Consider the following 40,919-nt stretch of genomic DNA (forward strand, 5'->3'; position numbering starts at 1 on the left):
CAGCCATGAGCACATCGGCATTGAACGTGTGGGTCGCAGTGGCGCTGGCGCTGATCGTGCTCGTCGCCAGTGCACGCCAGCTGCGTCCGCCCACGCAGAGGCGCGGCCGTCTTATCGCCGTGCTCACGCTGCAGGCGGCCGCCGCTGCGCTGCTGTACGTCTGCCTGCTGCCGCCCTCACAGCGCGCTTCCCTGGCCGGCCTGGTGGTGATCGGCGCCGAGGCCGACAAGGCCGGTGCACTGCCGACCGGCGGCACCCGGGTGCTGCTGCCGGAAGCAACCGATAGGGCCGATGCAGCGCGCGTGCCGGACCTGGCCACCGCGCTGCGCCGCTACCCGTCCTCCACGGTGACACTGGTCGGTGCCGGCCTGGCCGCGCGTGACCGCGATGCCGTGCTGCCCGCCGACACGCGCTGGCAGGCACCTCCTGAAGCCCACGGTTGGATTGCCCTGCAGCCGCCCGTGGACAGCGCTCCCGGTGCGCGCTTCGACGTGCACGCACAGGCTCGCGGCGTGGAACGCGCGCAGGCTGAACTGCTGGACCCGGCCGGTGCCGTGGTCGATCGTGCACCGCTGGCTGCGGATGGCCGTGTGCAGCTCAGCGGCATCGCCCGCGCCGAGGGCCGCAGCGTGTTCCAGCTGCGCCTGCTGGATGCGCAGGGCCATGTGGCCGACCGCGTGCCGGTGCCGCAGCAGACGCTGGCCGCCGCTCCGCTGCGCGTGCTGGTGCGCTCGGCTGCCCCCGGCGCCGAACTGAAGTACCTGCGGCGCTGGGCCACCGATGCCGGCATCCGCGTGCAGGTGCAGGCCGAGACCGGCGCCGGCCTCAGCCTGGGCGACGGCAACGTAGCGTTGGACGCCTCAACGCTGGCACGCAGCGATCTGCTGCTGCTCGACGAACGCAGCCTGGCCGCGCTCGGTGCCGCTCAGCTGGCGGCCGTGCGCCAGGCCCTTCGCGATGGCCTGGGCCTGCTGGTGCGCAGTACCGGCGCGCCATCAGCCAGCGCACGGCAACGCCTGCGCGATCTCGGCCTGCCCGTGCAGGGCGATGCCAGCAGCCAGGTTGCGGCAATGCCTGGGGAGGGTGATGCAACGATGCTGCAGGCACGTCGCGGGCCGCTTGCTGCCGGCACCCTGCCTACCACGGATGGCGAAGAAGCCGACCGCGCGTCGCACGCCGCAGCGCTGCCAACGCTGGAGTACCTGGCGCTGCAGGCAGCCGGCAGCCGCCCCCTGCTGCAGGATCGCGACGGCACGCCCATCGGGGGGTGGCGCGCCGTCGGCAAGGGGCGCATCGGGCTGCTGCCGATCACCGACAGCTGGCGCTGGGTACTGGCCGGTCGCGAGGATCGCCACGGCGAGTTGTGGAGCACGGTGTTCGCCGCCCTCGCACGCGCGCAGGTGGGGACCGAAGGTCCATGGTCGACACAGGCACTGGCCTGGGCCGGCGAACGGCAGTCGCTGTGCGGCGTGCAGGCACCGCTGCGGGCCTTCGACGGACGCGGCGATGGCGTGCCGCTGATCGTCGACAGCACCACCGGCACAGCACGATGCGCGGGCTGGTGGCCGCGCCAGGCCGGTTGGCAGCGCCTGCAGCACGGCGACCGCATGCAGTGGCGCTATGTGTTCGATCCGAAGCAGGCCCCTGCCCTGCACCGGCAGGCGATGATGGATGCCACCGCGCAGCGGCTGGCCACTGCGGCGCCGGCAACCGCGCGGGCGAGCCTGCGTGTGCCGGGACCGCGCTGGCCGTGGTGGCTGGCGTTCGTGCTGTGCGCATCGCTGCTGTGGTGGCTGGAGCGCCGGCGCTGATCCCGGGGTCGGACCCCTTGCGCCGGCGAAAGGGCTCTGACCCCACCGATTGGCTCGCGAACACCATCCACGCATGGCGTGGATCTACTGACGCCGTGCAGGGTAGATGCCAACCTTGGCTGGCGCCGGGCCGTCCGCGCATTTCATCCACGCATGACGTGGATCTACCTGCGGCGGTACACACCGTTGAAGCGCACGTTCATGCCGCCGCACTCGCTGTTGTCGGCCACGATCAGCACATCACCCAGCAGCTGCGCGTGCACCGTGCAGCTGTCCTCGACGAAGTCGACCTGGGCACCACGCGGTACCGCCTGCGCGCTTACCGCGCCGATGTTCGGCCCATAGGGACGAACCTCCGGCGAAGGATTGGCCGAAGGCCAGTAGGCATCGCCTTCCACCTGCAGCTGGTTGCCGTGTACGCGGATCTTCAGGCCGTTGTCTCCATCCTTCCAGTCACCCGACCAGGCCTGCAGCGTCGGCGCAGGTACCGGCAACGCCTGCAGCTTGCTGCGATCCACCCAGCCTGCGCTGCCACCCACCTTGTTCGGGAAGAACGCGCAGCGGTAGCGGCCAAGATCACGCCCGGTCACCACCGTGTCGCCACTCACCACGTAGCTGCGCTGGCGGCAGGCGGGTTCACCCTTGGCCGGGCAGCCGTCCATGTCGCCCAGCAGGTACAGGCGCGGCGTGCCCACCACTTTGGCCAGGACAAAGCCCGATTGTTCCGAAGGAAACGCGCCATTGCGGCACGAACCGCCATCGGTCAGGTCGCTGGCGGACGCGGCAAGCGGGCTCAGCGTTGCAAGCAGGAACAGGGTACGCAGCAGCATCCAGGCAGCCTCGAAGGGAAGGCCCGCAGGATAACGCCTACTTCTCCGGCGGTGCGCCGCAACCATCCTGCTGCGCGCAGAACTGCAGCGCACGGCGTTGCTGCTCGGCGCTCAGTTCCGGTGGCGGCCGGGCGATGGCCGACTGGATCTGGTCCGGGCCGCCGGTGATCCTGTTCAGGCCCTTGGCCGCGGCCATCACGCCCTTGACCACGCCCATCATGATGTAACCGCCGCCCATGCTGACCTGCTCGGGCGACGGCGGCTCGCTCCAGTCGCGGCTGAAGCGGTTGTTCTCCGCGCGCATCGGGTTCTTGAAGCGGTACAGGTCCAGCGGCTGGTCGTCTTCAGGCTTGAGCGCACGCACTTCGCCCAGCGTGGTGACGTTCCCCTGCGCAGGCGGGGCGACCACGGGCGCGTCATCTGCTGCGGGCGGCACGGCAGGCGCCGGTACGGGACCAGGCGTGGGCACGGGCACGGCCGCCGGCGTCGTCTGCTGCGCGTGCGCGATGCCCGCCAGCAGCACGGCGGCCAGAAGTGCTCCCTGCGTTGCCCGTTTTGCCACAGCCATCCACCGTGTTGGTTGCGTCCAGCAACCAAGGATACGGATGCCGGCTTCAGATTTCGTTGGAAACGGCGAGGGCGTTCAGGGAGTGTGCCGCATCACCGATGCGCGGCCAGGGCGCCGAAGTTTGCAACGAACTTCATTCCCCCCGCCAGGGCGGGGCCTGCATCCTGAGTCATTCGGTGTACGGCAGCCAGCCATGACAGCTTCCTCCACAGTCCCACCGCTGCAGCCGGTTGCCTGATGATGTCACGCGCAGCCGTGCTGGTCGTTCTGGCAGTCCTGTTGGTGATGGTCCTCGCGGCCGTTGCCGAATGGGCATCACGCGTCCGCACAGGCTTGGCCTCGCTGCGCCGGAGCAGCACCCTGCGGACGCTCGATGCTCAAGAACACTCCGCACTGGCACCGCTGCGCGCGCTGACCGGTTGTGTCCACGACGACCAGGTGAAGCGGCTGCGCGGGGCGTTCACCGGGGGCGCGTGCTGGAACAACTTCCCGGTTGGCGATGGCCTGCTGGGTGGAGTTCCCGTGCTGGTTCCAAGGCGGGCATGGCCGTACCTCTCGGAAGACAACCAAGCCGAAGTGGTGCTGGACGAACGCGTGGCGGTGGTGGTGCGTCTCAATGGCTTCAATATCGCTGCTGCACGACCGGAGGCAGCCACCAGCCGGGTCTGTGGCGAGCGCATGGAGACACCGGAAGAAGTGTCGATGCGACGGGGTCCCGGCCTGCGCCCTTCCCCGCTGGTGATTGCCGCACTGGCGCTATGGGCCGCCGCCGACGTCCCGGGCCTGCTCGCCACGCCATTGCTTGCCATCGCCGGTCTTGCGGCCTGGCTGGGCCGCCCACGCCGCAACGGCCCTGCGACGGCGCAGCGCGTACTGCGGGTCCGCGGCCGCCTGCTCGTGTATCGGCGCACTGCCCAGGCATCACAGGTGTGGCTCTTGGGCAATGACCGGCGCGTGCAGCTTCCGGCGGAATGGGAGCACGCCGAGGCATTCTCCCGCGGGCGCTCGATGTTGCTGGATGTGCGCACCTGCGATGGATGGGTGCTGGGCGCGGGCACGGCATGGTGCCTGGCCAGCGACCGACGACGCTATCCGCCCACGGGAGGGTTCTGGCATCTGGCTTGGCTGGGCATGCTGCTGTGCGTGCTGATGTTCGGCGCCGCCTCGGTACCGCTGTCACAGCGCCTGGACCTGGGCTGGCCGGTTGCATCTGCCTGGCAGGCGCTGGCAGTGCTGGCGCTGGGCTGGCACACGGTACGGCTTGTGGTCTGCATCGTGCAGTCCGTCCGCCGCAGCAAGGCGCTCGGCGCGGAAATCGCGCGTCGTCCCGACCCATGGCAATGAACGGTTCACGCCCTTCGCGCGCGATGTCTCACATCCTGAGACGTGAATGTGGTGCCATGTGACCCCTCGAAAAATGTCCCGGCTCCATCTTCCATGGCCTACGAACTCGCCAAGCGCACCGCCGATGCGGAGCAGCAGCTCGCCACCCGCGATGGCCTGCCCGCGCGCGATGGCGCACTGCTCAGTGCACGCCTGCAGCGCCGCTACCAGGATCGCATCACCGGCAGCTTCGCCATTCCCGGCCGCGAAGGCCGCTATGCGCCGATTCCTGATTCCGTGCCACCGGCCCTGACTGCGGCACTGAAGGCACGTGGCATCGAACAGCTCTACAGCCACCAGGCCGAGGCATGGGAGGCCAGCCAGCGTGGCGAGCACGTGGCCATCGTCACCCCCACTGCCAGCGGCAAGTCGCTGTGCTACACCCTGCCGGTGGTCAGCGCCGCCATGCAGGACAAGGCCAAGGCGCTGTACCTGTTCCCGACCAAGGCACTGGCCCAGGACCAGGTGGCCGAACTGCTGGAGCTCAACCGCGCCGGCGATCTGGGTGTGAAGGCCTTCACCTTCGATGGCGACACCCCCGGCGATGCGCGGCAGGCGATCCGCCTGCATGGCGACATCGTGGTCTCCAACCCGGACATGCTGCACCAGGCGATCCTGCCGCATCACACCAAGTGGGCGCAGTTCTTCGAGAACCTGCGCTACATCGTCATCGACGAAGTACACACCTATCGCGGCGTGTTCGGCAGCCATGTCACCAACGTGCTGCGCCGGCTCAAGCGCATCTGCGCGTTCTACGGGGTGCAACCGCAGTTCATCCTGTGCTCGGCCACCATCGGCAACCCGCAGGCGCATGCCGAGGCGCTGATCGAAGCACGAGTCACCGCCATCACCGAATCCGGCGCGCCCAGCGGGCCGAAGCAGGTGCTGCTGTGGAATCCGCCAGTGATCAACCCCGACCTGGGCCTGCGTGCCTCGGCGCGCTCGCAGAGCAACCGTATCGCCCGCATCGCGATCAAGTCCGGGCTGAAGACCCTGGTGTTCGCGCAGACCCGGCTGATGGTCGAGGTGCTGACCAAGTACCTGAAGGACATCTTCGATCACGATCCGCGCAAACCACCACGCATCCGCGCCTACCGCGGCGGCTACCTTCCCACCGAGCGCCGCGAGACCGAGCGTGCGATGCGTGCCGGCAACATCGACGGCATCGTCAGCACCTCGGCGCTGGAACTGGGCGTGGATATCGGCAGCCTGGACGTGGTGATCCTCAACGGTTACCCCGGCAGCGTGGCTGCCACCTGGCAGCGCTTCGGCCGCGCCGGACGCCGCCAGCAGCCCGCACTCGGGGTGATGGTGGCCAGTTCGCAGCCGCTGGACCAGTACGTGGTGCGCCATCCGGACTTCTTCGCCGAGGCGTCGCCGGAACACGCACGCATCGCACCCGACCAGCCGTTGATCCTGTTCGATCACATCCGCTGCGCGGCGTTCGAACTGCCGTTCCGGGTCGGCGATGGCTTCGGCCCGATCGATCCTGAAGTGTTCCTGGAAGCACTGGCCGAAACCGAGGTCATCCACCGCGAAGGCGAGCGCTGGGAGTGGATTGCCGACAGCTATCCGGCCAACGCGGTCAGCCTGCGCGCGGTGGCCGATGGCAACTTCGTGGTGGTCGACCGCAGCGATGGCCGCCAGCAGATCATCGCCGAGGTGGACTACTCCGCTGCCGCACTGACCCTGTACGAAGGCGCCATCCACATGGTGCAGTCCACGCCCTACCAGGTGGAAACGCTGGACTGGGAAGGCCGCAAGGCTTACGTCACCCGCACCCACGTGGACTACTACACCGACAGCATCGACTTCACCAAGCTCAAGGTGCTGGACCGTTTCGATGGCGGCGTAGCCGGCCGTGGTGATTCGCACCATGGCGAAGTGCACGTAGTGCGCCGCGTGGCCGGTTACAAGAAGATCCGCTACTACACCCACGAGAACATCGGCTACGGCCCGGTCAACCTGCCCGACCAGGAACTGCACACCACCGCGGTGTGGTGGCAGCTGCCGCAGGCGCTGCTGCTGCGCGCCTTCGCCAGCAAGCAGGATGCGCTGGATGGGTTCCTCGGCGCCGCCTATGCACTGCACATCGTAGCCACGGTGGCGGTGATGGCCGATGCGCGCGACCTGCAGAAGTCGGTGGGCAACGGCGATGGCACCTGGATCGCGATTGCCGACCAGAGCGGGCGCGGCCAGCTGCGGGGCAGCGATGGCGAGCCTGGCGCGGTGGAACTGCTGCAGGAATTCGTGCCGACCGTATACCTGTACGACAACTTCCCCGGTGGCGTCGGCCTGAGCGAGCCGCTGTGGCAGCGCCAGGCGGAGCTGGTGCAGCGCGCGCGCGAACTGGTACAGCGCTGCGACTGCAGGGCGGGTTGTCCGGCCTGCGTCGGCCCGGTGCTGGCCGCGCAGGAACAGGATGAAACCTCACCGCGTGCGCTGGCGCTGCGCGTGCTCGACCTGTTCGATGCCGATGCCTGCCAGCACGTCGCCGACGTGGTGGTGAGCACGCGCGACCCGATGGAGCTGATCGCCCCGTGAGCCTGAGCCTGGACAAGCTGCGCCTGCTGCGGAAGCAGGCCGGTGACCCGAAAGCAGCCACGCCTGCCGCGCCGACGCAGCAGACGCCGCCGGCACTGATGGCCGCCAACGATGCGCGGCAGCCACCGGCCGAGCGTTCGGTGTTTGCCTGGGTGGAACAGGAGATCCGCCACAAGCCGACCGGCACCGCCTCCACCACGCCTGCGCCGGCAGCACTGCGACGGCCCGAGGTCGGCAGCCTGCATCGCCTGCTCGGCATGCGCTCGCGGGGTGGCCCTGCGCCGGCACGCGCCAGCGCGCAGGACCGCCAGCTGCCCGGCAACGAGATTGCGCCTGGCCTGTTCCTGATCGAGTCACTGCTGCCGCAGCCGATTCCCGCCATGCCGCTGTCGCTGGCCTTCGCCAAGCGCGAGGGTGAGTACGTGGCTGCGCGCGACCTGCTGTTCTTCGATACCGAGACCACCGGCCTGGCCGGCGGCACCGGCACCCGCGCCTTCATGATCGGCGCCGCCGACTGGCATGTGTGCCCGCAGCGTGGCGAAGGCCTGCGCATCCGCCAGCTGCTGATGTCGACGATGGCTGCCGAGGAGGAGATGCTGGCCGCTTTTGCCAGCTGGCTGCAGCCGCATACCGTGTTCTGCAGCTACAACGGCCGCAGCTACGACGCCCCACTGCTGAAGACACGCTATCGGCTGGCCCGCCAGGCCGATCCCATCACCGCGCTGGACCATGTCGACCTGCTGTATCCCACCCGCCGGCGTTACCGCGGTACGTGGGAGAACTGCAAGCTGTCCACCATCGAGCGGCAACTGCTGCGCGTGGTGCGCGAAGATGACCTGCCCGGCTCGGAAGCCCCCGCCGCATGGCTGCGCTTCCTGCGCGGCGGCGATGCACTGAATCTGCGCCGGGTGGCCGACCACAACCACCAGGACGTGGTGACCCTGGCCCTGCTGCTGCAGCGGCTGGTGCGGGAAGAGCAGCGCGAACGGGAGACCCTGGCGCTGGTAAGCGGATGAACGGAGAGAGCGGATCCAGGCGGCGTTGACATCACTGACACAGCGCTCGGCGACACTGCCGCTACTGAACACCACCCAGGAGTACTGCCATGCGTCGATCCCCCCTGTTGCTGCTTGCGGCCATCCTGCCGCTGGCCGCCTGCAGCCATGCCGGTGGCAACGCCTCCGCCGATGCCGGCAGCCTGCCAGCCAAGGTGTCCGATGGTCCGCAGGAGTGCCGCCCCGAGGCGCTGGACGCATTCACCGGCAAGACCGCCGACGAAGCGACGATCAAGAAGCTGGTGGCCGACAGTGGCGCGCGCAACGCACGCGTGGTCAAACCGGGGATGGCGGTGACCATGGACTTCCGCCAGGACCGGGTGACCGTGCAGGTGGACGCACAGAACCGTATCGAGCGCGCCAGCTGCGGTTGATGGGGTAGCGCCGGGCCATGCCCGGCGGATTCCATTCGCATACGCGCCGCTGCGCTCGCCGGGCATGGCCCGGCGCTACCACTCTGTCAGAGCCGCTCGGCCTTGCCGCTGGCCAGCGCGCGCGCGATGACCTGCTCTGCCTGCTTCGCTGCCTGCGCCTGCAGCCGCGCCTGGCGCTCACCCAACGCGGCCTGTTGACTGCCCAGTGCCGCCTGCTGGCTTCCCAGCGCGGCCTGCTGGCTGGCGAGACGGCTCATCTCGCGGCTGCGTTCGGACTGCAGCGCCTGGTTGCGGGCCACCTGTGACGCGCGCTGTGCTTCGGCCGCCGCCTTGCGTGCAATCGCCGCATCATCCACCGCGCCGCGTGTAGCCCGCGCCGCTTCGGCTGCCGCTTCGCGATTGATGTCGCGATCGTTGATCGCACTGCGTGCAGCCCGTGCGGCGGCGAGAGCGATCTCACGCGCCTCTTCACTCTGCAGCCTGCCCAGCTCGCCCTGCGCGCGGCCAAGCTGGCCCTGCTGTCGACCCAGCGCACTCTGCTGGCGCCCCAGTTCACTCTGCTGGCGGCTCAGGTCAACGGCGCCGGCATAGGCACGCTGCAACGACTGGATCAGCATCGGATCGCGCACCACGTAGCGCTTGTCGCCCTGACGGAACCACAGTGCGGGGCCGTCACCAAGCCGGCTGCGCGCCTGCATCACATCATCCATGCCGGCATTGGCGAACGCCTGGCCGTGATCGACGAGGACAAAGGCCTGCGGCGGCGGCGTACCCAGATCCAGCTGGCCATGGGTGACGATGGTGGTCTGCGAGTGCGCATGGGTGCCTGCGTCCTGCTCCTCGTCTTCATTGACGTCGGCAGGTTCGTCAGGCTCGGCGGGTTCTGCCGGCTCGGCCCAGTCGGCCGGCTCTGCCGGTACCGCTGCGGCAGGCGGCGCTGCCGGTGCCGGGGGTGCTGCGGGCGGCGGCGGCGGCGCGGGCACAGCGCGCGGCGGTGCCGGCGGCGCAGGCGGGACCGGCGCGGCCACCAGCCGCATCGGCGCCACGCCCACGGCCAACACAACCAGCGTCAGGCCAACGGCCAGCAGGCGTGGGCACGCCCGGTGCGACTGCAGCGACAGCAGGCGGCGCTTGAGGCTGGTGGTGCTGGGCGCTGCGCTGGCCACGCCGAGGTGTGGCTGCGGCGCCACACCCAGCTGCAGCAGCAACCGGCCATAGGCATGGCGGCTGGCACCGTGCTGGCCGACCACCGCCGCATCCACGGCTTCCTCGCGGGCCTGGGCGTATTCGCGCACGGCCAGGCGCAGCAGCGGATGGAAGAAGAACAGATGCTGGGCCAGGGCAGGCAGCAGCCCCCACTGCAGGTCACGACGCTGCAGGTGTTGCAGCTCGTGGGTCAGCGCCAGGTCCAGCGCATCGCCCTGCAGCGCGTTCATGCCCGCTGGCAGCAGCAGCACCGGACGGAACGGCCCGACCAGCTGCGGCGCGTCCACCTGGTCGCTCATCCACAGGCGCGGCGCGCGGCGCAGGCCGTGCGCATCCGAAGCCAGCTGCAGTGCCTGCACCAGCGCCTGGTCCTCGCACGGATACGACGCGGCCAGCAGCGCACGGCACCGGCGCCATTCGCCAAAGGTCCGCAGCGCCATCAGCAGTACGCCGGACATCCACAGTGCGGCCAGGGCCACTGCCCACCAGGCCACCTGCGCGCTTCCGGTATCGCTCATCGGCACGTTCGCCAGCAGTTGCGCGGCGGCCTCCGGCGCCAGCGGATACACCGCATCCGCAGCAAGATCCACGGTCGTCATGACCACCGCATCGGGTGCGGGCAACCAGGCCAGCTGCAGCGGTTGGCTCCACAACAGACCGACCACCGCCTGCAGCGACACCAGCCACCACAACCGGCAACGAGTGGCCGCCGACAGTGCCGGCAGCGCGCGGCACAGCAGGTACACCAGCGCCACCAGCAGCACGGTCTGCAGGCTGGTCCAACCCAGCCGTTCCAGCATCGGAATCAACATCGAGGTCTCCATGGCTCAGTCCTCCTGGCGACGCGATTGCAGTTCGGCCACCAGCGCTTCCAGTTCGGCCAGTTCGTTGTCGCTGACCTTCTGCCGCTGCGACAGGTACGCCACGAAGGGCGACACCGAGCCCTGCAGCGTGTTGTCGACGAACTGGGCAACGGCCCCCTGCAGCACGCTCTCAGGGCCACGGGTGGGCTGGTAACGGTAGACGCCCTGCTGCTGCCTGCGCTGCAGGTAACCCTTGGCGCGCAGGCGCTCCATCATCGTCAACACGGTGGAGCGGGCCAGTCCGCGCGGTTCGCCATAGCCGCTGGCGACCTCGCCGACGCTGGCCGGCGCCTGCTCATCCACATACTGCAGCAGGGCCAGTTCCTGGTCCCCGATGGTCTTGCCACGCATGACACCACTCCCTTGACTACACGTGTCGCTACTGTTGCCATGACGACACCTGTAGTCAACCCCCCGGAAGTCATGGGCCGACGAACGGTAGGGCGCGCGACCGGCTTAAACCTTTTCCGCCGGGCGCGCATCCGACCCATGGCCTGTCGCCTGCGGCGGCCGTCACCGCCGCCGATCTTTCCGCCCTCCGGGAACCCGCATGCCTCGCCAGACGCTACGAACCCTGCTCATGATCATCAGCCTGCTGCCCTTCGCCGCCGTCTCCGCCAACCAGGACCAGGCCAACGACCAGACCCGTCGTTTCATCCGCCAGACCATGCAGGAACAGCGCATCCCGGGCCTGCAGATCGCGGTGGTCAAGGATGGCCAGGTGGTGCTGTCGGAAACCTATGGGCTGGCCAACGTCGAGAACGGCGTGGTCGCCACCCGCAGCACGCGGTTCCCGCTCAACTCGGCCACCAAATCCTTCACCGGCGTCGCTCTGGCGCAGCTGGCACAGGACGGGCGGGTGGATCTGGACGCGCCCATCGCGCGCTATCTCGACGACCTGCCCGAAAGCTGGCGGGTAGTGCGGGTGCGCCAGCTGCTCGCCCACACCTCCGGCCTGCCCGATATCCTCGATGCAGAGGGATTGCTGGGTGGGGGTTCGGAACAGGACGCATGGCAGGCGGTCCGCGCGCTGCCGGCAGAGGCCAGGGCCGGCGAGCGTTTCCTGTACAACCAGACCAACTACCTGCTGCTGGCGCGGATCATCGCGCGGCAATCCGGCATGCCCTACGAACGCTTCCTGGCCACCGGCCAGTTCTCCACCGCGCGCATGGCACGCACCACGTTCGGCGACAGCTACGACCTGATCCCGGATGCGGCGACGATGTACAGCTACCTGCCACGCCCCACCGATGCAAAGGATGCAACGCCGCGCCTGTCGCACTGGTTCTACGACATGCCGCCCAGCCTGTGGGCCGGCGGCGGCATCCTCACCACGGCCGATGACACCGCGCGCTGGCTGGTTGCATTGCAGGGGGGACGCCTGCTGGAGCAGCGCGCGGTGCAGCAGATGTGGACGGCCGAGCGCCTCAACGATGGCAGCGCCGGCGACTGGGCCGCAGGCTGGCCGGTGTTCAACACCGCACCCGACCTGCAGGTGGGAGGCATGGGCGGCGCGCGCTCGGCCTTCATCGTCTATCCCGAGCGCGGCCTCGCCGTTGTCGTGCTGACCAATCTGGTCGGCGCCAATCCGCAGCAGTTCATACCGCGCATCGCCGGTTTCTACACTGCCGCGCCCCTGGGCGTTGCCGCCGCGCGCTAACCGCGCGGCCCGCCCATCACAGGCAGGATCACCCCGCTGATGTAGCTGGCGCAGGCCGGAGACGCCAGGAACACATAGGCCGGCGACAGTTCTTCGGGCTGAGCCGGCCGGCCCATGTCACTGTCCTTGCCGAACTCGGCCACGTCCTTGGCCTGCTTGTCGGCCGGGTTCAACGGCGTCCACACCGGCCCCGGCGCCACGCAGTTGACCCGGATGCCGCGCGGCAGCAACTGGCTGGCCAGCGCCTTGGTGAACGCATGGATCGCGCCCTTGGTAGCCGAGTAATCGATCAGTGCCTTGCTGCCGAACAGGCCGGTTTCCGAGCCGGTGTTGATGATGCTGGCGCCTTCGCCCAAGTGTGGCAGCACTGCGCGTGCCATCTGGATGTAGCCGCCGATGTTGGTCTGCAGGGTTTCCTGCAGGTGCGCGTCTTCCAGGTCTTCCAGGCGCTCGCAGTGCAGCTGGAACGCCGCGTTGTTGACCAGGATGTCGATGCCACCAAAGGCCTTGGCCACCTGCTTGACGGCCTTGTTGCAGAAGCGCGGGTCGCGCACGTCGCCGGCGATCACCACACAGCGGCCGCCCTCCTTTTCCACGTGCTGGCGCGTCAGCTCGGCGTCCTTGGCTTCATCCAGATGCAGCACGGCAACGTCGGCGCCTTCGCGGGCGAACAGCACCGCCACCGCGCGGCCGATGCCGGAATCGCCGCCGGTGACGATCGCCCGCATGCCCTGCAGCTTGCCACTGCCGACATAGTCCGGCGCCAGGAAGCGCGGCGCCAGCTCCAGTGCATGCTCGTGGCCGGGCTTGGCCAGCTGCTGCGCCGGCATCTTCTCCGGCTGATGGCGTGGTCCGGCCTGGGTAGCGGTCTTCTTTGTCGCCTTCTTTGCCGCACGCACATCCTTCGCTTTTTCCTGGTCCTGCAGGCGCCGCTGCCGCGCTGCGACGCGCGCCGCGCGCGGATCGGCGGCGGCAGCCTTGCGGGTCGCCGTCTTCACCACGCGCGGGCGCTCGGTGTCGGCAGCCGTCGTCGCAGCGGTAGTGCCCTTGCGGACCTTGGGGGTCGCCTTGCGGCGGACGGGAAGCTTCTTGGTGGTGGCCATGCAGGTCTCCTCGGGGGGATTGGGGTTGCCGGCCAGCGGCCGGCACTACCGGGGCGCGTACGCCGCAGTACCGGGGGCGGCGTGCGCCGCTCGTGCAGTGTCTCCACGCAGGCTGTTGGCGGCAGTGAGCGCACTGTGTCCATCGCGTGCACGGCATTCATTCCGCCACCACGCGTGTCGTCGCACCCTGCAGGCCACAACACGAGGAACGTCCCCCATGAAACATGCCATTGCCACCGCCGCCGTCTGCTTCGCTCTCGCCGCCTGCAGCAGCAGTCCGGTCGCCCAGGTCCAGCCGATCGATGGGGTGATTTCCGGCCAGTGCCACACCGACAAGGTGCGCGGCGCAGTCGGCCTGGCCGCGTCGGGCATGACCATCGAACGTGCGCGCGTGGACAGCGACAGCCTGCACGTGCAGGTAACCCGCGGCGGCCGCGAGCGCAGCGGCAACACCGCCAGCGGCGCTGCCGATCCGGCCGCCGGCGCAGCCACGGAAGGTGGGGATCGCCTGACCATCGAAACCGGCCGCACCAACAACATCACCGCCATCTACTGCGGCTGACCTGCCTTGCGGCTGAGCCGCCGGGCCCGGCGCAGCACCTTCAGTGTCGCCTGTTCCCACTGCCGCGGGCCGCGCAGGCCCGCCAGTGCGGTCAGTTCGCCGCGTTCCCAACCGGCGAACACGCAGGGATCGATGTAGGCCTTGCGGCATACCGCTGGCGTATTGCCCAAGCGCGCAGCCACCTGGCACACCACCTCGCGTTGCGCCTTGGCCAGCGCGCGTTGGCTGGCCGGCTCGGGCAGTTCGGTGGCGGCGAAGGCCTGCACCGCCGCCATCGTGCCGCCCCAGGTGCGGAAGTCCTTGGCGGTGAAGTCCTCGCCCATCACCTCGCGCAGGTAGTCGTTGACCGCGCCCGAATCCACCGGCTGCACCTCGCCAGCATCGTCGCGGTACTGGAACAGGGCCTGACCCGGCAGCTGCTGCACGCTGCGCACCAGCGCACCCAGCCGACGGTCACCGACCACCACCTCCTGCAACTGCCCGGACTTGCCGCGGAAGCGCATGCGCACCCGGCCACCGCGAAGCAGGTCCAGGTGACGGTTGCGCAATGTTGTCAGGCCGTACGACTTGTTCTCCTGCGCGTAGGTCTCGTTGCCCACCCGCACCAGGGTGTCGGCCAGCAACGCGACCACCACAGCCAGCACCTTCTCGCGCGGGAAACCGCTGCGCTTGAGGTCGCGGCCCAGGCGCCGCCGCAGCGCCGGCAGCGCCTGGCCGAAGGCGATGGTGCGGTCGAACTTGCCGGCGTCGCGAACGGCCGCCCAGTCGGCGTGGTAGCGGTACTGCTTGCGCCCGCGCGCGTCGCGGCCGGTGGCCTGCAGGTGGCCATCGGCGCGGGCACAGATCCACACGGCGGTATAGGCCGGTGGAATGGCCAGCGCGCGGATGCGCTGCAGGGTGGCGGCATCGCGCACGGCATGCCCATCGGCATCGCGATAGGCAAAGCCCTTGCCTGCGCGTCGCCGGCTGATGCCGGGCTGGGTGTCATCAACGTAGCGCAGGCCGGCGGCGCGCGCGGCCTGGCGTTCGGGTGTGGGGGTCGCTGGCATGCCTGCAGTCTGCCGATCGGCGCGGCGTGGCCACGTCAATAACGCAAGACAAACACGTGAGGGCGGGTTCGCCGCTATGCTCGGCCTTTCACCGTCCCTTCCCTCCCGGAGTCATGATGTCGTTCCCGATCCGCGCCCGTTCCCTCTCCGCCCTGCTGCTGCCGGCCGTGCTGGCCCTGACCGCCTGCCAAGCGCCGTCGCTGGATGAGCAGGATTCGGCCACCGCCCACGCACAGCAGGCCGCCGAGGCCGCCAAGGCGCCGGCCGACGAAGCCGGCAAGGCCACCGAAGCACCGCCTGTCGGCAACTGCGACGCCAGCCAGGTGCAGAGCCTGGTCGGCCAGCCCTACACCGAAGCGCTCGGCAAGCAGGCCCAGGAAGATGCAGCGGCCAAGCAGCTGCGCGTGCTGCACCCCAATGACGTCACCACGATGGAGTTCCTGGGCGACCGCCTGAACATCGAAGTGGACGCAAAGGACGTGGTCAGCGGCGTCCGCTGCGGCTGAGGAAACCCCGCGCCGGCAAGCGTTTGCCGGCGCTTTGGTTGCGCCTGCAACCGTGTATTGCGGCGTTGCAGCAACCTGTGATCTAGTCGAGGCATCCGGTGGCCTCATGATGCGCTCCAGGAAGAGCACGGCGTGTGCGTCAGGGTGAGTGTGAAGACACTTGGCGTGCAGCCAGACAAGGCGCGCGCCGCCGCGCAGGCGAGTGCCTGCGCAAGGTGAGCAACGCCGTATGGGCGTGCGCCAAGCGGCTTCCCGACGGGCTGCGCCATGCGCGGCACACTCCACCATGACGTGCAGGGCGTGCTCTACAGAGCGGGCAGGGGTGTCCCCGTTCATTTCAATCTGCATCGAGGTAGAGATGGCCCCCCGCAACCGCCAAGGGCTTTACGACCCGCGCTCCGAGCGCGATGCCTGTGGATTTGGCATGGTCGCCCAGCTCGACGACCAGCCTTCGCGCCTGCTGGTGGATACCGCCATCGCTGCGCTCTCGCGCATGACCCACCGTGGCGGTGTCGCCGCCGATGGCCTCACCGGCGATGGTTGCGGCCTGCTGCTGCGCCGCCCCGATGCCTTCCTGAAACTGCTGGCCAGTGAAGCCGGCATCGCCATCGGCGCGCGCTTCACTGCGGGCCTGGTGTTCCTGCCGCACGATGCCGACGCCGCACAGGCCTGCCGCACGCAGCTGCAGCAGCAGATCGAGGCCGTCGGCTGCAAGGTGGCCGGCTGGCGCGAGGTACCGACCGACGACAGCGTCTGTGGCCAACTGGCACGCGACACCCTGCCGCGCATCGAGCAGGTGTTCGTCGATGCCGGCGTCGGCCAGGATGACGCCGGCTTCGGCCTGGCCCTGTTCCTGGCCCGCCGCCGCAGCGAGCAGCTGCTGCGCGCGCATGCCGACTACTACGTCACCACGCTCAGCCCCAGCGCCATCGGCTACAAGGGCATGGTGCTGCCGGACAAGCTCAGCCGTTTCTTCCCGGACCTGCAACGCCGCGAACTGGCCTCCAGCGCCATCGTGTTCCACCAGCGCTTCTCCACCAACACGCTGCCGCGCTGGCCGCTGGCGCACCCGTTCCGGATGCTCGCCCACAACGGCGAGATCAACACCATCGAAGGCAACCGGCGCTGGGCGCAGGCGCGCAGCAAGGTGTGGAAGACGCCCCGTTTCGACATCGGCGAGTTCGACCCGGTCATCTCCATGCACGGCTCCGATTCGCAGAGCCTGGACAACATGCTGGAACTGATGGTGTCCGCCGGCATGGAGCTGATCCAGGCCCTGCGCATCCTGGTGCCGCCGGCAACGCAGTCGCTGGAATTCAAGGACCCGGACCTGGCCGCGTTCTACGAGTTCCACGGCCTCAACAGCGAACCGTGGGACGGCCCGGCCGGCATCGTCGCCTGCGACAGCCGCTACGCGGTGTGCACCCTCGACCGCAACGGCCTGCGCCCGGCGCGCTGGATGCTGACCGCCGATCGCCACTTCCTGGTCGCCTCCGAAGCAGGCGTGTGGGAGGTACCGACCGAGCGCGTGGTGCGCAAGGGCAAGCTCGGCCCGGGCGAGATGATCGCCATCGACCTCAAGCGCGGTGACCTGCTCGATTCGGAGGCCATCGACCGCATCAACCGCGGCCGTGCACCCTACAAGCAGTGGCTGCAGCAGGGCGTCACCTACCTGCAGACCGAACTGATCGACCCGTCGCTGGTGGAAGAGCCGTTCGACGAAAGCACCCTGCGCAGCTACCACAAGCTGTACCAGCTCAGCAGCGAGGAAGTGGAACAGGTGCTGCGGCCGCTGGCCGAGACCGAGCAGGAAGCCACCGGCTCGATGGGCGATGACACGCCGATGGCCGTGCTCAGCCAGCGCAGCCGTCCGCTGTACGACTATTTCCGCCAGGCCTTCGCGCAGGTCACCAACCCGCCGATCGACCCGCTGCGTGAAGACTGCGCGATGTCCCTGTCCACCCAGCTCGGCAAGGAGACCAACATCTTCCATGCCGGGCCGGAGACGGTGAACCACGTCATCCTCAACTCGCCGGTGCTGAGCCAGCGCAAGCTGCGCCAGCTGCTGAAGATGGACCAGTACGTGCAGGCCAACCGCCTGCTCGACCTGTCCTACAGCGAAGAGGAAGGCCTGCGTGCAGGCATCGAACGCATCTGCGTCGAAGCCGAACAGGCTGCGCGCGACGGCATGGTGATGCTGCTGCTGTCCGACCGCTACCCGGTGGCCGGGCGGCCGATGGTGCATGCGCTGCTGGCCACCAGCGCCATCCACCACCACCTGTCACGGCTGGGCCTGCGCTGCGACGTCAACCTGATCGTGGAAACCGGCACCGCGCGCGACGCGCACCACATGGCCTGCCTGCTCGGCTTCGGTGCGACGGCGGTGTATCCGTACCTGGCCTACCAGACCCTGTTCGACCTCGGCCGACGCGGCATCCTCAAGCTCAGCAAGGGCGGCGAGCAGTCGCAGATCGGCCGCCGCTACCGCAAGGGCATCTACAAGGGCCTGTCCAAGATCATCTCGAAGATGGGCATCTGTACCGTGGCCAGCTACCGCGGTGCGCAGCTGTTCGAGATCATCGGCCTGGAGCCGGAGGTCGTGGAGCTGTGCTTCCCCGATACCGCCTCGCGCATCGGTGGCGCCGGCTTCGCGCGCCTGGATGCCGACGCGCGTGAACTGTGCGCGCAGGCCTGGGACGCCCAGCAGGGCGTGGATGTCGGCGGCCTGCTGAAGTACGTGCACGGCGGCGAGTACCACATGTACAACCCGGACGTGGTGACCACCCTGCAGCGCGCAGCGCGCAGCGGTGACCCGCGTGCGTGGCAGCAGTACTGCGATGCCGTGCATGCGCGCCCGCCGTCGGCGCTGCGCGATCTGCTGCAGCTGGTGCCGGCGGCAACGCCGACGCCGCTGGACGAAGTGGCACCGGCGAGCGACCTGTTCCCGCGTTTCGATACCGCAGCGATCAGCCTCGGTGCGCTCTCGCCCGAAGCGCATGAAGCGCTGGCCATTGCGATGAACCGCCTCGGCGGCCGCAGCAATTCCGGCGAAGGTGGCGAAGACCCGGCGCGCTATGGCACCGACAAGCGCAGCAAGATCAAGCAGGTGGCCTCGGGCCGCTTCGGCGTCACCGCCGAATACCTGGTCAATGCCGAAGTGCTGCAGATCAAGGTTGCCCAGGGCGCAAAGCCCGGCGAAGGCGGCCAGCTGCCCGGGCACAAGGTCAATGAACTGATCGCACGCCTGCGCTATGCCAGGCCGGGCATCGGCCTGATCTCGCCGCCGCCGCACCACGACATCTACTCCATCGAAGACCTGGCGCAGCTGATCTACGACCTCAAGCAGGTCAACCCGACCGCGCTGGTATCGGTGAAGCTGGTCAGCCATGCCGGCGTCGGCACGATCGCGGCGGGCGTGGTCAAGGCCGGTGCTGACCTGATCACCATTTCCGGCCATGACGGCGGTACCGGTGCTTCGCCGGTCAGCTCGATCCGCTACGCCGGCGTGCCGTGGGAACTGGGCATCGCCGAGGCGCATCAGGCGCTGGTGGCCAACGACCTGCGCGGGCGCACCCTGCTGCAGACCGATGGCGGCCTGAAGACCGGCCTGGACGTGGTCAAGGCAGCGCTGCTGGGTGCGGACAGCTTCGGCTTCGGCACCGCGCCGATGATCGTGCTGGGCTGCAAGTACCTGCGCATCTGCCACCTCAACAACTGCGCCACCGGCGTGGCCACCCAGGACGAGCGCCTGCGCGAGAACCACTTCACCGGCCAACCCGAGCGCGTGGAGAACTTCTTCCGCCTGCTGGCCGAGGAAGTACGCGGCTGGCTGTCGGTGCTGGGCGCACGTTCGCTGCAGGAAATCGTCGGCCGCACCGACCTGCTGCGCCAGCTTGAGGTCTCGCCGCGCGAGGACGTGCGCGTGGATCTGTCGCGTCTGCTGGCCGACGCCAGTTACCCGGGCAGCCACTGCGCGGCACAGCGCCTGTATGAATCTCCGGACAGCCTGGCCACGCAGATGGACGGCCTGCTGGCCGAGGCCATCGAACACAAGCGCGGTGGCGAGCACCGCTTCCTGATCCACAACACCGACCGCAGCATCGGCACCCGCCTGGCCGGCGCCGTGGCGCGCGCGCACGGCAACCAGGGCATGGCCGAATCGCCGCTGGAACTGCGCTTCCGCGGCAGCGCCGGGCAGAGCTTCGGCGCCTTCAACGTCGGTGGCCTGCACCTGGAAGTGGAAGGTGAAGCCAACGACTACGTCGGCAAGGGCATGGCCGGCGGCCGCCTGGTGGTGCGTCCTCCGCGTGGTGCACGCTTCGAGGCACGCAGCACCGCCATCATCGGCAACACCTGCCTGTATGGCGCAACCGGTGGCGAGCTGTTCGCCGCTGGCCGTGCCGGTGAACGATTCGCCGTGCGCAACTCCGGCGCACTGGCCGTGGTGGAAGGCGCAGGTGATCACTGCTGCGAGTACATGACCGACGGCGTGGTGCTGGTCCTGGGCAAGGTCGGCCTGAACTTCGGCGCCGGCTTCACCGGTGGCTTGGCCTACGTGCTGGACGTGGACCGCGATTTCGTCGACCGCTACAACCACGAGCTGATCGACATCCATCGCGTCTCCGCCGAAGGGTTCGAGAACTACCGCCAGCACCTGCATCGCCTGATCGGCCGTCATCGCGAGCTGACCGGCAGCATCTGGGCGCAGCAGATCATGGACGAGTTCCGCGATTACATCGGCAAGTTCTGGCTGGTCAAACCCAAGGCCGCCAGCATCGAGTCGCTGACCGAAACCCTGCGCCGCGCGGCGTGACACACCGCACGTGAGCGATGCGCCGCATGCACTGGGCGCACCGGCTTCCCCACCGCTGTAGTGCCGGCCACTGGCCGGCATCCGGAAATCCACAGAGTCCGCCATGAGCCGCAAGCACGCCTTCCAGTTCCTCGACCTGCCCCGGACCATGCCGCAGCGCATCCCGGTTGAACTGCGCACCTCCGGCGACTGGGGCGAGCTGTACGGAAAGTTCGGCAAGGAAGATGCGCAGTACCAGGCCGGCCGTTGCCTGGACTGTGGCAACCCGTACTGCAGCTGGAAGTGCCCGGTGCACAACGCCATTCCGCAATGGCTGCAGCTGGTGCAGGAAAACCGCATCCACGAAGCAGCCACGCTGTGCCACAGCACCAACCCGTTGCCGGAAGTGTGCGGCCGGGTGTGCCCGCAGGATCGCCTGTGCGAGGGCAGCTGCACGCTGGAAGAGTTTGGTGCGGTCACCATCGGCGCGGTGGAGAAGTACATCGTCGATACCGCGCTGGCTACCGGCTGGCGGCCGGACATGACGGCGGTGCAGCCCACCGGCCACACGGTGGCGGTGATCGGTGCCGGCCCCGCAGGCCTGGCCTGTGCCGACCGCCTGGCGCATGCCGGCATCACCGCAGTGGTCTACGACCGTTACGAACAGGTCGGCGGCCTGCTGCAGTTCGGCATCCCCAGTTTCAAGCTGGACAAGGACGTGATCCGTCGTCGTCGCGACGTGCTTGAAGGCATGGGCGTGCAGTTCCGCCTCGGCGTGGAGATCGGCCGCGACATCAGCCTGCAGCAGCTGCTGGACACCCACGATGCGGTGTTCGTCGGTACCGGCGCGTATCGCTACACCGACGGTGGCCTCGATGGCCAGGACCTGAAGGGCGTGCTGCCGGCACTGCCGTTCCTGGTGCAGAACAGCCGCATCGTCGGCGGCGATGATCCGCAGGGCCGGCCGATCGCCGGCTGGGAAGACCAGATCGCCCTGCCCGACCTCAATGGCAAGCGCGTGGTGGTCCTCGGCGGTGGCGACACCGGCATGGACTGCGTGCGCAGCGCGGTGCGACTGGGCGCGGCCAAGGTCACCTGTGCCTACCGGCGCGACGAGGCCAACATGCCGGGCAGCGCGCGCGAAGTGGCCAACGCGCGCGAGGAAGGCGTGCGCTTCCTGTTCAACCGCCAGCCGCTGTCGATCGAAGCCGGCGCCGATGACGAAGTGATCGGGGTGACGGTGGTCGAGACGCGGTTGGGCGAACCCGATGCCAACGGCCGCCAGAACGCCGTGCCGATCGAGGGTAGCGAGTCGCTGCTGGAAGCGGACGTGGTGATCATCGCGTTCGGCTTCTCGCCCAGCGTGCCCTCGTGGCTGGCCGAGCATGGTGTGGAAGGCCAGGCCAATGGCCGCATCCTCGCCGGTGGCAAGGGCAGGCTGCCTTTCCAGACCGCCCATCCGCGCCTGTTCGCCGGGGGTGACGCGGTGCGCGGTGCCGACCTGGTGGTGACCGCTGTGGCCGAGGGCCGCGATGCCGCCGCCAGCATCGCCCGGCTACTGGCGCACTGACAGACCGAGTGGCACCAGCACTGCGGCCAGGACGGCATGCAGTGCCTGGCGGCCGACCGGCTTGGCGATGAAGTGATCGATGCCTGCGTCGAGGCAGGCCTGGCGGGTACTGTCGAGCACGCTGGCGGTCAACGCGATGATCGGCACCCTTGCCGCATCGGCACGAGGATCGGCGCGGATCGCGCGGGCCAGGGCAAAGCCGTCCATGCCCGGCATGTGGCAGTCGGTGATGACCAGCGCGAACCGTTGCGTCTGCCACGCCTGCCAGGCCTGCTCGCCATTGGCTGCGGCATGCACCTGCAGGCCCAGGTCCCGCAGCTGCCGCACCAGCAGCTGCAGGTTGGTGGGATGGTCTTCGGCAACCAGTACCCGCACCGGCGGCAATTCGTGCAGGCCAGCCGCATCATCACGATGCTCCGCCGATGGCGCCTCGCAGGCCGGCAGGTACAGGTCCAGCCACACCGTGGTGCCCACGCCCGGCGTACTGCACAGGTGCAGTTGCCCGCCCATCGATGCCGCCAGCTCCCGGCAGATCGCCAGTCCAAGGCCGCTGCCACCGAAGCGCCGGGTGGTGGAGGCGTCGGCCTGGGTAAAGGCTGCAAATACCGCCCGCTGGCGCTCCCGGCTGATGCCCACGCCGGTATCGGTCACCTGCAGCCGCAGCTGCTGGCCCTGGGCGCGCTGCTGCAGCACCCGCACCTGCAGGTCCACCCCACCGTGCAGGGTGAATTTCAGCGCATTGCCCGCCAGGTTGAACAGGATCTGGCGCAGGCGCAGCGCATCGGCCAACGATCCACGCTGCAGCGCAGGATCCACCTCGCAGCGCAGATGCAGCCCTTTGCTGGCCGCCACTGGTGCCAGCAGGCGCTGCACCGCCCGCAGCAGCCCGGCCAGGTCGGTGGGCAGGCACTGCGGTGGCTGTGGGCCGGTCTGCAGGCGTTGGCTGTGCAGCACGTCATCCAGGATCTGTCGCAGCATCTGCGCGGCATCATCGATGGTCGCCAGTACCTGCCGCTGGCGCGCATCCAGCGCGCCGCTGCCGAAGCGCTCCAGCATTCCCAGCATGGTGCTCATCGGCGTGCGGATCTCGTGGCTCATGGTGGCCAGGAAATGGCTCTTGGCGGCGGCATCCTGCTCGGCGTCACGCCGGGCATCGTTCAGTGCCTGCGTACGTGCGCGCGCTTCGGTGACGTCCATCCAGTATCCGCTCCATTCCACGCCGCTGTCGCTGCAGGCAATCGGTCGCCCGTGCGAACGTACCCAGCGCCAGCCGTTGGGGCCGCGCGTGCGGAAGGTGACGTCGATGGGCCCACGCACCAGCGCGGCGGCATCAACGCAGGCCAGCACCGAGCGGCGGTCCTGCGGATGGACTGCTGCCAGCAGGCTGCCATGGTCGACCCGCGCGGTATCCACGCTGATCCCGAACAGGGCATGCACATCGCCGGCGATGTGGGGAACACTGTACTCGCCGGTGCTGCTGCGCCGTGCCTGGTACACCACCGCCGGCAGGTTGCTGGTGACCTCGTGCAGGCGCTGCTCCAGCGCCTGCCTGCGCAGGCCTTCACGGTGCAGTCGCCAGTGACCGAATGCATGCACCAGGCCCATTGTCAGCAGCATCAGCAGCACCGCGATCAAGCCGCGCAGGGGCGACACCGGCGGCACCTGGCCGCGGCGAGGGGATGTCGAGACCCAGTGCGCCCGCACTGCCTCGCGCTGCTCCTCCGTCATGCCTGCCTGCAGTTGGTTGAAGCGATCCACCAGGTGCGCGCACGCCGGCAGCGCAGCCAGTACCAGTGCGTCGCTGAAGCCGGCCGGCGCCGCCACGTCCAGCGCGCCGCCGGGCTGATCGCGCAGCGCCGCTTCCACTTCCACCAGGTTGCCCACCACTGCATCGATCTGGCCGCTGATCAGCAGCTGCAGCGCCTTGTCCAGCGCCGCCACCTGCAACAGCGGCACATGCGCGCTCGACTCTTCCAGCACGGCAGCGAGCGGCACCACATCGGGGCTGGCCACGCCGTGGCCGTGCAGTCCCTCCAGGCCGATGATCGGCCGCGCATCGGGGCGTCGCACGATCACCTGCGGCACCTGCAGGTAGGGCACGCTGGCCACCCAGCCTTTCGGCGTCTGCGCGCGCGGCCAGCCAAGCACGGCGTGGGTCCCGGCAGGCAGCGCGCCAGCGGCCAGCGCCGTCGCCGCGACCGGTGTGGCACGCAGCGTAGGCACCTGTTCCTGCAGCAGCGCCAGATAGGCGGCCACCAAGCCCTGTGGCGTGTCGTCCTGACTGGACGACAACGGCGCACGGTCAGCGGGATAGGCAAGCAGGATGGGGCCTTCGCACTGTCCGGCCCAGGCCGGCACCGACAACAGCGACAGGGCGACGATGCGGGCCAGGCGGCCAGCGACATTCATGGTGGACATCCTCATGTCGCGGGCGGGGGCATGGCCACATCCCGGTATGACCTTCTGCCACGCTAGCGACGCGCTTCCCAGCAACAATGAGGAAATTTGTAAAACCCTCCGAAACCGCCAATAGCGACATACACTGCCGCTTCTACCGATCCCGGAGCTTTCGATGCGCATCGGCCTGGCCGCCAACCGTCTCCATCACCACGACGCGCGCGCGGCACTGTTCCGCTGGCTGCGCGCCAGCGAACCCGGGCTGCGCGAACTGGGCGTGACACTGTGTGCGGTTGGCCGCACCCACGACGCGATCCAGCGCAACGGGTTCCTTGCCGGTTACGACGGCCTGCAGCGCTATCCCTACGGTCGCGAAGGCGGCTTGATGAAACTGGTGGCCGAAGTGGTGGGCATGGGCGCCGAGCGTACGCTGGACGGTGCGGTCTATCTGATGGATCCGGTCGACCCTTCCTCGGTTTTCCCCGAGGCGACCGCGCTCAAGCGCCAGTGCGTGATCCACGGCAAGCCGTTCATTTCCACCGTGGCCACCGCCCGCGACTGGATCGAGGTGGAGCGCATCCATGCGGGCTTGGCCGCCGATGCCGGCACCGACGACCTGCATGCGTTCGAGGAGCAGACGCTGGCGTTGATCGCGCACGATGCGATGAAGCCGGCGATGCTCGCCTTCGCCGATGAACACTTCGACGTACTGGCGCGCTTCGGCGAACGCGTCGCCACCGGTACCACCGGCCAGCGCTTGAACGAGCTGGCCTGGAGCCGCGGCTGGCCAGCGGATACGGCGTGGGTGACGCGCTACCAGAGCGGCCCGATGGGTGGCGATGCGCAGATTGCCGACCGCGTGCTGGAAGGCCGTTGCCAGCGCGCGATCTTCTTCGAGGATCCGCACGTGGCGCGCCAGCACGAGGCGGACATCCAGCTGCTGGAGCGGGCGGTGACCACGGTGACCGATCAGGCGGTATGCATCACTGCACCGCGCGTGGCGGCGCGGTGGGCGGAGGCGGCGGCCTTGCGCGCGGGTCGATGAGGTTTGCGGCCAACGGCTGAGCCGCTCGTGGTGGCCGTTCAGATCAAAAGCCGTGCTTGGCCGGGCGGGGTGGATTGCGCAGGGGTCGCTGCAAGTACGTCCATGTAAGCTCGGTCGCCGCATCCATGCGGCTCACGCCCTTGCGCAACCCACCCCGCCCGGCCACGGATGGTTTCCGTGCTGACCACGGAAGAGAAAAGGAAGAGCAGGAGCAAAGCGGGTCGCGCGCTGTGCGCGCTTCAGTAGAGCCGATTTTGCTCGACTGCGCCGCCGCCTCTCTGGAGTGGAGCCCCTTCTGTTGAAGGGGCGCGCCGAAGGCGGGGGTAGAGGAGGAATGCTTGGGCAGGTGCTGTAGCGCAGGCGCTACAGCAGCTGCCGAAGCATCGCTTTCAATCTGCGCCCTTCCAGCTGGAAGTAGTCGCGCTGCTCGCGCCAGTCGGGGAAGCGTTGTTCCACTTCGTGCCAGAACGCGGGCGAGTGGTTGGCCTGGATCAGGTGGCAGAGTTCGTGCACCAGCACGTACTCGAAGGCGGCCGGGTGGCCCAGTACCAGTGCCAGGTCCAGCGCCATGCTGCCGTCGGGGGCCAGCGAGCCCCATTGCGAGGACATCACCTTCAACCGCACGCGGCTGGGCGCGCGCGGCAGGCCGGGCAGATACTTCGGCAACCAGCGGCCGACATCGGCGCGGGTCTGCGCTTCATAGAATTCGCGCAGCAGGCGGCGCAGGGTCGCATCGCCGCCCCGGCTCGGCCATTGCACGCAGGCACCGTGTTCGTCGATTTCCAACCGTGCGTAGCGGCCTTCCTGCCAGCGCAGCGGCAGCAGTTCGCCGCGCAGTGGCAGCACCCCTTCAACGCCGGGCTGCAACGCGGCGGGCAGACCGTGCCCCTGGTAGTGGCGCAGCTGCAGCCCCAGCCATTCGCGATGCTGTTCGAGGAAGCGCTCGCCCATTGCCAGGCTGGCACGCGGCGGCAACGTCAGTCGTGCGCCGCGCTCATCGACGCTGAGCTTGATCCGGCGCGCGCGCGGATCACGCACGCGCAGGATCTCGACCTCGACATCCTCCAGGCGCAGGCGAACGGTATCGCGCTGCACGGTGGCGGGTGGGACCGGCGAGATCAGGCGGCGCAGCAGACGGCTCATGGTCCCAGCATAGCGCCGTGCGAGGCCGCCGGATGACCGGCGGCCGACGGCCTGCCTGTTCAGTCAGCCTTGCTGAGCTTGAAGGCTTCTTCAAGCAGCAGGAACAGGCGGCGGATCTCCGCACTCTGCAGGGCGAAGCGGGCGTCGAACTCGGCACGGCGGCCGTCTTCGTCGGCATGTTCCAGCTGGTCCAGCGCACCGTCCAGGAACTTCAGCTTGCGCACGATCAGGTCGTCGCCCAGTACGAAGGACAGGTTGTCCTCGAACACCAGGGCCAGCTTGGTCACCTGCTTGCCGGCATCCAGGTGCTTGTCGATCTCGTCGCAGCGCAGTTCCTGGTGCTGGCACTTGACCACCGCGCCGCCTTCCACCGGGTCCTTCATCTCGCACTCTTCGCCCAGGCTGAAGCCGGTGGGCAGGGGCTCGCCGGCGATCCAGCCGGTCAGGATCGAACGCGGCGCGACTTCGGCGTTCAGCGGCATCGCCGGAAAGCTGCCGAGCAGGCCGCGGATGTCGGACATGAAGTATTCGCCGGTCTTGCGGCTGGAGGTGTCCACCGCCACATAACCGTGCAGCTGGTCGATGAAGGCATCGTTGCGCGAGGACTTCACGAAGGCGCGCGGCAGCAGTTCATGCAGCAGGTCGTCCTTCATGCGCTTGCGCTCGCGGCCACCGGGGCGGCGGCCTTCCTTCTCTTCGATCTCCTCCAGCTTGCGCTCGAGCAGGTCGTTGACCACCGCGCCGGGCAGGATCTTGTCCTCGCCACCGACGGTCAGCCACAGGTGTTCGGCAATGCGATGCGAGAGCACTTCCTTCTCTTCGCGGCCGAATGGCGAGATGAAACCACGCGAGTTCATCTCCAGTGCGCCCACCGGCTTGAGCAGGGCGTGCGGCAGCAGGGTGTCGACTTCGGAAAAATCAGTGGCAGTCGGGAAGCGGAAGAACGTCAGGTTGCGAAAGAACATGGAATTCCGGTGTCTGAAGAAGAAGGGCGCCCGACCTTAAACGGCAGGCGTCTCGGGAACTGCGTCGGCCGGCCAGGCATCGGCGTGCGCCGCATCGCCACGGCGGCCCAGGGCCATGAAATCGAACAGGGCGGCATCGGCCAGCTGCGCAGGTCGCACGTCGGCCATTGCACGTGCGATCTGTTCGATGCGCCCCGGATGCTCCTGGTCCCACTGCTTGAGCATCAGGCCGACCTGCCGACGCTGCAGGTTTTCCTGGCTGCCACACAGGGTGCAGGGAATGACCGGGAAACGGCGCGCCTGCGCGTACTGCGCGATGTCGTGCTCGCGCACGTACGCCATCGGGCGGATCACCACGTGCTGGCCATCGTCGCTGAGCAGCTTCGGTGGCATGGCGGCCAGCTTGGCGTGGTGGAACAGGTTCAGGAAGAACGTGGCCACCACATCATCGCAATGGTGGCCCAGTGCGATCTTGCTGAAGCCGTGCGCCTTGGCGTGGTTGTACAGCGCGCCACGACGCAGGCGCGAGCACAGCGAACACATCGTGCGGCCCTCCGGGATGACCCGGCTGACCACCGAGTACGTGTCCTGCTCGATGATCTGGTACGGCACGCCCAGCCCGGCCAGGTACTCCGGCAGGACGTGCGCGGGGAAGCCGGGCTGTTTCTGGTCCAGGTTCACCGCCACCAGGTCGAACGGCACCGGCGCCTTTTTCTGCAGCTGCAGCAGCAGGTCCAGCAGGGTATAGCTGTCCTTGCCGCCGGACAGGCAGACCATGACCTTGTCGCCCGCTTCGATCATGCCGAAGTCGGCGATGGCCTGGCCCACCTGGCGGCGCAGGCGCTTGCCCAGCTTGTCCGCCCCGAGCCCGTCCACGCGCGGATCGCGCGGAACGCGCTGCGGGGGATCGGGCAGGGAGATCACGGCGGACATGGCGCCATTCTACCGGCTTGTGGCAGCCCGGACCCGGGGTCGGGATTCCCCTCTCCCGGCAGTCATCGTCGCTGTGTATGCTCGGAGACCGTGGACACCTACAACCCCGCCGAAATCGTCGAACGCCTCGTCGCCCTCCGCGCCGAACACCGGTCGCTGGATGAACAGATCGCGCGCATGGCCGCCAACGGCGAAGATGAGCTGGAGTTCAAGCGCCTGAAGCGGCGCAAGCTGCAGCTGAAGGACTGCATCACCAAGCTGGAAAGCCTGCAGATTCCGGACGAACCGGCGTAACCGGGGGCCCATCCACGCATGGCGTGGATCTACTGGCCCACGCCGCCCCGAACGCCGATGGCACGCCCCGGCAACCTTTGGATCCACGCCATGCCGGGAAGTCCCGGTAGATCCACGCCATGCGTGGATGGGGCGACCCGGAAACACATGGATCCACGCCATGCCGGGACATCCACCAGATCCACGCCATGCGTGGATGGGGCTTTGCATCAACGCGGCAGCGCCAGCTCCGCACTCCAGGCCGCCTCACCGTCGACGGTCAGGTCGCAGCGGCGCACGTTGTCGGCACCGGAACAGCGCAGACCCAGCGGGTGCCCGTACCAGTCACCGGCAAGACCGTGGCGAGCGGCGGATTCATCACCGCTGATGCGCACCTCGCCGGCCAGCCGCAGGCGGTAGCGCACCGGTTGCCCGGCCTCGATACACAGGCGTACCGGCGCATCGGCCAGGCGCCCGGGCAGGTTGTCGTCCACGCAGGCTTCGGCCGCCTGCACCGAAGTAGCCGCAAGGCTTCCAGCCGCGATCAACGCGGCCAGGCCCGACAGTCGCCGCAGATTCAATCCTGCGGTGCCGGTTCGTCCGGGCGCGCCGCTTCCGGGCTGACCCGTTCGATGGTGTGGCGCAGTTCGCGGCCGAGGATGAACTTGGCATCCTTGGCCCAGGCGTCCAGGCGCTCGTCGAACAGCAGCTTGCTGTTCTCGTCCGGCCACACCAGGCGCAGCTCGCGCAGCTTCTGGATGAAGCCGCGGAACAGCGACTTGTCGAAGAACTCCGGCGCGGCCGGTGCATAGAGCAGGCTCAGGCGCTGTGCGGCCTGCTGGCACAGGCTTTCCAGCTCGGCGGCGCCGAGCGTGCCCGGGCCGTTCTTCACCAGCACCGAAATGGCGATGTAGTAGCGCTCGAATGCCTGCTGCAGCGAGTGGCCGATTGCACGCAGGCGGAACACTTCGTCGGTCTGCCCGGTGTTGCGGGCAAGGATGCCGCCGTCGTCTTCGTTGATGTTCTGCAGCAGGCCCTCACGCACGAACACGTCGATGGTCTGGTCGATGCGCTGGGCGAACTCGTCCTCGGTCCACGGCAGGAACAGTTCGGCCTGCAGGAACGGGTACACCGTGCGGCCCAGCTGCACCAGGCCGGTGCGGCTCATGCGGCGGTTGTTCTGGAAGCAGCAGGCCACCCACGACGATGCGGTGAACAGGTGCACCACGTTGTTGCGGAAGTAGCTCAGCAACACCGCGGTATCGCCGCTGACGCTGAGCACGTCGCCCAGCGGGTGCTTGATGCGGGTGAGGACGTTGATTTCTTCGGCGTGGGCGATGATCCGCTCCGGCGAATGCGGAGTCACCGTCACCCGGCCCGAATACGGCATCTCCGCCAGCAGGGTCTTGCACAGCTCGATCTGCGCGACCAGGTCGGCCTCGCCCATCGCATGCTTGGGCGTGGACAGCAGGGCCAGCGCCAGCAGGTTGATCGGATTGACGTCGGCCGCGCCGTTGATGCGCACCTGGATGCGCTCGGCCAGGGTATCGACGGTGGTCGACAGCCACGAGGGCTTCTCGTCCTCGGACACCGCCTCGCCACCCCACTCCGGGGCCTTCTCGGCCAGCACATCGTTCAGCGCGATGGGTTCGCCGAAGTTCACCACCACCTGGCCGTAGTTCTGCTTGAGCACCTTGGGGATGCCCCACAGCAGCTGCCAGATCGATTCCTTCTCCTTGGGCCGCCCGGACAGTTCATCCAGGTAGCTGCCGCCCTCCATCAGCTTCTCGTAGCCGATGTAGATGGGCTGGAACAGCACCGGCTTGCGCGGCTGGCGCAGGAACGCGCGCAGGGTCATCGAGATCATGCCGCCCTTGGGCTGCAGCAACCGGCCGGTACGCGAGCGCCCCCCCTCGACGAAGTACTCGATGGAGTAGCCGCCGGCGACCAGCTGCGCCACGTACTCGCTCAGCACCGCCGAATACAGCGCGTTGCCGCGGATCGAGCGGCGGATGAAGAACGCACCGCCCTTGCGCAGCAGGGTGCCGACCACCGGCAGGTTCAGGTTGATGCCGGCCACGATGTGCGGCGGCACGATGCCGCGGTCGTACAGCAGGTAGGACAGCAGCAGGTAGTCCATGTGGCTGCGGTGGCTGGGCACGTACACCACTTCGTGGCCCGGCGCTGCAGCCTTGAACTTGTCCAGGTGGTGCACCAGCACGCCGGCGTAGATGCGGTTCCACACATGGCTGAGCATGAAGCTGGCCGAGCGCACCACCGGGCTGGAATAGTCCGCGGCGATTTCCCAGGCGTAGGCGTGCGCCTTCTTCCAGGCATCGCTGGTTTTGCTGTTGTCGCGCTTGGCCTGCGAGGCGATCGCCTCGCGTACCGTCTCGGCGGCCAGCACCTGGTCCACCAGCAGGCGCCGGGTCGACAGGTCAGGACCGATCACCGACTCGCGGATGCGGCGGAAATGGGTACGCAGCACGCGCTGCAGCTTGCGCACCGTACGCTCGGGCTCCAGGCCCTCGTCGACGGTGCTGCGCAGCGAGATCGGTGGTGCGAAGCGGACGATGGTGTTGCGGCCGTTCAGCAGCAGGCCGAGCAGGCGGCGGAAGCGGCCGACCAGCGCCCAGTTTTCCGAGAACAGCACGGCGAACCAGCCGCTCTGCTTGTCCGGGGCGCGGCCGACGAAGATCGACACCGGCACCAGGTGCACATCCAGGTCGTCGCGGACGCGATGGGCCTGCAGGACCTTGGCCAGTGAATCGGAATGGGTCTTGGCGCCGCGCTGCTCGGGAATCAGCGAGTTGCTCGAGCTGCGCCGCGACAGGGCCAGGTAGGCGCGCTTGCGGCCGGTGGGGTCACCGGCCAGCGGAACCAGCGGCGAGGGCAGGCCAGCCTGGCGGCAGGCCTTGTCCAGGATCAGCGCGTTGGACAGGCCGTAGTCTTCCAGCACGTACATGACCGGGCGGCCATCGTTGTACTGGCCCGGGTCTTCCGGCTCGATCTTCAGCGACAGCCACGGTTCCACCAGACGCCCGAGCAGGCGCGCCCACAGCGGGCGGCGGCCGGCAGGACGCGCGAGCACAGGCGTCGCCGCCGGCGGCGTGCCGACGTCGGTCGAGGGGGACGCCGGCGCCGTGTCGGCGGGCGTCGGCTGGGATTCTTCGCCGGGGAACGGCAGCGGGTTCTGTTTCGACATCGACGTCATTATGGCTTAGCCGATGGCGTTGCCGCTTCCCCATCGGTTGTCGGGGCGGGCACAGGGTCCGGAGCGGCGGCGGCGCGCGCCGCATCGGCCTGTCGCAACAGGGCATCGGTATCGGCCAGGGTGCGCGTCAGGTACCAGTGGCCCTCGCGCCGGCTCAGCGGCACCTGCACGGTCATCGCGCGGCCGGCGAGCTCGTACTGCAGGCGCACCAGGGCGTTGTCGCCCTCCACCGACAGCAGCTCACCGCGCACGCTGCGCAGCGCCTCGTCCACCCCCAGGCCATAACTGGCCAGCACCGCCTTCAGCGTGTGGATGAACGGCGCCAGCTGCTGCAGGCTGCCTTCCATGCCTGCGGCCTGCAGACCGGCATCGTCCTGGAAACCCACCTGGGCGGCGGCGCCGACGAGCGCGGCGATGCTGCTGCGGGCTCTGGCGCGGTCGCTGATCGGGGCATCCTGCGCCCAGGCGGCCAGGGTCTGCACCAGCTGGATGTAGTGCGCCTGCTGGCCGGGCGTATAGCCCTTCTGGTGCCGCAGGTACTGCACACCGAAGTTGCCCATCGACTGCGCGGCTTGGCGCACCGCGCGGGCCTGGCCGGCCAGCTGGCGGTCGAAACTGCGCTGCAGCTGCACGCTGGCGCCGGGCTCACGCAGCGCCGCCAGCATCGGCAGCAGCTGGTCGCCCAGCGGCAGTCCGGTCAGCGGCCACTGGCTGTGGCCGTCGGCCCAGGCCTGCTGCAGGCGCTGGTACTGGCTGGGGGGCACCGACAGCTTTGCATAGCCGACCAGATCGTCCTCGGCCAGTCGCTGCGCCATCGCCTGTACTGCAGCGACAGGTTCGGCCGGCGCGGCGGCCGGATCACTGCCGGATTCGCGGCACGCGGCGATGGCCAGCAGCAGCATGGCCGCCAGCCCCCATCCCCGCGCAGACCTTCCTCGCATTACCACGCTCATGCAATCGGACTCCCCGGACCGGTCCGCATCTTGCGGCCTGCGACGTGACAGCGGCAAGCCGGGGCGTCACGGTTTCTGCCATGGCACGCACTGCGCGGTGCATCCACGCCCCGCGCCGATGGGGCCTTGCCGCACCCGGCGGATAAAAAAAGAGCCCGGACCACAGGGATCGCAGGCTCTTCAAACCGGCGCAAGGCCGGTGGACAGTGTTGTGGCGCATGTCCGGCCCGAAGACCGGATGGCGGCGATCCTACGCTGCCCGCAAAGTTAAAGCAACACATGATGAAATATCGTTTAACTCATTGATTTTATTTAATCAATCGCGTTGCCAGACGGCTTCAATGAAATCTACGGCATGTTTTTCGGCGATTCGGGCATAAACGCCGGGGTAGCCGGCCAACGCGCAGCCTTCGCCCCAGCTGACCACACCGAACTGGGTCCAGCCCTCACGCAGGCGCAGCAGCAGCGGACCACCGGAGTCACCCTGGCAGCTGTCGATCCCTTCGCGGCCGGCGCAGATGACCTTGCCGCGCGACAGCTCCCCTCCGTAGGCCTGCTGGCATTCGGCGAAGGGCACGAACGGGGTCTGCACCGTCTGCAGCTGGGTGGGATAGCCCCGTCCGTCACTGATGTCGGTGTCGCCCCAGCCAATCACTGTGAACTCCCGGCCCGGCTTGAGATAGCTGGCATCGGGCCGCAACCGCAGCGCGACCGGCTGCGCATCGGCCAACGGTGCGCTGAGCTGGATCAGGGCAACATCATGCTCCAGCGAGTTGCCGCTGTTGAACGCCGGGTGCATGTGGATGGTCCTGACGTTGGAGGGGCGCGCCGACGGCTCGGTGGACAGCGCGGTGGCGCCCCCCAGCACGGCCAGATCATCCGGGCGATCACCTTCCACGCAGTGCGAGGCCGTCAGCACCCAGGAGGGCGAAATCAGCGTGGCGCCACACCAGTGGCGACCGTGGTCACTGTCACCGTAGGACAAGCGCTGGATGCTGACCATGAACGGGTAGTCGCCTGGCTTGGCATCCTCGCCGCCGATGATGCGCGGTGCTTCGCGGGGTTGGGGTGCAGCCGTGGCGGGAAAGACGATGGCCGCCGCCAACAGGCCGCCGAACAACAAAGAGGTGCTGCGATACATATCCGTGTATTCCTCTATCGATGGTTGGTACCGGCACGGCCGCGGTCCGTGCTGGTGCATCGATTGATAGAGGGGGCTCCAGGCGCACAGCGCGATGCGGCGCACAGTTTTCCTGGCTGGGGTCGGGTGCGTCAGGGCAACAGGCACAAATGCGAACGCCATCCCGCATTCGACGGGATGGCGTTCGTGGTGCCGGCGTGACCGCCGTCGGGGCGGGGCTCAACGCGCGGCCAGAGCCGTCGCGATTTCCTGCTGGATCGCCCGTGCTGCAGCCTGCGGATCGGACGCATGGCGGATCGGACGACCGACCACGATGGCATCGGCACCATCGGCAAACGCCTGCGCCACACCCACCGTGCGCTTCTGGTCATCGCCGACCGGGCCACCGGGGCGGATGCCCGGGCAGACGATCGAGAAACCGGCGCCGGTCGCGGCGCGGATCGGGCCGGCCTCTTGGCCAGAGGCGATCACGCCGTCGATGCCAGCGGCCTGTGCGGCCAGCGCGCGTTCGACCACCACCTCCACCGGCTCGCGGTCGATGCCCATCTGCGCCAGGTCCGGTCGGCCCATCGAGGTCAGCACGGTCACCGCCAGCAGGCGCATGTCGCCGCTGTTGGCGGCCGCGCAGGCCTCCATCATCGCCGGGTGCCAGCCGTGGATGGTGGCGTAGCTGACCGGCCACTGCGCCAGGCGCTTGATCACCGCCGCGGCGGTGGCCGGGATGTCGAAGAACTTCAGGTCGACAAACACGCGCTTGTCGCGGCGTGCCAGTTCGTCCAGCACCTGGAAGTACTCACCGGAGGCGAGCAGTTCCATGCCGATCTTGTAGAACGCCACGCTGTCGCCCAAGCGGTCGACCCACGCCAGCGCCTGCACGCGGTCAGGCACGTCCAGCGCGAAGATCAGGCGCTCGTCGTCACGCAGCGGCAGCGGGGCGCGGCTCACGGCGCGTAGTCCAGCGCGGCACGCTTGGCGTCATGGCGGGCCTGCCGCGACTGCGCGTAATCGTTGTTGAACTGCGCCGGCTCGAAGCCGCCGTAGGTCGGGTTCGGCAGCATCCACCAGCGCTCGCCGAACCAGTCGTGATACTGCTGCAGCAGCGCGTCGCGGCCATCGTTGGTGTTGGCGGTCACTTCCACGAAGTCACCCAGCTGGTCGCCGAACTGCATCAGCACGCGGTACTTCTGCCCGGCCAGGCGGCGGCGGCAGTTCTTCTCGCTGCCGGCCTGCTCGCACCCTTCAACCACGGTGCCCAGACCGAGGAACACGCTGTCATCGGCCACCGGCAGGCCCTGCTCGCGCAGGTTGGCCAGGGTGGCGTCCTTCAGGTGCACGGCGCGGTTGGAGATGTACAGCAGGGTCACGCCCTTGGCATTGGCAGCCTTGGCGAAATCGACCACGCCGGGAATGGCCTTGGCCTTCTTTTCGGCCACCCACTGGTCCCAGCTGAGTTCGTCGTACTCCTTGCCATCACGTACCAGGCGCGCCTGGTATGGCGAGTTGTCCAGCACGGTCTCGTCCACGTCCAGCACCACGGCCGGCTTCAGGCCCTTGGCCTCGTTGCCGCGCTCTTCCGGCACCAGCGCGTCCCAGTGGGCTTCCTTCAGCGCAACGTCCAGATGGTCAGCGGCGGCACGGTAGGTCTGCTCGGTGATCGCCCTGTATTCCTGCGCGCGCTGCATCCACAGCACGGCATTGAGGTTGTCGTTGGCGGTCGCGTCGAGGGCACCGTCGGCCTTGGCGGCGGCGGCCGGGGCTTGCGGGGTGGCGGCTTCGGCAGGCGCTTCCACGCGCTTGCAGGCGGACAGGCCCAGCGCCGCGATGGCGAGCAGGGTCAGGGACAAGGAAACGGGACGACGCATGGATTCACCGGCAATCAGATATACCGGCCCATTTTACCGGCAAAGGCGCCGCCGGGACGGCTATGCTTGGCGGTTGACCCGTTGTCTTCCGGAAGCCGCCATGACCGACCCTGCCCAGACCCCCGACGTTCCGCTGCTGGATGCCGTACAGGCGCGCCTGCTGGGCTGCCTGGTGGAGAAGGAAGCCACCACCCCGGACACCTACCCGCTGACCGTCAACGCCGCGCAATCGGCGGCCAACCAGAAGACCGCCCGCGAGCCGGTGATGAACGTGAGTGCCGGCAGCGTGGAGCATGCGCTGCGCCAGCTGGAGACCCTGGGCCTGGCGCGCCAGCACTTCTCCTCGCGCGCCGACCGTTACGAGCACCGCCTGCAGAGCGCGCTGGACCTGACCCGGCAGCAGACCGTGCTGCTGGCCCTGCTGCTGCTGCGCGGGCCGCAGACCCTGGGCGAACTGGTCACCCGTGCCGAGCGCCTGCACCGCTTCGCCGATGCGGACGAAGCCCGCCACGCCATCGAGCGCCTGCAACAGCGTGCCCTGCTGGTGGTGCTGCCGCGCGCCAGCGGCCAGCGCGAAGACCGCTACATGCACCTGCTGTGCGGTGAAGTGGACGGCGCGGCATTGGCAGCGAAGTACGCCAGCAGTGGCGGCGGTGCCGAGCCGGCCGACCCCGGCCTGGCCGAGCGCGTGGCGCAGCTGGAAGCGGCAGTGGCCGAGCTGCAGGCTCAGCTGGCGGAGCTGCGCGGCTGAACGTCAACATCCTGACGGTGCAGTGCCGACCAACGGTCGGCACCCACCACGGCCGGGAAGAGTGGCCGTTTGCATCTGTCAAACGACACACCAGGGTGTTTGCCGTCAGCAGCCACCAACCCTCAGACTGCCGTCGCAGTTCTGCAGCCGTGCGACGTTGCTTTTGCTTCCCTGATAGAGGGGGTGGCCCATACTGCCATCGTGGCGGCGACAATCGGCGGTGATCTGGCAATAATTGTTGCCAAAGTCCTGCGCGTTGGTGAGGCGGCAGGAGCCGCTGGCACCCGATTGATTGAACGCCGCGGCGCAGGATTGCGTGCCCATCATCATCAGCGGTACTCCATTGGATTCTTCTGCCAACACGGATGCACTGGCCAATGCAGCAAACAGGCCGAAGGTGACGATCGAAACTCTCATGAGTGTGTACCTTCCGTTGATCCCGCGGATTGCGGGTCACCAGTTGGGCACACCATGCGCAAGCCCTGGGGCGAACGACTTCACGATCCGGCGATTTTGAAACGTTTCTGACGCCCCGCCTGCATGCACCGAGCTGCTTGAGCTGCAGTGCACTGCTGCAATCACTCCGGTGCACCCGGCGTGGCATACAAGCGGCTCGGGCTGTCCACGCCCGGCAGCTGGATCACCCCACGCTCCTGCATGCCCAACCCCAGCAGGATCCGCCCGGATGCCGCGTTGTCCAGATCGGTGATGCCATACAGATCCTGCAGGCCCAGCGCCGTGCGCGCGTGAGTGAACACCGCCCGTGCCGCCTCGCTGGCATAGCCCTGCCCCGCGTATGCGGACAGCACCGCGTAGCCGATATCCGGTGCCGGCAACCCCTCGCGGCGCACCAGCCCAGCATTACCCAGCCACGCACCATCGGACAGCCGCTCGATCGCATACATGCCGAAGCCATTCAACGCATAACTCTGCAGCACACGCAGGGCGATGTACTCGCGCGCCTGCGCTTCGTCACGCACGTTGCGGTCACCAATGAATCGCACGAAGCCCGGATCATTGAGCAGGGCCAGCATCGGTGCCGCATCGCGGTCCGGTTCAATGGCCCGCAGGCGCAGGCGTTCGCTTTCAATCGGGTGCACGGACAGGTCTCCAGCCAGAGACCCCGATTGTGCCTCAGCCCCCGCAGTTGCCGTTGCCTTTGATTTTCTTTTTTCTTTCCGTGGCTGACGCGCCAGGAAACCGTCCAAGGCCGGGTAGAGGGGCTGCGCAGGGGCGTAAGCCGCATGGATGCGGCGACCGAGCTTACAGGGACGTACTTGCAGCGTCCCCTGCGCAGTCCCTCTACCCGGCCAACCACGAACCCACTGGTTGAGCGCCAGCCACGAGGGGCTGCGCCGTTCGCCGATCAGTCGAACAACGCCTCGATCGCCGCCAACCCCGCCGTCGCCCGCTCCTTCTTGCGCGCCGCATCGGCCACCGGATCCGCTCCATCGCGCTGGATCTCCTCGGCCGGGATCTCCTCGAAGAAGCGGCTCGGCTTCAGCCGCACGTGCTCGCCGAACTTGCGGGTCAGCTTGCTGTAGCTCATCCACAGCTGGATCTTGGCGCGGGTGATGCCCACGTACAGCAGGCGCCGCTCTTCCTGCAGATTGCCCTCGTCCAGACTGACCTGGTGCGGCAGCACGCCGTCCTCGCAGCCGACGATGAACACGTAGGGGAATTCCAGGCCCTTGGAGGCGTGCATGGTCATCATCCGCACCTGGTTGCCACCCTCGTCCTTGTCGCTGCGCGACAGCAGCGCCAGCTGGCCGGCCAGATCGGCCGCAGTGGCACCACGCGGGCCACCCTCGAACCACTGCGCCAGTTCTTCGATGTTGTTGGCGCGACGCTGGTAGCTGGCTTCTTCCTTGGCCTGCTGCCGCAGCTCGCTGAGCAGGCCCGATTCCTTGGCGACCTTGCGGATCATGTCGCCGGAGCTGATCTGCCGCGTCTGCGCGCGCAGGTCACGCAGGATGTCGGTGAAGCGCGCCAGGCTGTTGGCCGCGCGCGGTGGCAGCTGCTGCAGCGCGCCGATCGCCTCGGCGGCCTGCGCCATCGGCATGCCCTTTTCCGAGGCCAGTTCGGCCAGCTTGGCCAGGGTGCCGGCGCCGACCTCGCGCTTGGGCGACTGCACCGCACGCAGGAACGCGGTGTCGTCGTCCGGGTTCACCAGCAGCCGCAGCCAGGCCAGCGTGTCCTTCACTTCCTGGCGCTCCAGGAACATGGTGCCGCCGGTCAGGTGGTAGGGGATGCGCAGCAGCTGCATCGCCTTTTCCAGCGGACGCGACTGGAAGTTGCCGCGGAACAGGATGCAGAAATCGCTCCACGGCACGTTGCGCGTCTGCGCTACGAACGCGATCTCGGCGGCGACCTTCTCGGCCTCGTGTTCGCTGTTGCGGCACTCCCACACACGGATGCGCTCGCCGTCGGCCTGGTCGCTCCACAGCTTCTTCAGGTGTTCGTGCGGGTTGTTGGCGATCAGCGCGTTGGCCGCGCGCAGCACGCGGTTGGAGCACCGGTAGTTCTGCTCCAGCTTGATGATTTCCAGCGCCGGGTAATCGCGCCCCATCTGCTGCAGGTTTTCCGGGTTGGCACCGCGCCAGGCGTAGATCGACTGGTCGTCATCGCCCACGCAGGTGAAGTTGCCCTTGTCACCGGCCAGCTGCTTGAGCAGGCGGTACTGCGCATCGTTGGTGTCCTGGCATTCGTCGACCAGCAGGTAGCCGATGCGCTCGCGCCAGGCCAGCGCGATCTCCGGGTTCTCTTCCAGGATCTGCACCGGCAACCGGATCAGGTCGTCGAAGTCCACGGCGTTGAACGCGCTCAGGCGCAACTGGTAGCGCTCGTAGATGCCGGCCGCTTCCTTCTCCCGGTTGCTGCGCGCAGCGGCCATCGCCTGCTCCGGCGACAGGCCGGCGTTCTTGGCGCGCGACACCAGGTTCTTCATGTCCTCGATGTCGTCCGGCTTGGCGCCGTACATCAGGTCCTTGATCTGCGCGGCCGCGTCATCGGCATCGAAGATCGAGAAACCGCGCTTGAGCCCGACGGCGGCATGCTCGATCTGCAGGAACTTCAGGCCCAGCGCATGGAAGGTGCAGATGGTCACTTCATCGGCATCCTGCTCGCGCAGGCGCTTGGCCACGCGCTCGCGCATTTCCTTGGCCGACTTGTTGGTGAAGGTGATCGCGGCGATGCGCTTGGCCGGGTAGCGGCCACAGCTGATCAGGTGGGCGATCTTTTCCACGATCACGCGCGTCTTGCCGCTGCCGGCGCCGGCGAGCACCAGCAGCGGTCCTTCGATGTGGAGGACGGCGGCAGCTTGGGGGGGATTGAGACCGTGCATTGGGGTGCGATTGTAGCGGGCGTTGGTGGCGGCCACAGCCGCCGGCCGGTGGGCTTGCTGAACGGCTTCGGCCGGCGCCGGGTGGCGTCGTACAATCGGCCGATGGCCAAGCTCTATTTCTACTATTCGGCGATGAACGCCGGCAAGACCACCACCCTGCTGCAGAGCGCGCACAACTACCGCGAGCGCGGCATGCGCGTGGCGATCCTGACCCCGCGCCTGGACGACCGTGCCGGCGCGGGCGTGGTCGCCTCGCGGATCGGCCTGCGCGCCGACGGCATGGCCTTCGAACGCGACACCGACCTGCAGCAGTGGGTCAGCCAGGATCTGCAGGCCAACGGGCCGTTGGGCTGCGTGCTGGTGGACGAGGCGCAGTTCCTCAGCCGCAGCCAGGTCTGGCAGCTCAGCGAGGTGGTCGATCAGCTGCGCATCCCGGTGCTGTGCTACGGCCTGCGCACCGATTTCCGCGGCGAGCTGTTCGAGGGCAGCCAGTACCTGCTGGCCTGGGCCGACGAGATGCAGGAGATCAAGACGATCTGCCACAGCGGCAAGAAGGCGACCATGACCGTGCGCGTGGACGAACATGGCCATGCGGTGCAGGACGGCCCGCAGGTGGAGATCGGCGGCAACGAGCGCTACGTGTCGGTCAGCCGCGCCGAGTTCAAGAAGATCACCCGTGGCGAGGGGCGGATCGATCCGGCGCAGGCACCGCTGCCGCTGTAGGGGGTATTCGGCAGGGCTGCGCCCTGCACCTGCTCAACGCAACAGCAACAGCAACAGCGAAAGCTGGCATTCGGTGGGATGGCGGGGCGGTGTGGGCTTGCAGGACACGCCGTAAACCCGTCCTTGGGGGCTCGATGGCGCCATCCATGGCGCCAACGGTCCTGCAAGCCCACACCGCCCCACCTNTGACAGNTTCCCGCNGCTGTTGGTAGGTGTCGACCTTGGTCGACACATNTNTNANNTATCGAAATGNAATTCCGGGGTCNGATCCGTTTTCCTTCGGAAAACGGATCACGGATC

Annotated in this window: 34 protein-coding genes (1 of these 34 cut by a window edge); 15 read left to right on the top strand and 19 right to left on the bottom strand. The window is 68.3% G+C overall.

All coding sequences use genetic code 11. From position 1 onward, the window contains the following. Both TEP_RS19055 and TEP_RS19060 read left to right on the top strand, forming a co-directional pair. A protein-coding gene (locus tag TEP_RS19055) for a hypothetical protein (protein ID WP_132826326.1) crosses the window boundary here: on the top strand, positions 1–9 show its final stretch. It extends 2,163 nt beyond the left edge of the window; 9 of the gene's 2,172 nt are visible here — the last part of the coding sequence; its start codon lies beyond the left edge, outside the window; its stop codon occupies positions 7–9. After that, positions 6–1,811 carry a hypothetical protein gene (locus TEP_RS19060; RefSeq protein ID WP_132826327.1) on the top strand — a complete coding sequence of 602 codons (1,806 nt, stop codon included), beginning with the start codon at positions 6–8 and terminating at the stop codon, positions 1,809–1,811. The genes TEP_RS19055 and TEP_RS19060 overlap by 4 nt, the downstream gene beginning before the upstream one ends. A 164-nt stretch (positions 1,812–1,975) precedes the next feature. On the opposite strand, the gene TEP_RS19065 is transcribed toward TEP_RS19060, so the two are convergent. Both TEP_RS19065 and TEP_RS19070 read right to left on the bottom strand, forming a co-directional pair. Next, positions 1,976–2,641 carry a hypothetical protein gene (locus TEP_RS19065; RefSeq protein ID WP_132826328.1) on the bottom strand — a complete coding sequence of 222 codons (666 nt, stop codon included), beginning with the start codon at positions 2,639–2,641 and terminating at the stop codon, positions 1,976–1,978. A 37-nt stretch (positions 2,642–2,678) separates the two neighbouring features. Then, positions 2,679–3,209: a hypothetical protein gene (locus TEP_RS19070; RefSeq protein WP_132826329.1), complete on the bottom strand. Its 531-nt coding sequence runs from the start codon at positions 3,207–3,209 to the stop codon at positions 2,679–2,681. Between the two features lie 240 nt (positions 3,210–3,449). On the opposite strand from TEP_RS19070, the gene TEP_RS19075 reads away from it, so the two are divergent. From TEP_RS19075 to TEP_RS19090, 4 genes are all read left to right on the top strand, one after another. Beyond that, on the top strand, positions 3,450–4,553 hold the full coding sequence (locus TEP_RS19075; protein ID WP_132826330.1) for a hypothetical protein: 1,104 nt from the start codon (positions 3,450–3,452) through the stop codon (positions 4,551–4,553). Between the two features lie 93 nt (positions 4,554–4,646). Further along, positions 4,647–7,136 carry a DEAD/DEAH box helicase gene (locus TEP_RS19080; RefSeq protein WP_132826331.1) on the top strand — a complete coding sequence of 830 codons (2,490 nt, stop codon included), beginning with the start codon at positions 4,647–4,649 and terminating at the stop codon, positions 7,134–7,136. Then, complete coding sequence (locus TEP_RS19085; RefSeq protein ID WP_132826332.1) at positions 7,133–8,152, top strand: ribonuclease H-like domain-containing protein; 1,020 nt, start codon at positions 7,133–7,135, stop codon at positions 8,150–8,152. The genes TEP_RS19080 and TEP_RS19085 overlap by 4 nt, the downstream gene beginning before the upstream one ends. 89 nt (positions 8,153–8,241) lie before the next feature. Continuing rightward, a complete protein-coding gene (locus tag TEP_RS19090; RefSeq protein ID WP_025876032.1) occupies positions 8,242–8,565 on the top strand; it encodes an I78 family peptidase inhibitor in 324 nt (107 codons plus the stop codon). An 86-nt stretch (positions 8,566–8,651) separates the two neighbouring features. On the opposite strand, the gene TEP_RS19095 is transcribed toward TEP_RS19090, so the two are convergent. Next, positions 8,652–10,595, bottom strand: coding sequence for a M56 family metallopeptidase (locus TEP_RS19095; protein WP_132826333.1), 1,944 nt, complete (start codon positions 10,593–10,595; stop codon positions 8,652–8,654). Between the two features lie 3 nt (positions 10,596–10,598). After that, positions 10,599–10,985 (bottom strand): BlaI/MecI/CopY family transcriptional regulator, encoded by a 387-nt coding sequence (locus TEP_RS19100; protein WP_025876036.1) that lies wholly within the window; start codon positions 10,983–10,985, stop codon positions 10,599–10,601. Positions 10,986–11,214: 229 nt separating this feature from the next. Between TEP_RS19100 and TEP_RS19105 the strand changes: the two genes are divergently transcribed. Next, on the top strand, positions 11,215–12,294 hold the full coding sequence (locus TEP_RS19105; RefSeq protein WP_132826334.1) for a serine hydrolase domain-containing protein: 1,080 nt from the start codon (positions 11,215–11,217) through the stop codon (positions 12,292–12,294). Here the strand turns inward: TEP_RS19105 and TEP_RS19110 are convergent. Further along, positions 12,291–13,397: an SDR family oxidoreductase gene (locus tag TEP_RS19110; protein ID WP_132826335.1), complete on the bottom strand. Its 1,107-nt coding sequence runs from the start codon at positions 13,395–13,397 to the stop codon at positions 12,291–12,293. The two genes, TEP_RS19105 and TEP_RS19110, sit on opposite strands and share 4 nt — an antisense overlap. Positions 13,398–13,614: 217 nt before the next feature. Here TEP_RS19110 and TEP_RS19115 point away from each other — a divergent pair, with 217 nt between their 5' ends. After that, complete coding sequence (locus TEP_RS19115) at positions 13,615–13,959, top strand: hypothetical protein (protein ID WP_132826336.1); 345 nt, start codon at positions 13,615–13,617, stop codon at positions 13,957–13,959. On the opposite strand, the gene TEP_RS19120 is transcribed toward TEP_RS19115, so the two are convergent. Then, entirely contained in the window at positions 13,947–15,008 is a 1,062-nt protein-coding gene (locus tag TEP_RS19120) for a DNA topoisomerase IB (RefSeq protein WP_132826337.1), read from the bottom strand. The genes TEP_RS19115 and TEP_RS19120 overlap by 13 nt on opposite strands. A 116-nt stretch (positions 15,009–15,124) precedes the next feature. Between TEP_RS19120 and TEP_RS19125 the strand changes: the two genes are divergently transcribed. From TEP_RS19125 to TEP_RS19135, 3 genes are all read left to right on the top strand, one after another. Further along, complete coding sequence (locus TEP_RS19125; protein WP_025876043.1) at positions 15,125–15,514, top strand: I78 family peptidase inhibitor; 390 nt, start codon at positions 15,125–15,127, stop codon at positions 15,512–15,514. 358 nt (positions 15,515–15,872) lie between these two features. Then, positions 15,873–20,327, top strand: a complete 4,455-nt coding sequence (gene gltB, locus TEP_RS19130) for a glutamate synthase large subunit (RefSeq protein ID WP_132826338.1) — start codon at positions 15,873–15,875, stop codon at positions 20,325–20,327. Positions 20,328–20,430: 103 nt separating this feature from the next. Further along, complete coding sequence (locus TEP_RS19135; RefSeq protein WP_132826339.1) at positions 20,431–21,876, top strand: FAD-dependent oxidoreductase; 1,446 nt, start codon at positions 20,431–20,433, stop codon at positions 21,874–21,876. Here TEP_RS19135 and TEP_RS19140 read toward each other — a convergent pair. Continuing rightward, positions 21,862–24,285 (bottom strand): response regulator, encoded by a 2,424-nt coding sequence (locus TEP_RS19140; protein ID WP_132826340.1) that lies wholly within the window; start codon positions 24,283–24,285, stop codon positions 21,862–21,864. The genes TEP_RS19135 and TEP_RS19140 overlap by 15 nt on opposite strands. A 163-nt stretch (positions 24,286–24,448) precedes the next feature. Here TEP_RS19140 and TEP_RS19145 point away from each other — a divergent pair, with 163 nt between their 5' ends. After that, a complete protein-coding gene (locus TEP_RS19145) occupies positions 24,449–25,318 on the top strand; it encodes a methylglyoxal synthase (RefSeq protein WP_093820268.1) in 870 nt (289 codons plus the stop codon). A 363-nt stretch (positions 25,319–25,681) separates the two neighbouring features. Here the strand turns inward: TEP_RS19145 and TEP_RS19150 are convergent, their stop codons facing one another. Genes TEP_RS19150 through ttcA form a run of 3 tightly spaced genes read right to left on the bottom strand, consistent with a single transcriptional unit; the run spans position 25,682 to position 28,359 of the window. Then, positions 25,682–26,461 (bottom strand): SprT family zinc-dependent metalloprotease, encoded by a 780-nt coding sequence (locus TEP_RS19150; RefSeq protein ID WP_132826341.1) that lies wholly within the window; start codon positions 26,459–26,461, stop codon positions 25,682–25,684. 59 nt (positions 26,462–26,520) lie between these two features. After that, positions 26,521–27,426 carry a recombination-associated protein RdgC gene (locus tag TEP_RS19155; RefSeq protein ID WP_025875418.1) on the bottom strand — a complete coding sequence of 302 codons (906 nt, stop codon included), beginning with the start codon at positions 27,424–27,426 and terminating at the stop codon, positions 26,521–26,523. Positions 27,427–27,462: 36 nt separating this feature from the next. Further along, complete coding sequence (gene ttcA / locus TEP_RS19160; protein WP_132826342.1) at positions 27,463–28,359, bottom strand: tRNA 2-thiocytidine(32) synthetase TtcA; 897 nt, start codon at positions 28,357–28,359, stop codon at positions 27,463–27,465. A gap of 90 nt (positions 28,360–28,449) precedes the next feature. On the opposite strand from ttcA, the gene TEP_RS19165 reads away from it, so the two are divergent. Then, on the top strand, positions 28,450–28,653 hold the full coding sequence (locus TEP_RS19165; protein ID WP_093820272.1) for a DUF465 domain-containing protein: 204 nt from the start codon (positions 28,450–28,452) through the stop codon (positions 28,651–28,653). 209 nt (positions 28,654–28,862) lie between these two features. Here the strand turns inward: TEP_RS19165 and TEP_RS19170 are convergent, their stop codons facing one another. The 6 genes from TEP_RS19170 to TEP_RS19195 all read right to left on the bottom strand — a co-directional run bounded on the left by TEP_RS19170 (position 28,863) and on the right by TEP_RS19195 (position 35,802). After that, on the bottom strand, positions 28,863–29,213 hold the full coding sequence (locus TEP_RS19170) for a hypothetical protein (RefSeq protein WP_132826343.1): 351 nt from the start codon (positions 29,211–29,213) through the stop codon (positions 28,863–28,865). Beyond that, positions 29,210–31,846, bottom strand: a complete 2,637-nt coding sequence (gene plsB / locus TEP_RS19175; RefSeq protein ID WP_132826344.1) for a glycerol-3-phosphate 1-O-acyltransferase PlsB — start codon at positions 31,844–31,846, stop codon at positions 29,210–29,212. Before plsB ends, TEP_RS19170 begins: the two co-directional genes overlap by 4 nt. Beyond that, complete coding sequence (locus TEP_RS19180; RefSeq protein ID WP_025875426.1) at positions 31,846–32,799, bottom strand: hypothetical protein; 954 nt, start codon at positions 32,797–32,799, stop codon at positions 31,846–31,848. Before TEP_RS19180 ends, plsB begins: the two co-directional genes overlap by 1 nt. Positions 32,800–33,115: 316 nt before the next feature. Further along, positions 33,116–33,940 carry a serine protease gene (locus tag TEP_RS19185; RefSeq protein WP_132826345.1) on the bottom strand — a complete coding sequence of 275 codons (825 nt, stop codon included), beginning with the start codon at positions 33,938–33,940 and terminating at the stop codon, positions 33,116–33,118. A 219-nt stretch (positions 33,941–34,159) separates the two neighbouring features. Further along, positions 34,160–34,885, bottom strand: coding sequence for an orotidine-5'-phosphate decarboxylase (pyrF, locus tag TEP_RS19190; RefSeq protein ID WP_025875430.1), 726 nt, complete (start codon positions 34,883–34,885; stop codon positions 34,160–34,162). Next, a complete protein-coding gene (locus TEP_RS19195) occupies positions 34,882–35,802 on the bottom strand; it encodes a 5'-nucleotidase, lipoprotein e(P4) family (protein WP_132826346.1) in 921 nt (306 codons plus the stop codon). Before TEP_RS19195 ends, pyrF begins: the two co-directional genes overlap by 4 nt. 100 nt (positions 35,803–35,902) lie before the next feature. Here TEP_RS19195 and TEP_RS19200 point away from each other — a divergent pair, with 100 nt between their 5' ends. Beyond that, positions 35,903–36,553: a DUF480 domain-containing protein gene (locus TEP_RS19200; RefSeq protein ID WP_080150241.1), complete on the top strand. Its 651-nt coding sequence runs from the start codon at positions 35,903–35,905 to the stop codon at positions 36,551–36,553. A gap of 105 nt (positions 36,554–36,658) precedes the next feature. Here TEP_RS19200 and TEP_RS19205 read toward each other — a convergent pair whose 3' ends face one another. The 3 genes from TEP_RS19205 to TEP_RS19215 form a co-directional block, all read right to left on the bottom strand. Next, positions 36,659–36,970 (bottom strand): hypothetical protein, encoded by a 312-nt coding sequence (locus TEP_RS19205; protein ID WP_132826347.1) that lies wholly within the window; start codon positions 36,968–36,970, stop codon positions 36,659–36,661. Positions 36,971–37,131: 161 nt separating this feature from the next. Beyond that, positions 37,132–37,653 (bottom strand): GNAT family N-acetyltransferase, encoded by a 522-nt coding sequence (locus TEP_RS19210; RefSeq protein WP_132826348.1) that lies wholly within the window; start codon positions 37,651–37,653, stop codon positions 37,132–37,134. A 266-nt stretch (positions 37,654–37,919) separates the two neighbouring features. Continuing rightward, positions 37,920–39,896, bottom strand: a complete 1,977-nt coding sequence (locus TEP_RS19215; protein ID WP_093820450.1) for a UvrD-helicase domain-containing protein — start codon at positions 39,894–39,896, stop codon at positions 37,920–37,922. Between the two features lie 102 nt (positions 39,897–39,998). Here TEP_RS19215 and TEP_RS19220 point away from each other — a divergent pair, with 102 nt between their 5' ends. Then, a complete protein-coding gene (locus TEP_RS19220; RefSeq protein WP_025875442.1) occupies positions 39,999–40,619 on the top strand; it encodes a thymidine kinase in 621 nt (206 codons plus the stop codon). Positions 40,620–40,919 lie beyond the last annotated feature (300 nt).

This window comes from Stenotrophomonas sp. TEPEL, assembly GCF_004348785.1.
GTDB lineage: Bacteria > Pseudomonadota > Gammaproteobacteria > Xanthomonadales > Xanthomonadaceae > Stenotrophomonas > Stenotrophomonas indicatrix.

Coding starts and splice junctions, on each gene's coding strand:
- TEP_RS19060 (WP_132826327.1), top strand. CDS start 6: ATGAGCACATCGGCATTGAACGTGTGGGTCGCAGTGGCGCTGGCGCTG.
- TEP_RS19065 (WP_132826328.1), bottom strand. CDS start 2,641: ATGCTGCTGCGTACCCTGTTCCTGCTTGCAACGCTGAGCCCGCTTGCC.
- TEP_RS19070 (WP_132826329.1), bottom strand. CDS start 3,209: ATGGCTGTGGCAAAACGGGCAACGCAGGGAGCACTTCTGGCCGCCGTG.
- TEP_RS19075 (WP_132826330.1), top strand. CDS start 3,450: ATGTCACGCGCAGCCGTGCTGGTCGTTCTGGCAGTCCTGTTGGTGATG.
- TEP_RS19080 (WP_132826331.1), top strand. CDS start 4,647: ATGGCCTACGAACTCGCCAAGCGCACCGCCGATGCGGAGCAGCAGCTC.
- TEP_RS19090 (WP_025876032.1), top strand. CDS start 8,242: ATGCGTCGATCCCCCCTGTTGCTGCTTGCGGCCATCCTGCCGCTGGCC.
- TEP_RS19095 (WP_132826333.1), bottom strand. CDS start 10,595: ATGGAGACCTCGATGTTGATTCCGATGCTGGAACGGCTGGGTTGGACC.
- TEP_RS19100 (WP_025876036.1), bottom strand. CDS start 10,985: ATGCGTGGCAAGACCATCGGGGACCAGGAACTGGCCCTGCTGCAGTAT.
- TEP_RS19105 (WP_132826334.1), top strand. CDS start 11,215: ATGATCATCAGCCTGCTGCCCTTCGCCGCCGTCTCCGCCAACCAGGAC.
- TEP_RS19110 (WP_132826335.1), bottom strand. CDS start 13,397: ATGGCCACCACCAAGAAGCTTCCCGTCCGCCGCAAGGCGACCCCCAAG.
- TEP_RS19115 (WP_132826336.1), top strand. CDS start 13,615: ATGAAACATGCCATTGCCACCGCCGCCGTCTGCTTCGCTCTCGCCGCC.
- TEP_RS19120 (WP_132826337.1), bottom strand. CDS start 15,008: ATGCCAGCGACCCCCACACCCGAACGCCAGGCCGCGCGCGCCGCCGGC.
- TEP_RS19125 (WP_025876043.1), top strand. CDS start 15,125: ATGTCGTTCCCGATCCGCGCCCGTTCCCTCTCCGCCCTGCTGCTGCCG.
- gltB (WP_132826338.1), top strand. CDS start 15,873: ATGGCCCCCCGCAACCGCCAAGGGCTTTACGACCCGCGCTCCGAGCGC.
- TEP_RS19135 (WP_132826339.1), top strand. CDS start 20,431: ATGAGCCGCAAGCACGCCTTCCAGTTCCTCGACCTGCCCCGGACCATG.
- TEP_RS19140 (WP_132826340.1), bottom strand. CDS start 24,285: ATGAATGTCGCTGGCCGCCTGGCCCGCATCGTCGCCCTGTCGCTGTTG.
- TEP_RS19145 (WP_093820268.1), top strand. CDS start 24,449: ATGCGCATCGGCCTGGCCGCCAACCGTCTCCATCACCACGACGCGCGC.
- TEP_RS19150 (WP_132826341.1), bottom strand. CDS start 26,461: ATGAGCCGTCTGCTGCGCCGCCTGATCTCGCCGGTCCCACCCGCCACC.
- TEP_RS19155 (WP_025875418.1), bottom strand. CDS start 27,426: ATGTTCTTTCGCAACCTGACGTTCTTCCGCTTCCCGACTGCCACTGAT.
- ttcA (WP_132826342.1), bottom strand. CDS start 28,359: ATGTCCGCCGTGATCTCCCTGCCCGATCCCCCGCAGCGCGTTCCGCGC.
- plsB (WP_132826344.1), bottom strand. CDS start 31,846: ATGACGTCGATGTCGAAACAGAACCCGCTGCCGTTCCCCGGCGAAGAA.
- TEP_RS19180 (WP_025875426.1), bottom strand. CDS start 32,799: ATGAGCGTGGTAATGCGAGGAAGGTCTGCGCGGGGATGGGGGCTGGCG.
- TEP_RS19185 (WP_132826345.1), bottom strand. CDS start 33,940: ATGTATCGCAGCACCTCTTTGTTGTTCGGCGGCCTGTTGGCGGCGGCC.
- TEP_RS19195 (WP_132826346.1), bottom strand. CDS start 35,802: ATGCGTCGTCCCGTTTCCTTGTCCCTGACCCTGCTCGCCATCGCGGCG.
- TEP_RS19200 (WP_080150241.1), top strand. CDS start 35,903: ATGACCGACCCTGCCCAGACCCCCGACGTTCCGCTGCTGGATGCCGTA.
- TEP_RS19205 (WP_132826347.1), bottom strand. CDS start 36,970: ATGAGAGTTTCGATCGTCACCTTCGGCCTGTTTGCTGCATTGGCCAGT.
- TEP_RS19215 (WP_093820450.1), bottom strand. CDS start 39,896: ATGCACGGTCTCAATCCCCCCCAAGCTGCCGCCGTCCTCCACATCGAA.
- TEP_RS19220 (WP_025875442.1), top strand. CDS start 39,999: ATGGCCAAGCTCTATTTCTACTATTCGGCGATGAACGCCGGCAAGACC.